Annotated in this window: 49 protein-coding genes and 1 pseudogene; 25 read left to right on the top strand and 25 right to left on the bottom strand. The window is 32.3% G+C overall.

Annotated features, from left to right (window positions below; all coding sequences use genetic code 11):
* The 4 genes and pseudogenes from B2X73_RS13395 to kdsB all read right to left on the bottom strand — a co-directional run.
* A pseudogene (locus tag B2X73_RS13395) lies at positions 1–391 on the bottom strand (site-specific recombinase Gcr); the annotation flags it as partial.
* Between the two features lie 108 nt (positions 392–499).
* On the bottom strand, positions 500–1,168 hold the full coding sequence (locus B2X73_RS13390) for a LolA family protein (protein WP_221627915.1): 669 nt from the start codon (positions 1,166–1,168) through the stop codon (positions 500–502).
* Positions 1,169–1,247: 79 nt separating this feature from the next.
* A complete protein-coding gene (locus B2X73_RS13385) occupies positions 1,248–1,799 on the bottom strand; it encodes an HNH endonuclease (protein WP_038332702.1) in 552 nt (183 codons plus the stop codon).
* Between the two features lie 144 nt (positions 1,800–1,943).
* The gene (gene kdsB / locus B2X73_RS13380) at positions 1,944–2,687 is read right to left on the bottom strand and encodes a 3-deoxy-manno-octulosonate cytidylyltransferase (RefSeq protein WP_115002134.1); all 744 of its coding nucleotides are present in this window, start codon (positions 2,685–2,687) and stop codon (positions 1,944–1,946) included.
* Between the two features lie 200 nt (positions 2,688–2,887).
* Between kdsB and B2X73_RS13375 the strand changes: the two genes are divergently transcribed.
* The 4 genes from B2X73_RS13375 (at position 2,888) to B2X73_RS13360 (ending at position 7,107) form a co-directional block, all read left to right on the top strand.
* On the top strand, positions 2,888–3,679 hold the full coding sequence (locus B2X73_RS13375) for a DUF3822 family protein (protein ID WP_291096620.1): 792 nt from the start codon (positions 2,888–2,890) through the stop codon (positions 3,677–3,679).
* Complete coding sequence (locus B2X73_RS13370; RefSeq protein WP_280049619.1) at positions 3,655–4,197, top strand: RsmD family RNA methyltransferase; 543 nt, start codon at positions 3,655–3,657, stop codon at positions 4,195–4,197. The genes B2X73_RS13375 and B2X73_RS13370 overlap by 25 nt, the downstream gene beginning before the upstream one ends.
* A gap of 134 nt (positions 4,198–4,331) precedes the next feature.
* Positions 4,332–6,500 carry a TonB-dependent siderophore receptor gene (locus tag B2X73_RS13365; protein ID WP_286495547.1) on the top strand — a complete coding sequence of 723 codons (2,169 nt, stop codon included), beginning with the start codon at positions 4,332–4,334 and terminating at the stop codon, positions 6,498–6,500.
* 118 nt (positions 6,501–6,618) lie between these two features.
* Positions 6,619–7,107: a TlpA family protein disulfide reductase gene (locus tag B2X73_RS13360; RefSeq protein ID WP_219034399.1), complete on the top strand. Its 489-nt coding sequence runs from the start codon at positions 6,619–6,621 to the stop codon at positions 7,105–7,107.
* 68 nt (positions 7,108–7,175) lie between these two features.
* Here B2X73_RS13360 and B2X73_RS13355 read toward each other — a convergent pair whose 3' ends face one another.
* From B2X73_RS13355 to B2X73_RS13340, 4 genes are all read right to left on the bottom strand, one after another.
* Positions 7,176–8,126 carry an FKBP-type peptidyl-prolyl cis-trans isomerase gene (locus B2X73_RS13355; protein ID WP_125349774.1) on the bottom strand — a complete coding sequence of 317 codons (951 nt, stop codon included), beginning with the start codon at positions 8,124–8,126 and terminating at the stop codon, positions 7,176–7,178.
* A gap of 41 nt (positions 8,127–8,167) precedes the next feature.
* Positions 8,168–8,599 (bottom strand): hypothetical protein, encoded by a 432-nt coding sequence (locus B2X73_RS13350; protein WP_115001825.1) that lies wholly within the window; start codon positions 8,597–8,599, stop codon positions 8,168–8,170.
* Positions 8,600–8,808: 209 nt separating this feature from the next.
* On the bottom strand, positions 8,809–9,897 hold the full coding sequence (gene dnaX, locus B2X73_RS13345) for a DNA polymerase III subunit gamma/tau (RefSeq protein ID WP_115001827.1): 1,089 nt from the start codon (positions 9,895–9,897) through the stop codon (positions 8,809–8,811).
* 28 nt (positions 9,898–9,925) lie between these two features.
* On the bottom strand, positions 9,926–10,282 hold the full coding sequence (locus B2X73_RS13340) for an SdpI family protein (protein WP_291096617.1): 357 nt from the start codon (positions 10,280–10,282) through the stop codon (positions 9,926–9,928).
* Between the two features lie 113 nt (positions 10,283–10,395).
* On the opposite strand from B2X73_RS13340, the gene B2X73_RS13335 reads away from it, so the two are divergent.
* The 5 genes from B2X73_RS13335 to B2X73_RS13315 all read left to right on the top strand — a co-directional run bounded on the left by B2X73_RS13335 (position 10,396) and on the right by B2X73_RS13315 (position 17,643).
* On the top strand, positions 10,396–12,960 hold the full coding sequence (locus B2X73_RS13335; RefSeq protein WP_291047234.1) for an FtsK/SpoIIIE family DNA translocase: 2,565 nt from the start codon (positions 10,396–10,398) through the stop codon (positions 12,958–12,960).
* Between the two features lie 33 nt (positions 12,961–12,993).
* Complete coding sequence (locus B2X73_RS13330) at positions 12,994–13,623, top strand: LolA family protein (protein WP_221854525.1); 630 nt, start codon at positions 12,994–12,996, stop codon at positions 13,621–13,623.
* A gap of 3 nt (positions 13,624–13,626) precedes the next feature.
* On the top strand, positions 13,627–15,087 hold the full coding sequence (locus B2X73_RS13325) for an LptF/LptG family permease (protein WP_291047232.1): 1,461 nt from the start codon (positions 13,627–13,629) through the stop codon (positions 15,085–15,087).
* Positions 15,088–15,096: 9 nt separating this feature from the next.
* Positions 15,097–16,221 (top strand): 3,4-dihydroxy-2-butanone-4-phosphate synthase, encoded by a 1,125-nt coding sequence (gene ribB, locus B2X73_RS13320; RefSeq protein ID WP_291047230.1) that lies wholly within the window; start codon positions 15,097–15,099, stop codon positions 16,219–16,221.
* A gap of 108 nt (positions 16,222–16,329) precedes the next feature.
* On the top strand, positions 16,330–17,643 hold the full coding sequence (locus tag B2X73_RS13315) for an Ig-like domain-containing protein (protein WP_219034404.1): 1,314 nt from the start codon (positions 16,330–16,332) through the stop codon (positions 17,641–17,643).
* Positions 17,644–17,699: 56 nt separating this feature from the next.
* On the opposite strand, the gene B2X73_RS13310 is transcribed toward B2X73_RS13315, so the two are convergent.
* From B2X73_RS13310 to rpsA, 3 genes are all read right to left on the bottom strand, one after another.
* Positions 17,700–18,707, bottom strand: coding sequence for an EamA family transporter (locus B2X73_RS13310; protein ID WP_221854523.1), 1,008 nt, complete (start codon positions 18,705–18,707; stop codon positions 17,700–17,702).
* 14 nt (positions 18,708–18,721) lie between these two features.
* On the bottom strand, positions 18,722–19,198 hold the full coding sequence (locus B2X73_RS13305; RefSeq protein WP_291091145.1) for an Lrp/AsnC family transcriptional regulator: 477 nt from the start codon (positions 19,196–19,198) through the stop codon (positions 18,722–18,724).
* 193 nt (positions 19,199–19,391) lie between these two features.
* On the bottom strand, positions 19,392–21,221 hold the full coding sequence (gene rpsA, locus B2X73_RS13300) for a 30S ribosomal protein S1 (RefSeq protein ID WP_221854522.1): 1,830 nt from the start codon (positions 21,219–21,221) through the stop codon (positions 19,392–19,394).
* Between the two features lie 241 nt (positions 21,222–21,462).
* On the opposite strand from rpsA, the gene B2X73_RS13295 reads away from it, so the two are divergent.
* Positions 21,463–23,094, top strand: coding sequence for an ABC1 kinase family protein (locus B2X73_RS13295; protein WP_221854521.1), 1,632 nt, complete (start codon positions 21,463–21,465; stop codon positions 23,092–23,094).
* A 75-nt stretch (positions 23,095–23,169) separates the two neighbouring features.
* Here the strand turns inward: B2X73_RS13295 and B2X73_RS13290 are convergent, their stop codons facing one another.
* Positions 23,170–24,669, bottom strand: coding sequence for an OmpA family protein (locus tag B2X73_RS13290; RefSeq protein WP_286495536.1), 1,500 nt, complete (start codon positions 24,667–24,669; stop codon positions 23,170–23,172).
* Positions 24,670–24,734: 65 nt separating this feature from the next.
* Complete coding sequence (gene smpB, locus B2X73_RS13285; protein ID WP_038332657.1) at positions 24,735–25,187, bottom strand: SsrA-binding protein SmpB; 453 nt, start codon at positions 25,185–25,187, stop codon at positions 24,735–24,737.
* A 66-nt stretch (positions 25,188–25,253) separates the two neighbouring features.
* Here smpB and B2X73_RS13280 point away from each other — a divergent pair, with 66 nt between their 5' ends.
* From B2X73_RS13280 to B2X73_RS13260, 5 genes are all read left to right on the top strand, one after another.
* Positions 25,254–26,876 (top strand): ABC-F family ATP-binding cassette domain-containing protein, encoded by a 1,623-nt coding sequence (locus tag B2X73_RS13280; RefSeq protein WP_038332655.1) that lies wholly within the window; start codon positions 25,254–25,256, stop codon positions 26,874–26,876.
* Positions 26,877–27,035: 159 nt separating this feature from the next.
* The gene (locus tag B2X73_RS13275) at positions 27,036–27,239 is read left to right on the top strand and encodes a hypothetical protein (protein ID WP_291072072.1); all 204 of its coding nucleotides are present in this window, start codon (positions 27,036–27,038) and stop codon (positions 27,237–27,239) included.
* A gap of 7 nt (positions 27,240–27,246) precedes the next feature.
* Positions 27,247–27,729, top strand: a complete 483-nt coding sequence (locus tag B2X73_RS13270) for a GHKL domain-containing protein (RefSeq protein ID WP_291096615.1) — start codon at positions 27,247–27,249, stop codon at positions 27,727–27,729.
* A 31-nt stretch (positions 27,730–27,760) separates the two neighbouring features.
* On the top strand, positions 27,761–28,420 hold the full coding sequence (locus tag B2X73_RS13265; RefSeq protein WP_291047217.1) for a LytR/AlgR family response regulator transcription factor: 660 nt from the start codon (positions 27,761–27,763) through the stop codon (positions 28,418–28,420).
* A gap of 98 nt (positions 28,421–28,518) precedes the next feature.
* A complete protein-coding gene (locus tag B2X73_RS13260) occupies positions 28,519–30,795 on the top strand; it encodes a cation:proton antiporter (RefSeq protein WP_291096612.1) in 2,277 nt (758 codons plus the stop codon).
* An 89-nt stretch (positions 30,796–30,884) separates the two neighbouring features.
* Here the strand turns inward: B2X73_RS13260 and gyrB are convergent, their stop codons facing one another.
* The 3 genes from gyrB to B2X73_RS13245 all read right to left on the bottom strand — a co-directional run bounded on the left by gyrB (position 30,885) and on the right by B2X73_RS13245 (position 34,398).
* Positions 30,885–32,828 (bottom strand): DNA topoisomerase (ATP-hydrolyzing) subunit B, encoded by a 1,944-nt coding sequence (gene gyrB / locus B2X73_RS13255; RefSeq protein WP_125349786.1) that lies wholly within the window; start codon positions 32,826–32,828, stop codon positions 30,885–30,887.
* 490 nt (positions 32,829–33,318) lie between these two features.
* Entirely contained in the window at positions 33,319–33,945 is a 627-nt protein-coding gene (gene rsmG / locus B2X73_RS13250; protein ID WP_125349806.1) for a 16S rRNA (guanine(527)-N(7))-methyltransferase RsmG, read from the bottom strand.
* Positions 33,946–33,951: 6 nt separating this feature from the next.
* On the bottom strand, positions 33,952–34,398 hold the full coding sequence (locus B2X73_RS13245; RefSeq protein WP_038332644.1) for a GAF domain-containing protein: 447 nt from the start codon (positions 34,396–34,398) through the stop codon (positions 33,952–33,954).
* A 95-nt stretch (positions 34,399–34,493) separates the two neighbouring features.
* Between B2X73_RS13245 and xrtF the strand changes: the two genes are divergently transcribed.
* Positions 34,494–35,036: an exosortase family protein XrtF gene (xrtF, locus tag B2X73_RS13240; RefSeq protein ID WP_286495528.1), complete on the top strand. Its 543-nt coding sequence runs from the start codon at positions 34,494–34,496 to the stop codon at positions 35,034–35,036.
* Complete coding sequence (locus B2X73_RS13235) at positions 35,026–35,472, top strand: exosortase F system-associated membrane protein (RefSeq protein WP_286495527.1); 447 nt, start codon at positions 35,026–35,028, stop codon at positions 35,470–35,472. Before xrtF ends, B2X73_RS13235 begins: the two co-directional genes overlap by 11 nt.
* A gap of 14 nt (positions 35,473–35,486) precedes the next feature.
* Here B2X73_RS13235 and B2X73_RS13230 read toward each other — a convergent pair whose 3' ends face one another.
* Genes B2X73_RS13230 through rlmB form a run of 3 tightly spaced genes read right to left on the bottom strand, consistent with a single transcriptional unit; the run spans position 35,487 to position 37,102 of the window.
* Positions 35,487–36,023 carry a hypothetical protein gene (locus tag B2X73_RS13230; RefSeq protein ID WP_286495525.1) on the bottom strand — a complete coding sequence of 179 codons (537 nt, stop codon included), beginning with the start codon at positions 36,021–36,023 and terminating at the stop codon, positions 35,487–35,489.
* A gap of 2 nt (positions 36,024–36,025) precedes the next feature.
* Positions 36,026–36,340, bottom strand: a complete 315-nt coding sequence (locus B2X73_RS13225; protein WP_219034412.1) for a hypothetical protein — start codon at positions 36,338–36,340, stop codon at positions 36,026–36,028.
* A 12-nt stretch (positions 36,341–36,352) separates the two neighbouring features.
* Complete coding sequence (gene rlmB / locus B2X73_RS13220; RefSeq protein WP_219034413.1) at positions 36,353–37,102, bottom strand: 23S rRNA (guanosine(2251)-2'-O)-methyltransferase RlmB; 750 nt, start codon at positions 37,100–37,102, stop codon at positions 36,353–36,355.
* A gap of 335 nt (positions 37,103–37,437) precedes the next feature.
* Here rlmB and B2X73_RS13215 point away from each other — a divergent pair, with 335 nt between their 5' ends.
* From B2X73_RS13215 to B2X73_RS13205, 3 genes are all read left to right on the top strand, one after another.
* Complete coding sequence (locus B2X73_RS13215) at positions 37,438–38,232, top strand: thymidylate synthase (RefSeq protein ID WP_286495524.1); 795 nt, start codon at positions 37,438–37,440, stop codon at positions 38,230–38,232.
* 89 nt (positions 38,233–38,321) lie between these two features.
* Entirely contained in the window at positions 38,322–40,856 is a 2,535-nt protein-coding gene (locus B2X73_RS13210) for a M1 family metallopeptidase (RefSeq protein ID WP_286495522.1), read from the top strand.
* Between the two features lie 67 nt (positions 40,857–40,923).
* Positions 40,924–41,412: a dihydrofolate reductase gene (locus B2X73_RS13205; RefSeq protein WP_115001867.1), complete on the top strand. Its 489-nt coding sequence runs from the start codon at positions 40,924–40,926 to the stop codon at positions 41,410–41,412.
* Between the two features lie 59 nt (positions 41,413–41,471).
* Here the strand turns inward: B2X73_RS13205 and B2X73_RS13200 are convergent, their stop codons facing one another.
* The 6 genes from B2X73_RS13200 to B2X73_RS13175 form a co-directional block, all read right to left on the bottom strand.
* On the bottom strand, positions 41,472–42,806 hold the full coding sequence (locus B2X73_RS13200; protein WP_180905208.1) for an MFS transporter: 1,335 nt from the start codon (positions 42,804–42,806) through the stop codon (positions 41,472–41,474).
* 18 nt (positions 42,807–42,824) lie between these two features.
* Positions 42,825–43,457: a bifunctional nuclease family protein gene (locus B2X73_RS13195; protein WP_038332620.1), complete on the bottom strand. Its 633-nt coding sequence runs from the start codon at positions 43,455–43,457 to the stop codon at positions 42,825–42,827.
* 108 nt (positions 43,458–43,565) lie between these two features.
* The gene (locus B2X73_RS13190) at positions 43,566–44,522 is read right to left on the bottom strand and encodes an electron transfer flavoprotein subunit alpha/FixB family protein (protein WP_115001872.1); all 957 of its coding nucleotides are present in this window, start codon (positions 44,520–44,522) and stop codon (positions 43,566–43,568) included.
* A 26-nt stretch (positions 44,523–44,548) separates the two neighbouring features.
* On the bottom strand, positions 44,549–45,295 hold the full coding sequence (locus tag B2X73_RS13185) for an electron transfer flavoprotein subunit beta/FixA family protein (RefSeq protein ID WP_115001874.1): 747 nt from the start codon (positions 45,293–45,295) through the stop codon (positions 44,549–44,551).
* 68 nt (positions 45,296–45,363) lie between these two features.
* Entirely contained in the window at positions 45,364–46,197 is an 834-nt protein-coding gene (tatC, locus tag B2X73_RS13180) for a twin-arginine translocase subunit TatC (protein WP_115001876.1), read from the bottom strand.
* 4 nt (positions 46,198–46,201) lie between these two features.
* Positions 46,202–47,167, bottom strand: coding sequence for a KpsF/GutQ family sugar-phosphate isomerase (locus B2X73_RS13175; protein WP_125349795.1), 966 nt, complete (start codon positions 47,165–47,167; stop codon positions 46,202–46,204).
* Positions 47,168–47,331: 164 nt separating this feature from the next.
* Here B2X73_RS13175 and recQ point away from each other — a divergent pair, with 164 nt between their 5' ends.
* From recQ to B2X73_RS13150, 5 genes are all read left to right on the top strand, one after another.
* A complete protein-coding gene (gene recQ / locus B2X73_RS13170) occupies positions 47,332–49,533 on the top strand; it encodes a DNA helicase RecQ (protein ID WP_291051262.1) in 2,202 nt (733 codons plus the stop codon).
* Between the two features lie 66 nt (positions 49,534–49,599).
* Positions 49,600–51,135 carry a 2,3-bisphosphoglycerate-independent phosphoglycerate mutase gene (gpmI, locus tag B2X73_RS13165; protein WP_291047204.1) on the top strand — a complete coding sequence of 512 codons (1,536 nt, stop codon included), beginning with the start codon at positions 49,600–49,602 and terminating at the stop codon, positions 51,133–51,135.
* A 27-nt stretch (positions 51,136–51,162) separates the two neighbouring features.
* A complete protein-coding gene (locus tag B2X73_RS13160; protein ID WP_280045217.1) occupies positions 51,163–51,585 on the top strand; it encodes a BT0820 family HAD-type phosphatase in 423 nt (140 codons plus the stop codon).
* Positions 51,582–52,391, top strand: a complete 810-nt coding sequence (gene map / locus B2X73_RS13155; RefSeq protein WP_115001887.1) for a type I methionyl aminopeptidase — start codon at positions 51,582–51,584, stop codon at positions 52,389–52,391. The genes B2X73_RS13160 and map overlap by 4 nt, the downstream gene beginning before the upstream one ends.
* A gap of 34 nt (positions 52,392–52,425) precedes the next feature.
* Positions 52,426–53,175 (top strand): class I SAM-dependent methyltransferase, encoded by a 750-nt coding sequence (locus B2X73_RS13150; protein ID WP_257468107.1) that lies wholly within the window; start codon positions 52,426–52,428, stop codon positions 53,173–53,175.
* Positions 53,176–53,236: the final 61 nt, after the last annotated feature.

The raw sequence follows: 53,236 nt of genomic DNA, 5'->3' as shown, positions 1-53,236 counted from the left end.
ATTTTCGCCAACGATCTCTTGGAATAATTCGGATTCCTGATAAGTTTTTCGAATTATAAAAAATCTCATTTACCACAGAAGTTAATTCATTATTATCTTCGATATCTGGTAAAAGAGAATCCATTATTTTCTTTCGAAAAATGGATAATAAATTATCTTCCAGATGAATTCCACTATCTACTAAATAGCTAACGAAATTGATTTTCCCGAATGTATTTTGAAGTTTTTCGCGAAAAATTAATCGATATGTAGGGTTATTTTGAAGTTTAGAAATTAGATCATCTATAAAAGAAATTGAATCTGGATAATCTTTTCTTGCTTTCTCTAATAATCTTAGAAAAAAGCTCTTCTCGTATTTTTTATTTTGATCAAATATAGAGTCTAAAGCCATATTTTAATTTCTTCATTCAGAGTACAAAAGTAAAAAACTTATACTACCTAAGCAGTATAAATCAACAGAAATAAAAAAGTGATTCTTGATGAACCACTTTTTATATATTTAGAATTTAAAATTTTTCTTATCTATTGCTGGGTTGATTTTTATGTCATTAAATTTTATCACATATTCTCCTCCATCAACTGGTTTTCCTACCACTTTTGTGGCAAAAGATAATCCGTTATACGTCTTGAAATTAGAGTAATAAAGTGTTTCGTCTTTATTTTTTTCCATTACAATTTCGTACGAATTTTTATCAAAACAATATATTGTAGAATTTGTATTTTTTGTTAATTCTATTTTGTAACAGCTATTATTTTGATCGTATTTATCTACACCTAAGTATTTTACTTTAAATCCTTTTTGTTTATATTTCAAAATATCCGAATCAAAAGAGTCTGGTTTATAATCTTTTACAGCTACATTTTTCTTAGCAACTTCACTGTATGTCCATCCCATTCTACCATCATATCCTTCGTTCAAGATTTCTTTTCCATTCATCACAAACACTACTTTTTTGTTGTAAGGGCGTTGATGATAAACAATCATTGGATAAGAATCTCCAACATTTATAATGGCTTCTCCTTTTAGGATAATACTGTTCAAATTATTCCAAGCTGCTTCACCTCCTGTTTTTTGAATATGAGTTTCGATTATTTTCTCTGCATTTTGTGCAAATGTAGTCACAGAAAATAATGAAATCATAAGCGCGCTAAACGTCAATTTCGACATAAGAACTTTTTTAATTTTTAACAATCTTTCGAACAAGATATAAAAACTAATTTAAAGTTCTGTAAAGAAATATTGTCTTTTAGTCTTTTTTAACTTCTATATGAGCCCAATTTTCACCTCTTAAAATACGGTAAACCTGACCTTGAGAAATATTAAATTGTTTTGCTAGTGTAGAAATTTTTGTTTTTCTATTTGGATCAATTAATTTCTTTTTCAGACGAATAACTTGTGCTTCTGTCAACTTACTATTTGGAATACTGTCTAAACGAGAACGTCCTTTCATCATTCTAAATAAATCCTTGTTGTGCTCTTTCCATTCGTCCAATGTTGCCCATTTCAAATTATCCATTGCGTTGTTTAATTTGTTATGATCCAAATGCACTACATATTCTTTATTGTCTTTATTTGGTAAAAAAGTTTCGGCAACCATTTTATGTACATATTTAGCTGTACGTTTTCCGTCTGCTTTTGTTACCCAAATCGCACGATAACCATTGTTAATCGCTCCTTCTAAGATTTTGTATTTATCTTGTCCTGTGTATAATTTTTTTACAAGACCATCTTTTGAAACTAAAAAGGATCTTTTTTCAATTAATCCTTCTGCTTCGTATTCTTTCCATGAATCACTCATAATCACTATTTTACTTATTTACTCCATTTTACAACAACATTCATACCGAAATAATTTTTTAAGTATTAATTAACTTAATTATTTCATTTCCACGTCAAGTATAGCTGATTTTAGGGCAAATATAAATCATAAAAAGTTTAAAGATTATTTTTTAACAATAGTGGATAAGTACTTTTTTGCACGCTCTAAATCTTCTGGTGTATCAATTCCTACTCCTATCGATTCGGTTTCAATCACTTTAATCTTCATTCCGTATTCCAAATAACGCAATTGTTCTAATTTTTCTGCACGCTCATTTTGACGCATTTCAAGTGTTGAAAACTTCAACAAAGCTTCTTTTCTAAACGCATAAATCCCTAAATGACGAAAATAATTTGGTGTAAAATTAGTTTCACGTGCAAATGGAATTGCTGAACGCGAAAAATAAAGTGCAAAATCGTTAATATCAGTGACCACTTTTACAAAATTAGGATTGTTAATATCTTCTTCCTTTGTAATGGATTCTTTTAAAGTCGCCACATCTACAGTTTTTCCCAATTCTCCATCAAAAGAGGATAAAATATCTGCTAAAGCTTTTTCGTTCACAAATGGTTCATCTCCTTGTACATTCAAGATAATATCACATTCTATATCTTGTATAGCTTCAGCAATTCTATCACTTCCTGTTTCGTGATCTTTGATACTCATGATTGCTTTTCCGTTGTGCGAAACAATTTCATCAAAAATTAAATCAGAATCTGTCACCACAAAAACATCGTCAAACAAATTAGTAGCGACAACATTTTCGTACGTCATTCTTATCACAGTTTTATCGCCCAATTGTTGCATCAATTTACCTGGAAAACGTGTTGCTGCATAACGAGCTGGAATTACGGCTATTTTTTTCACAATTTTTAATTTCAAATTTCTGTAAATTTAAAATAGATTCGGCTGAAATGCTTCTTTAATCAACAAAATAATTATAGTATCTTTGCTAAAATAAATTTTCTGTATGAAGATTGCTTTCAAAATTTTGTTATTTTTGATTTCATTAGGATTAATATATATCTTAATCAACGAGTTAAAAATTCAAGGATAAAGAAAAATTTATGTCAAAAACAACTCAACATTCGTTAGCGATTTTACTATCTCACGATATGCTTAGTTATATTACCAAAACAACCGACGGAGAAACGACTTCGTACTCGGATGTGTATGACTATTCGGTAGATTTTACAAATCTTAACAAAACGGAAATTGAGATTGAACATGAATTGCGTTCTAATTTGACTTTGCTACAAGAATATGATTATGTGCATATTTGTTTTTTGTCGACAACTGTAAATGTTGTTCCAAATCACTTTGCGCACAAACCTTTTGAGGAATTGTTATCACTTTCTAACTATAGTCCTGTAAAATTAGCGATCGATTGTCCTTTGGAAAATGTAGATGCATCAATTATCTACAATATTCATTATCCACTAAAAGATATTTTGCTTTCATTACCGAATTTGCAAAATGTGCGTTTGTATCATTCGGGCAAATTCTTGGTAGATTATGGAATGATTAATTCTAAAAACGATGAAATTTATATCAATTTAATGCATCAAAAATTAGAAGTTTGCGTGTTGAGCAATGGAGAATTTATTTTTTATAATCTATTTGAAACAAAAACGAAAGAAGACTTTTTGTTTTACATTTTGTATACATTAAATCAATTAAATATTAGTCCAAATACCGTTTCATTGTATGCTTTTGGCGATATCTTAAATTCGCCAGATTTTTACGAAACTTTACAAAAATATGTGCGTCATATTTCGTTTAACGAAGCAGACAAACAACTTGGGCAATATTTTACATTATATAAATTATTCGAATGCGAATCATTTCAGGAACATTAAAAGGAAAAAGAATCACAGCACCAACCAACTTGCCGGTGCGCCCAACAACAGACTTCGCGAAAGAAGCTTTATTTAATATCTTAAACAACGAATGGTATTTCGACGAAATTACCGTTTTAGATTTATTCTCTGGAATTGGAAGTATTTCATTAGAATTTGCTTCACGTGGAGCAAAAAAAGTAACTTCGGTTGATAATTTCTACGGTTGTGTAAAATTTTTGGACGAAACAGCGAAACAATTAAAATTAGATGATATTATTTCTACTGTAAAAAGTGATGTCATTAAATATTTGGACAAGCAACCAATCAAAAAGTTTGATATTATTTTTGCTGATCCTCCTTACGATTTGGATGTAGAAACTTACAAAAAAATCCCAAATTTGGTTATCGATAATCAATGGTTAGAAGAAGGTGGAAATTTTGTTTTAGAACACCCATCAAGCATTTCTTTTGAAGAGCATCCAAACTTTGTACAACACAAAAAATACGGAAACGTACACTTCTCTTTTTTCGAGTAAACATCCATTTTCTTAAAATATTTAACAAAATCGACTGATAGATGATATCTATCAGTCGATTTCTTTTTTTTATTTATACTAAGTCTAATTAAATTTGCACTATTAATTTTATTTAGAATAAATATATATAACATATGAAACGAAATAATCTTCTACTTGCGTCAATTACTCTGCTTAGTTTTTCTACGGCATTTGCTCAAGAAACAACGAAAGAGAAAAAAGATTCAATTAGCAATCTACAAGAAGTTGAAATTTTTGGAGATCGTAACAAGAATCAAAGAGGTTTAGAAACAATTACACGTTTTCCTGCAAATCCTCAAAATCAAGTTCAATCTATTTCAATTATTTCTGAAAAGTTAATTGAAGAACAAGGTGCACAAACAATTACAGATGCTACTCGTAATGTACCAGGTGTTACGTTATTTGGAAATTATGGAGGTATTCGCGAGTCGATGTCTATTCGTGGATATAGAGGAGTTCCTGTCTTAAAAAATGGTGTTCGTATGGACTCTGATTTCCGTACAGGATCTGCTGTTATTGATATGGCTGGTGTAGAATCTATTCAAGTTATTCGTGGTTCTGCTGCGGTTACACAAGGAATTGGAAATGGATTAGGTTCTGCTGGAGGTGTAATTAACGTTACAACAAAAACGCCACGTTACATCAACCAAGGACATATTTCTGCTCAATATGGAAGCTGGAATACTTTCCGTTCTACATATGATATTCAACGAACAGTTACAGAAGATAAAAATTTAGCTTTCCGTTTAACAGGTTCATATAACAATGGAGATAGTTATAGAGATGTTATTAACAGTAATTCTTTCTATGTAAATCCATCTATGGCTTGGAAAATTGATGATAAAACTGAATTTGTTGCTGAGTTTGATTATTACAAAGGAGATAAAACGCCAGATCGTGGAACTATCAATTTAGGAGATAATTTTACTGAAGCTTTATACGATATCGGTGATAAATTTATGGGATATGATATCGATAATACCGAAATCAAAAACTATTCTTACGCTGCTCGTATTACAAGACAGTTAACAAATAATATTAGTGCTAGAGTTGCTTACTTTAGTAACTTCTACAACAGTGACCAATTAGGAGCAACGTTAGCTTCACCAAAAGGAAGTACAGAATATAACATTCGTAATCGTGGATTAGGTCGTTCTTTTAGAGATGATAGAAACTCGACTTTACAAATTGACTTGATTGGTAAAGATATGAGATTTGGTGATTTCAAATGGAATTGGCAAGCTGGATATGATTATACAATCAACCGTTTAGAAACAAGAACTGCAGATGGTATCGGAACTATTGATCAAATTGATGTTTTCAAAGATATTAACCATTCGATCAACTTAACTCCTGAGCAAGAAGCTAAATTAGCTTGGAACAAAGACAAAACAAATCTATCAAGAGGTTATTCTTACGGATTTATGACACAACATCATTTCTCTTATAAAGATTTAATCACATTTGTTGGAGGTTTACGTTATAGCTATTTAATCGATAACCACGATGGTGTTGTAGATCCTGTTGTTGGTTTAGTTGTTTCTCCTTGGAGAAATGTAAATGCTTACATTACTTATGCAACAAACACAAGTTTACGCTCTGCTTTAAACATTATGACTGATGGAAGCAAAGCTGGACCTTCTGTTACAGATCAAGTAGAAGTTGGTGTTAAAACACAATGGTTCAACGACCGTTTACGTGCAAACGTAGTTTACTTCAACATGAACAACGATAACTTAACATTCGAAACATACGAAAATCAAACAGCAACTGGTTTATACGAAAAAGCTGGTAATTTGAGACGTAAAGGTATCGAGTTTGAAGTTGCTGGTCGTCCATTACCAAACTTACAAGTTATGTTAGGATATGCATACTTAGATGCTGGTTACCACGATTCTCCTCAATATGTAGAAGATTCAAGACCATCTAATGCGCCTTACAATACAGCAAATGCTTGGGTTCAATATAAATTTATTGAAAATAATTTCTTGAATGGTTTCACTGTTTCTGCTGGTGTTTACTACGTAGGTTCAAGACCATCTAACGAACAAAGTTTAGATCGTGATGCTCATGGTAATTTCTACGGAGGAAGCAAACCTTTCTTATTGCCAGATTATTATACATTAAATGCGCAAGTTGGATATTCTATGAAAAGATTTGACTTCCGTTTATTCTTTAATAACATTACAGATCAGTTAGGATACAATTCTTACTTCCGTGGAGGTTACATCAACCAAATCGATCCATTTAATATGGCTGCACAAGTAAATTTCAAATTCTAATTTTCTCAGAGTTAAACATATTTTTAGCATTTATTTAATAGGAAAACGACAGTTTTATAAACTGTCGTTTTTATTTTGGATAGAATTGACTAACTTTCGTCAAAATTTTTCTTAAAACATGAAAACAAAAATTACTGCTTTATTGATATTCTTTTGTTCGATTTTTACATTTGCACAAACAGAAAATACGCTAAAATCTATTCCAGAATTTTCTTTTGTAAAAATGCAATCCGAAGGAATTTTCAGTTCAAAAGATATCAAAAAAGGAAAACAAACGTTAATCGTTTTATATTCGCCAACATGTATTCACTGCCAATTAGCCTTGAATCATTTTAGCAATAATTACGAAGAACATTTAAAAAACACTCAGATTATTTTGGTTTCTGAATACGAAGCAAAAGACGCTATCCCTTTCCTAAAAGAGCACGCATCTAATTTTGTAAACAATAAAAATGTAGAATTATTATATGATTCTAATTACGAATTTGGTCCAATTTTTCAACCAACTTCTATTCCTACATTTTATTTATTCGACAAGGATAAAAATCTTGTTACAATCAAAAAAGGTTCTGTAGAAGCAAATCAAATTTTTAAATATTTGAAATAATTTAAAAATTAATCCATAAAAAAAATCCACTCAATTGAGTGGATTTTTTTGTTATATCTAATCGATGATTATTTACCTTGTTGTGCTTGAGCTTCGAATTGTTTTTGTAATTCTTTAATTTGCTCTTCAGATAAACCTTGTCCTCCTTGCGCACCTGGTTGACCTTGTGGCGCTGGTTGACCTTCTTTAAAGTCTACTAATTCTACTTCGAACTCTAATGCTTGGTTTGGTCCAATTTGTCCTCCAGGAGCTCCCATTTCACCGTAACCTAAGTTAGCTGGAATATAGAATTTGTATTTAGATCCTTTAGACATTAATTGTAAACCTTCTGACCATCCTGGAATAACTTGGTTCAAAGGAAATTCTACACCTCCTTTAGCTTCAGGGTTTTTATCTGTACTGTCAAAAGTTTTACCAGTAGCTAAAATTTTACCAGTATATTTTACTTTAACAATACTATTAATGTTTGGTTTAGCACCTGTTCCTTCTTTTTCTACAACATAAACTAATCCAGAAGCAGTTGTTTTAGCACCAGAAGTTTTTTTCTTCTCGTCTACTAATTTTTTAGACTCGTCTGCATTTTTCTTAACCAAGTTTTGTTGGTGATTTTTTGCATACGTATCTAAAATTCCCATTCCCGCTTCTTGTGTAATCAACAATTTTTTGTGACGTACAACATCCATAATCCCTTGAACAATAATATCCTTGTCCATTTGATCTAATTGTTGTTGGTTAATAACCGTCTCAATTTGCTGACCAACTTGTTGACCAATCGCGTAAGATTCTCTACCTTCTTTACCTGCTTTTAAGTAATCGCGGATCCCTTTTTCTAATTGATCGTAGTTGATACTATCAGTTTCAACTAAACGTCCTCCAAGACCTTTGATTTGCTCACCAAGACCAGTTCCGAAAGCATAAGAAGCTTTTTGATCTTCGCTTTCTAATTTGTCTACAGATTTTCCTTTGTTACAAGACACTAACGACGCAACAACAAAAATCCCTAAAAGAACTTTTTTCATTATTTATAAAAATTTATTGCAAGTTTAATAAGAAACTTTCATTAATCATACAAATCTAAACCAAATTCTTCTTTTAATTTTAACAAAATCGGGTTTTTATCTGATAATTTCTCAAATTTTTCTTTGTTTGATAAGATATGATTCGTTGCTTCCTTCTCAGAAAACTTAATTTGAATACTAAAATAGTGATTCTTAAGGAATGCTCTCAAACTATTTCTGATTCGATCACGGTATTCCTCAAATTCTTGTTCCGATGAATGAGAAGTAAATTCGAAAATAATTTCATCACCTTCCAAGCCAAGTTCAGTTGTCATCAAAGCATTATAGGACGGAATATTATGTTCGATTTTTAATCGATCCAAAAATCTTTTCCAGCCTTCTTTTACTTGATCCAATGTAAACTTTTCTCGAGGCAAATCATTTCGTAAAATCTCCTCTTGATGTTCTTCTACTTTTGCTCCAGGCAAAGCCATCTTAAGACTAAACGACGAATTACCATTTGTTCTAATCGGTTTTGAAGCACGCGTATATTCTTTGACTTCTTCTGAAATCGAAGTTTTAACGTGTTGCGTATTTACCTGTTGTGAAGTTTGTCCATTTTGAGGAATAGAATTATTTTGCTGAATTTGAAGAACTTCAATTTTAGAAGTTTGTTGTTCAGAAAAATAAAACGTTGGCGGAACTATCCTATACTTTTTTTTTTAAGCCCGTTTTCTTCTGCCGTTAACGAAGCCAATTGCATCAATGCAATTTCAACTGTTAAACGAGGATTCTTACTCGATTTGTAGTTTAAATCGGCCTCATTACAAATTTCAATTGCTCCAAATAAAAACGTTGCTGAACATTTTTGTGCATGCTCCAAATATTTTGCTTTTATACGCTCACCAACTTCCAACAAACTTACTGTATTAGCTGTTTTCGCCATCAATAAATCTCGGAAATGAGCGCCCAAACCGCAAATAAATAAATGTGCATCAAAACCTTTGTTCAAAATATCATTCAATTGCAACATCGCTTGCGGAATATCATTTTCCAAACACGCGTCTGTCATCTTGAAGTAATAATCGTAATCTAATACATTCAAGTTTTCTGCTACTGAAGAATAGGTCAAATTTTTATTGGTAAAAGTTGACATTCTATCAAAGATTGATAAAGAATCGCGTAACGCACCATCTGCTTTTTGAGCAATCAAATGCAATGCATCATCTTCAAAAGTTACTTGTTCTTTTTCAGCAACATTTTTCAAATGCCCTTTGATGTCTTCAACTCCAATTCGTTTGAAATCATAAATCTGACAACGAGAAAGAATAGTAGGAATAATTTTATGTTTTTCTGTAGTTGCCAAAATGAAAATAGCGTGCGCTGGTGGCTCTTCTAAGGTTTTCAGAAACGCATTGAAAGCAGCTGTTGACAACATATGAACCTCATCAATAATGTAGACACGATATTTCCCAATTTGAGGAACAATACGTACTTGATCGATTAAATTTCTGATATCATCAACCGAATTATTAGATGCCGCATCCAACTCAAAAATATTGAAAGCAAAATCTTGATCGCCTTCTACTCCATTTTCTTCGTTGATTTTACGTGCTAAAATTCGAGCACATGTTGTTTTTCCAACACCTCTTGGTCCACAAAATAAAAGAGCTTGTGGCAATTGATTTGACTTTATCGCTTGCTCCAAAGTATTTGTAATAGACGCTTGTCCAACTACATCTTCAAAATTTAACGGGCGATATTTTCTGGCTGAAACAACAAAATTTTCCATACTATTGGCAAATATAATGGTTATAATTTTAAGAATTAAATCTATTCATTTTTTTTAATTTTTTTTCTGTCAAAACGAATGTTAAAAAACAAAAGGTAGTCATACAACCTAGTGAAATAATTGAAGCAAAGATGTAATTTATTTCAAATAAAAGTCCTGATAAGGCAATTAATAAAAAAATTACTCCAAAATAAAACATAATTTTTCTGGAATATTTTTGTGCAAAATTCCAATTCTCAATATTTTTCATTGATAAGTTTGACCTATAACCATATAATGGATTAATATTTTTTGCAGGAAAAATTAATTGTACAATTCCCATAATTATAAATATTAGATCAAATAATAAGGATAAAATAAAAAAAGGGCTTTCTGTATTCATCATAAAAAAAAATTAAATCATCTTAGTCTTTATCATTTTATATAAAATTAAATACTTTTCGTTAGATTCGTACTTTTAGATTTATTATTTTTGCTTCAATTATACTCAACCTTAAAATGGCTATAAAAAACACACAGGAAACACCAAAAACTCCTAAAAAACAAATCGTCAAAACAATTATAGGTATACTGTTTTTAGTAATCGGTTTATTACTATTAGCTTCGTTTATTTCTTATTTTTTTAATGGTTTTATGGATCAGAGCCAAATCTCTGATTTATTAGATAAAAGTCAAACCGCCGAAAATATTTTCGGGAAGTTTGGCGCATTATTAGGTGAAACATTCATTTTGCAAGGAATCGGAATTGTTTCATTTTTTGTCCCAGTCTTCTTTATTCTCTTAGGAGTTAAAGTTGCTACAAATTGGAAAAAAATTAAGCCTTTCACAACGCTTTATCAAAGCATTTTCTTCATGATTTGGTTGCCAATATTTTTTGGTTGTATTTTACCAACTCAACACATGTTTTCTGGCGTAATGGGATTTGAAATTAATGATTTCCTAAATAGCTTTATTGGTAAATGGGGTGTAATTTTATTGCTTTTCGTTAGTTTATTGATTTATTGTGTCATTCATTTCCGAATGACGTATCAATCTATCCAAGAAAAAATGGAAGAACGTGCGAAACAAAAAGAAATTGAGCGCATAGAAAAAGAGCAAGAAAAAATCAAGAGAGAACAGCTTGAATTAAGAAAACGTAAGGAAAAAGAAGAACAAGAAAAGATAAATAAATTCAATCAAGATGCTGAAAAGCAACAAGAAGATAGTTTATCGCAAGAATTAGAATTGATAGAACAACAAGAGAAAGAAGCAATTCAATCTCATAAAGTAAATCCAAACGAAGCATTTCATCAAGAATTTAAAATTAATCAACCAAAAGAGGAAGAAACAATCGAAGAAACTCCACTTAATATTACAGAATTAGTGGTTGAAGATTTGGCAGATGATGAGGAAGAAAATAATCAAGTAGATTTTTTATCAATTAATGATGAAGAAAATTTAGAAACAGAAATTCAACCAACTCAAAACTCTTCTGAAAATGGATTAGAATTAAAAGTTCAACACGTTGATGAAGAAGAAGAATTTGAAGCGACTTCTGCTCGATTGGTACAAGAGCAAGGTGAATACAATCAACGTTTAGATTTACCAAATTATCAATTTCCTCCTATTTCATTGTTAAAAAAATATGACAACGGAAATACCTTAATTGATCAAAAAGAATTAGAAACGAACAAAAATAGAATTGTCGAAACCTTAGGAAACTATGGAATCGGAATCGATGAAATTTCTGCAACAATCGGTCCTACAGTTACATTGTACGAAATTGTACCAAAAGCTGGTGTTCGTATTTCTAAAATCAAAAATCTTGAGGACGATATTGCCTTAAGTTTGGCTGCGCTTGGTATTCGTATTATTGCGCCGATTCCTGGAAAAGGAACAATTGGTATTGAGGTTCCAAATTCTAATCCTTCGATGGTTTCCATGCATTCGGTAATTGCTTCGCAAAAGTTCCAAAATGCTGATATGGAATTGCCAATTGCTTTCGGGAAAACAATTACGAACGAAACCTTTGTTGCCGATTTAGCAAAAATGCCTCATTTGTTGATGGCTGGTGCAACGGGACAAGGTAAATCGGTTGGTTTGAATGCAATTATCGCTTCGTTAATCTATAAAAAACATCCATCTGAATTAAAATTTGTGATGGTCGATCCAAAGAAAGTTGAGCTTACTTTATATTCTAAAATCGAGCGTCATTATTTAGCAAAATTACCAGATTCGGAAGAAGCAATTATCACAGATAATACAAAAGTAATTAACACGTTAAATTCACTTTGTATTGAAATGGATGATCGTTACGAATTATTGAAAAATGCTTTCGTTCGAAATATCAAAGAATATAACGCGAAGTTCAAACAACGTAAATTAAATCCAGAAGCTGGTCACAGATTCTTACCATATATTGTATTAATCGTGGATGAGTTTGCAGATTTGATTATGACAGCTGGTAAAGAAGTTGAATTACCGATTGCTCGTTTAGCTCAGTTGGCTCGTGCTGTTGGTATTCACTTGATTGTTGCAACTCAACGTCCGTCTGTAAATGTGATTACAGGAACAATTAAAGCCAATTTCCCAGGACGTGTCGCTTTCCGTGTAACGTCAAAAATCGATTCGAGAACGATTTTAGATTCGCAAGGAGCCGATCAATTAATTGGTAAAGGTGATATGTTGTACACCACTGGAAACGAATTAATTCGCTTACAATGTGCGTTTGTTGATACACCAGAAGTCGATAAAATCACCGAATTTATTGGTGAACAACGTGGTTATCCAGATGCAATGCATTTACCAGAATATGTTGGTGAAGAAGGTGGATCTAATTTAGATATTGATTTATCTGATCGTGATGTACTTTTTGAAGATGCTGCACGATTAATTGTAATGAATCAACAAGGTTCCGCGTCTTTATTACAACGAAAATTAAAATTAGGATATAATCGCGCCGGACGATTAATTGATCAATTGGAAGCTGCTGGAATTGTTGGTCCTTTCGAAGGAAGTAAAGCAAGACAGGTATTGATACAAGATGACATGAGTTTGGAACAGTTGTTGAATAATTTGAACTAAAATTTATTAAAAACAGATAGAAAATTAAATTGTATGAAAAAGATAATCTATTCTTTCATACTCTTATTAGTAGGGGTTGGAACATTAAACGCTCAATCAGCAAAACAAATCTTAGACAAAGTTTACGCTAAATATACCAACGCAAACTCGTATTACATCAAATTTGATTTTAGCCATAATGCAAATGGAAAATCAACAAGTCGTTCGGGAGAAGTTTTTGCAATGAAGCAAAAATTTAACTTGAATGTAGGCGATATCAACCAAATTTTTACAGGAACAAAATTATATACAATTGCAAAAGATGACAAAGAAGTAACTATTTCTGATGCATCTAACACAGATGATTTCTTAACACCAACTAAAGTTTTGAACACGTATCGTACTAATTTCACCTACGCTTTAACAGATAAAAAAACGGTTGGAGGAAAAACAATTCAGTATATAAAATTAACTCCAACTAAAACTTCAACAATCAAATATTCGGTTTTAGGAGTCAATACAGCGAATAATGAAATCTACGATTACAAGGAATATGGTAAAAATGGTGATACAACATCAATCATTGTAAAAGATTACGTTCAAAATTTACTTATTCACAAAAGTTACTTTAACTTTGACCAAAAGAAATATAAGTCGCAAGGCTATATGATTACTCAATTATAATCAATGTTAAAAAAACTTGACTGGTATATAATCAAGACCTTTTTAGGTCCATTTTTTTTCATATTTAGTGTTCTATTTTTCATCTTTATCGTGCAATTTGCATGGCAACAAATGGAAAAATTTGTTGGAAAAGGTTTAGAATGGTACACTATTACCGAATTACTTTTTTGGTTAGGAATTAACGTTATTCAGCTTGTATTACCGCTTACAATCCTTTTGGGGTCTATCATGACCATGGGAGGTTTTGGAGAACGATACGAATTAGCTGCAATGAAAGCGTCTGGAATTTCACTTACCAGAATCCTTGCACCATTGTTTACGTTAGTTGCTTTAATGTCTGTCGGATTGTATTTTTTCGGGGACAAAGTAATGCCTTATTCCCAACAAAAAGCGCGAACAATGTACTTCAATATCTTACAAACCAAACCAACGGTAAGTATGAAAGAAGGCGTTTTTATCGAAACCGTTCCAGGATTTCAAATGAAAATAAATAAAGTTTCGGGTGAAAATTCAGAAAAATTAGAAGATGTTTTTGTTCATCAAAATGCACCGTTTGGTGAAAATACGATGACAATTATTTCTAAAAGAGGAAATCTTGCGCCAGACAAAAACGATAATCATTATCTAAAAATGGAACTTTTTGATGGAATTGCTTATACCGATAATATCAAAAATAAAAACTTTGATCAACGCAAACGTCAAGAAAATCAATATACTAAATTTGATACATTAAACTATTATATTGACATTTCGGATATTTTAAATTCTGGTAAAGACGAAGACCCAGGAAACTCTTATAAATATTTGGACGGAAAAGGTTTAAGACATCTTATCGATTCATTAAACACAGATTATAAGAAGTATTACAAAGATTTGAAAACGAATATGTTTAATCAAAACTATTTCTATTCAATCAAAATAAAAGATATTGATACGGTAAAAACAAATATGATTTTTGACTTGAAAGAGCGAAATCGTCAAGAACAAGATCAAGTGCTTAATCAAGCTATACAAATGGTAAATCGTGATCAAGAAAATATGACGTTTTCTGAACAAGAAATTGTAAACAGAGAAAAGTTATATTCAAAAGTAAATATTCATTACCAACGAAATTTCTCGTATGCAGTAACATGTATTATTTTCTTTTTGATTGGATCATCATTAGGTGCAATCGTAAAAAAAGGAGGAATTGGAATGCCAGTTGTCATCTCAATTATCATTTTCGTTATTTATTTCATTCTTAATTTCTCGGCAGAAAATATGGCGAAAAACGGAAAATTAGATCCAACTTTTGCCGCTTGGGCAGCTAATATTATTGCGCTTCCGTTCTCTATTTTGTTTAGTTACAAAGCCAATCAAGATTCTGGATTATTTGATATCAGTATTTACGTTGATCCAATTGTAAAATACTTTAATAAGTTTAAGAAAACAAACAAAAACGAGGAGCATTCTCGTTATCAATAACATAAAACAATGGAAAATAGATCATCTCAATTAAACACAATTGAAGAAGCTTTAGAAGATTTAAAACAAGGAAAAGTTATCATTGTAGTTGACGATGAAGATCGTGAAAATGAAGGAGATTTCCTATGTATCGCCGAATTTGCAACGCCAGAAGTTATTAACTTTATGGTTACGCACGGACGCGGATTAGTTTGTACACCACTTACACAACAAAGATGTAAAGCATTAGGTTTGGACCTTATGGTTGGGCACAATACTGCAATTTACGAAACTAATTTTACGGTTTCTGTGGATCTACAAGGTCACGGATGTACGACAGGAATTTCGGCTTCTGATCGTTCTAAAACTATTCAAGCTTTAATTGACGAAAATACAAATCCAGATGATTTAGGAAAACCAGGACATATTTTCCCATTAATTGCAAAAGATGGTGGAGTTTTGGTTCGAATGGGACATACAGAAGCTGCTGTTGATTTGGCACGCATGGCAGGATATTATCCTGCTGGATGTATTGTCGAAATCTTGAAAGAAGATGGAGAAATGGCTCGCTTGCCAGAATTGTTAGAGATTGCAAAGAAATTTGATCTTAAAATTGTTTCGATTGAAGATTTGATTGCTTACCGATTAGAAAATGAATCCTTGGTAAAACGTATCGAGCAATTTCCTGCAAAAACAAGATTCGGAGAATATGAATTAATCGCTTATCAACAAACAACAAATAATCAAGTTCACTTCGCTTTGAAAAAAGGAAAATGGACAAAAGATGATGTAGTTCCAGTTCGTGTAAAATCGACAAATAGCTACTATGATTTGTTTAGCGCTTTACAAAACGGCGAAACACCATTGTTAGAAAAAACAATGAACATCATCAATGAAGAAGAAAAAGGTGTTGTAATTTTTATTAATAACATTCAAAGTTCTGAGTTGATTGAACAAAAATTAGAGATTTTCAAAAGTTTTTCTGAAGGAAAATCTAAATCAGGTGTTTTACCAGCCGATGAAAAAGATCACGGAATTGGCTCTCAAATCATCAAAGATTTAGGCATCCAAAAAATGAATTTGATTACACGCACTTTAGAAGAACCACATACGACGCAATACGGTTTGGAAATTGTAAAATGTACTAAATTGTAAGAAATAATTCATCACAATATACAAAAGCAGTTCTGAGAAGAGCTGCTTTTTTTTTTGAATCATTTTGTAACTTTTTGATTAAATTGACATCTCATATAAAAACACAATATGCAAAATAAAACTTTAGCTTTAATATTTTTTATTCTTACGAGTATTTCATTTGGACAAAATTCAATAGCTAATAAAATTTACACTTCTGATATAGATAATTTCTGGATAGCTTTTGATAGTATTCAAACTACAAATAATTATTCACAAAAAATAAAATTCATTAATACTTTATACATTGATAAAGGGACAAAAGGTTTAAAATCCTTTATGAAAGTAAGAGATTATAATGATACTCTTTATATTAAACTTATTGATAATTATCCTAAGTTTTGGAATTCTATTAGACCTAATACACTTACCATAAAAAATAAAACAAAAGAATTAACTAAAGCTGTAAAAAAACTAAAAAAACTATATCCTGAGCTAAAAGAAGGAGAAATGTATTTTACAATTGGTGGCTTGCGTTCAGGTGGAACTTTATATGAAAATATGGTTTTAGTTGGTTCTGAAATCGCTACAGGAATTCCAAAAACAGATGTTTCAGAATTTGAAAATGATTGGCTAAAAAATGTTTTTGCGAAGCAATCACTTGATAATATTATTTCACTAAATATTCATGAATATGTACACACACAACAAAAACCAAATGAAAACAACTCATTATTACACCATACCCTAAAAGAAGGTTCGTGCGATTTTATTACAGAGCTTGTTTTAGGAGAACCAATTGAAAAACAATATATTTTTTATGGAAAACAGCACTTCGATGATTTGAAAAAACAATTTAAAGAAGAGATGTTTATAGATGATTTTTCAAATTGGTTATACAATGGAGGACAAAAGGGTGAAGCTGCTGATCTGGGATATTTTATTGGATATGAAATATGTAAATCATATTACAATCAAGCTAAAAATAAAAAACAAGCGATAAAAGATATTATTGAACTGAATTATCAAGATGAAAAAGAAGTTGAAAATTTTCTAAGAAAATCTGGTTTTTACGAAGAAGGTTTTGATAAAGATCAATTAATAAAAGAATACGAAAAAAAACAACCTTATATCATAAAAATTGAGCCTTTCGAAAATGGTTCAACAAATATAGATTCATCGATCAAAGAATTTAAAATTATATTTTCTAAACCAATGAATCCAAAAGAATATTCAATAAGATTCTCAAAAAAAGGAAAAGAGTATAGTCCTAAGTTTACAAAAATCAATTTCTCTAATGATAACACTACATTCGTAATAACTATGGAATTAACTCCAACTAAAGAATATGAATTTGTAATTTCAAATGGTTTCAAATCAGAAGATGGCTACCCATTAAAATTAGACAACAATGAATTAATTATTAATTTTAAAACTCAATAATACAAAAAAAGCTTCTCGAAATCGAGAAGCTTTCTTATTAATAATCATCATAATATTTAATGCGCATAATGTTTACGAGAAACAAAATGCAGAATTTTTTGAACTAATTTCGTGTTTTTATAAAGATTCCAGTTCATTAATAAAACACTGAACAAAATTACTGCCAAACCGTAAATTTGCAAATGAGTTACGACATCATCTGTAAAAAAATAACTCAATGCAACGGCTACAATAGGGTTTACATACGCATAAGTAGAAACTTCCACAGCTGGTCGATATTGCAACAACCAAACGTAAGAACCAAAAGCAAGAATAGAGCCAAAAGTTGTTAAATAAGCCATTGCCAACCAATCTTCTATCGCAACATTCGCAAAATTGAAATTAGCATATTCTCCATTGAAGATTGCAACTGTATTAAACAAAACACCAGCAGTAATCATTTGCCAAGCCGTTTTGACCATGATGTTCAAATCTTCTTTTGGCTTTGTAACTTCTTTTTTCTGCTTTTCTGTTACATATTTTGAATACAAAGAACCTAACGTCCAAGCAATCGAACAAAAGATCAGAACAATCAACCCAATCATATTTAAGAACTGCTGATCTGCATCTGCGTGCACAGTGGTTGTTTGTTCATAGAATAACATCAGAACTCCAACAAAACCTAACAAAACACCTAAAATCGTAGGAATACTTGAAAAATTTTGTTTCCATTTCGGTTTATCTAAGACAATAAACCAAATTGCTGCCGATGCTGCCATAATTGCAACAATTCCACTTGGTAAAAATTGTTCGGACCAAATAATCCCAGCCATATCAATAAACAACAACATAAAACCTGTAAACATACATTGTTTCACAATTTGTTTATCCCACAGCTTGTAACCTTTCAACTTACAATATCCCATCAACATTGTGCTCGCCGCAATAAAGCGAAACGAACCCAAAATAAACGGACTAAAACCATGCAAAGCCTTATCTATAAAAAAATAAGTTGATCCCCAAACTACATAAACCACGAAATATGCTGCAATAATCAGCCACTTACTTGGTTGATTCCCTTTCATTCAATCTCTATTTTTTAAATCGTTGGTATAACGATATTTTGTTCTTCTTTTATTGTTTGTAAAACTATAGTTGTACGCGTAGAAGTGATTCCGCCAATTTTACTCAAATGTTTGCGCATCAATTCCACCAAACCTTCGTTATCAGAAGTTCTCACTTTGATTAGATAACCATCTTCTCCAGCAATATCATGAACCTCTAAAACTTCTGGAATTTCGGCAAGTTGTCTTCCTACTGTTTCATCACCGATAATATCTACGGTTTTGATAAACATATACGAAAGTAATTTTTGTCCAACTGCCATTGGATTTATTTTTGCGTGATAAGCCAAAATAACTTGTTTATTTTCAAGCTTTTTCACACGTTCTAATATTCCAGAAGGTGCCATTCTCAATTCTCTTGCGATATCTGCATTGTTAATACGTGCATTATCTTGCATTAATCGCATGATTTTCAAATCAGTAGCATCTAAATTAAATTCTATCTTTTCCATTTCGACTGCAAAATTAAGACTATTTTGAATAATATTCAAAAAATATATCAAAATTTGTATCTTATTCTTGATATTATTTTAAACTGTAAATTAAATTCATTTTAAATTCCAAAAAAAACATCTTTATTCAAAAGAAAAGGCTGCTCAAAATTGAGCAGCCTTTCTATTATTTTAAAAAATTTTGGTTAGAGAATTAGTTTCCTCCTTCTTCCATTTTCTTTTTCAATGCAGCTAATGAATCAATATCTCCTAATGTAGAAGTTTCGATTGTGTTAGATGAATTGTTGTTGTTATTGTTATTAGATGATCTCTCAGCTTTAACTTCTTCCTCACGGAAAGTTGCTGTATGAGAAACTACTACACGACGGAATTCTTTGTTGAACTCGATAACTTTGAAAGATGTTTCTTCACCTTTTTTGATACGAGATCCGTCTTCTTTCTCTAATGTACGAGCTGGAGCGAAAGCTTCAACGTCAGCATCTTCAAATTGAACTGTAGCACCTTTGTCAAATACATCAACTGCAACTCCTGTGTGAACTGTACCTACTGCATATTTAGCTTCGTACTGATCCCATGGATTTTCAGTTAATTGTTTGTGACCTAAAGATAAACGACGAGCTTCTACGTCTAATTCTAAAACTACTACGTCTAAGATATCATCAACTGCACAGAATTCTGATGGGTGTTTGATTTTCTTAGTCCAAGATAAGTCAGAGATGTAGATTAATCCGTCAACACCTTCTTCTAATTCTACGAATACACCGAAGTTAGTGAAGTTACGAACTTTACCTTTGTGAGTAGAACCTACTGGGTATTTAGTTGTAATATCTGTCCAAGGATCTGGAGTTAATTGTTTGATACCTAAAGACATTTTTCTTTCTTCTCTATCTAAAGTTAAAACTACTGCTTCAACCTCATCACCTACTTTTACGAAATCTTGAGCAGAACGTAAGTGAGTAGACCATGACATTTCAGAAACGTGGATTAAACCTTCTACACCTGGAGCAACCTCAACGAATGCACCGTAGTCAGCTAAAACAACTACTTTTCCTTTAACTTTATCACCAACTTTGATATCAGCATCTAAAGCATCCCATGGATGAGCTTCTAATTGCTTAATACCTAATTGGATACGAGATTTATCTTCGTCGAAATCTAAGATTACAACGTTGATTTTTTGTCCATCTTCTAAGATTTCAGATGGGTGATTGATACGAGACCAAGATAAGTCAGTAATGTGGATTAAACCGTCAACACCTCCTAAGTCTACGAATACACCGTAAGATGTGATGTTTTTAACTTCACCTTCTAATACTTGTCCTTTCTCTAATTGAGCAACGATTTCTTTTTTCTGAACTTCGATATCAGCCTCGATTAACGCTTTGTGAGAAACTACTACGTTTTTGAATTCTGGGTTGATTTTAACAACTTTGAACTCCATAGTTTTTCCTACGAATTGTTCGTAATCACGGATTGGTTTAACATCGATTTGAGAACCTGGTAAGAAAGCTTCAATTCCGAATACGTCAACGATCATACCACCTTTAGTACGAGCTTTGATGTAACCGTTAACGATTTCTTGAGAATCGTGTGCTTTATTAACAGCATCCCATGCATTTAATGTACGAGCTTTTTTGTGAGATAAAATTAATTGACCATTTTTATCTTCACGTTGATCAACCATTACTTCAACAATATCCCCAACTTTCAAGTCTGAGTTGTAACGGAATTCGTTTAATGAAATAACACCTTCTGATTTGAAGTTGATATCTACGATAGCTTCTTTATCTGTAATACGTACAACTTGTCCTTTGAATACTTCATTCTCATGTAAGTCTTCTAAAGTTGTATCGTACATTTGCTCTAATTCAGCTTTTTCTTTACGATCTTCTTCGTTTAATCCTGATTCGAAAGATTCCCAATCAAATGATTCTGGCGCTACGTTTGCATTAGCAGACGCATCTAATACTGGAGTGTTTAATACAACTTCTTGTACCTCCTCTTGTTTTGTTTCTTTAGACATAATTCTAAAAATTTGTATCTCAATCTATTTTATTTCGGAATCTTCAAATGCAAATAAATGACCGAGAGATGTTTAACTTAATAATTAATCGCTTGATTCCTAAACCATTTTAGCGAGTGCAAAGATAAACAATTATATTTTAATATTTGGAATAATTTTAGATTCAACTCAAAGAAATTTAAGATTTTATAAAGAAATTACACACTTGTTTATTCGTAACTTGTAATCGAATCTCAACTTTATGGATAGTCTAAAGAAAATAAAACGATTTTCTAAAATCGTAAAAGTCGTTTCTAAATATGGTTTTGAAGAAATTCTTTCTCGCGGAAACGATTTATTTCATTCTGACCAAAACAACGAATTTTTCAACCAATCATTCAATCAACGTTTCCGAATGGCTTTGGAAGAACTTGGTCCGACCTATATAAAATTTGGACAATTATTGAGTAATCGAAAAGATTTGGTTCCCGAATCTTTGGTTGAAGAACTAAAAAAATTACAAGATAATGTTCCGCCAGAAGAAATTGACATCAAACAAAAAATTAGAGACGAATTTGGAATAGAACCTGACGAACATTTTCTTTTTATAGAAGAACAACCTTTTGCTGCAGCAAGTATTTCGCAAGTTTATCGCGCAACTTTATTAAATGGTGAAAAAGTTGTTTTCAAAGTAAAACGATCTAATATTCAGAAAATAATTGAATCTGATTTAGCCCTGATTCGAGATATTGTTCATTTTTTGGAAAAAAAATATGAGAAACTTCAAAAATTATTCATTTCTGAAATCGAAAAATCATTTGAAAATTCAATTCTGAAAGAACTTTCATTAACTAATGAATTTCAAAATATTGAACGATTCAGGAAAAACTTCGAGAATAGTAAAGATGTTTATGTGCCAAAAACGTACGAAGATTATTCGAACAACAATTTTCTTTGCATGGAATTCATAGAAGGTTTCAAGGTAAATGATGTTGAACAGTTAGAAGCTTTAGGAGTTGACCCGAAAAAAATCGTACAGAAAGGTTTTGATATTTATTTGAAACAATTACTTGATGATGGATTTTTTCATGCTGATCCACATCCCGGAAATATTTTTATTTTAAAAGATGGACGTTTAGCTTTTATAGATTTTGGTTCGATGGGAATTTTAGCCATCAACGAAAAAGAAGCTTTAGAAAATGTAGTGATTGATTTTGGATTAAAAAATCCGAAACGAATTGTTCGTTCACTCAAAAAAATGGCAATTAAACATTATATCGAAAACGAAAAACAATTAGAACGTGATATTGCAGATATTTTCGATTATTTAGAATACAATACTGTTGATACGATAGAAGTTCAAATCATCATCAAAAAATTCAATCATATTCTGCAACGAAATCATGTTTTATTACCCGAATATGTTTACATTTTACTACGCGGAATTGCACTTATAGAAGGAATTGGACAACAATTACATGCTGATCTTAATGTACAACGTTCAATGCGTCCGTATGCGGTAAAATTGGCTCGACAAAAATTTCATCCAAAATATTTGAGTAAAAAAGCAATTGATAATTTCAAAGATATTCAAGATTTAATCAACGATTTACCAGAAGACACCTTAAAATTAATTGAAAAAGTAAACAATGATAAATTGGCTTTAAACTTCAAGATTGACCAAATAGATAATATTCAGAAATTAATAAAAGATAGTATCAATAAACTTGTTTTAGCTATTCTTACTTTAGCTTTTGGAATTGGAGCAAGTATGCTTGCGAATACGACTGTTCGTCCCATAGTTTTGGATATGCCGTTACTTTCTTGGATTGGCTATTTGTTATCTATTTTTACAGCTGGTTGCATCATTATATTGGTTTTTAGAAAGAAATAATTTTAATCCTAATTTCATAAAAATAAAATAGCCACCTCAATGAGGTGGCTATTTCTATTGTAAGCTATTCAAGAATTATTTTTTCTTTTTTGTAGCTGGTTTTACAACTTTAGTTTCTGTAACTACCGCTGTTTTTGGTAATACCTCAACACGTCTGTTTTTTTGGTAACACTCTTCAGTGTTTTCAGTACATAATAATTGAGATTTTCCTAATCCACGAGGAGTTAAACGAGCTTTATCAACTCCACCTCTTTCAGCTAAAATATTAACTAACGCTTGAGCACGTTTTAAAGATAATGTTTTGTTGTAAGCATCTTTACCTCTTTGATCAGCATGTCCGTCAATGTAGAAGTTTTTCGCTTTTAAATCATCAGAATTTAAAATTTGAGCTGCTACACGTACGTCTTCGTAAGAAGAAGGAACAATTTTATCAGAGTTGTACTCGAATAAGATGTTAGATAAACGTTTTGCTACGTGAACTTCTGTCCATGGACATCCGTTATTTTCTTTTGGTCCTTTTTCTGTTGGACAAGCATCATCTTTATCAGGAATACCATCTCCGTCTGTATCAGGACAACCTTGGAATTCAGCTAAACCTGGTTCGTTTGGACAAGCATCATCTTTATCTAAGATTCCATCACCATCTGTATCTGGCCAAGGACATCCGTTATTTTCTACTGGACCAGCAACTTCTGGACAAGCATCATCTTTATCTGGAACTCCGTCACCATCTGTATCTGGACAACCTTGGAATTCAGCTAAACCTGGTTCGTTTGGACAAGCATCATCTTTATCAAAGATTCCGTCTCCATCTGTATCTGGACATCCGTTTGTAGCAGGATCTCCTGTAGCGATACCTGGAGTATCTGGACATGCATCTTCGTCATCAGGAATACCATCATTATCTCTATCTTGTTTTCCGAAACGAAAAGTAACACCTACTGTGTGTTGGAAGAAATCGAAATAATTGTTTCCTCCGTAAGCTGGTAACCAGTTGTAATCAGAAGCAACATTTAAACCGAAGTTCTTAGTAAACCAAAAGTTAATACCACCTCCTAAAGAAGCTACAAAGTGATTTTTCTCTAAATCTTCTGCTTCAGTAATTTGGTATGTACCTCCATTTTCGTTACCGTAGTAAGCTGTCAATGGAAATTGTAATCCTGTGTAATCGTATCTGTGGTAACCAGCACCTACACGGATATATGGATCAAACCAAGAATCTTCTTTTAAGATATAACCATTAGCTAACTTATAACGTAAACCTAAACCAGCGTTAATGAATAACTCATCTTTAATAGCTAATCTGTTGTTATCAACTTCACCTACAGAAGCAGTTAAATCAACATCAAAAGATCTGTTTAAGTTACGAATAATAGATAATTTAGATAAAGGAGGAACGATATCCCAATTATCTGTTTTGAAATACTGGTTGAATGGTCCAGTCACTGAGTTGTGATCAACTGCGTGAGCACCAACTGTAATTGCCCAAGGATTCTTAGAATTCTGAGCATCTACAAAAGAATTACCCGCTAGGAATAATACTACTGCAGATAATAATAGATTAAACTTTTTCATTATCAAATATTTAGCGTTTTAAATATATTAAATTTTACTTAATTTTATACAATTATAAGACAAATTTAAGAATTCTTTATCATTCTATCCAAATCTCTTTTCAAATCTTTTCCTTTTATTGTGTTTCTTTTGTCAAAAAGTTTCTTCCCTTTTGCCAAATATATCTTCAATTTTGCCAACCCTTTATTGTTTATAAATAGCGTGGTTGCTACAATCGTTAATCCAGTCTCTTTCGTTTTGCGTTCTAATTTTCTCAACTCAGATTTTTGTAATAAAAGTTTTCTGTCTCGTCTAGTTTTATGATTAAAGTATGTTCCCCAATCATATTCGTCAATAAACATATTGACAATATAGAGTTCTCCATCCTTCATTTGACAAAAACTTTCGGTAATCGAAGCTTTTCCCATTCGGATAGATTTTATTTCAGTCCCAAATAATTGGATGCCGGCTTCGTAAGAATCTAATAATTCATACTCAAACCTTGCACGTTTATTCTTAATCGTAACTTCTTTCTGCACTTTATTTTATTCCAATTAAAATTTGTAACTTTGCCGGAAGGTCAAACAAACATCATACCAAAAATTATGTTAAATGTTTCTAATTTATCGCTTCAATTCGGCAAGCGTGTACTTTTCGACGAAGTTAATATAAAATTTACAAATGGCAACTGTTACGGGATAATTGGTGCCAATGGAGCAGGAAAATCTACTTTCTTAAAAATATTATCAGGTGAAATCGATCCAACTTCAGGACAAGTTAGTCTTGAAAAAGGAAAACGTATGTCTGTTTTAGAACAGAATCACTTCAAATATGACGAATATACAGTATTGGATACTGTTTTACGTGGAAATAAAGTATTATACGATATTAAAGAACGTATGGATGCTTTATATGCTAAACCAGATTTTTCTGAAGAAGATGGTATCAAAGCAGGAGAATTAGGTGTCGTTTATGAAGAAATGAACGGATGGAATGCAGAATCTGATGCTGCTACATTATTATCGAATGTAGGAATTGATTCGGATATGCATTATACATTAATGGGAGATTTAGATAATAAAGCGAAAGTTCGTATTTTGATTGCTCAAGCTTTATTTGGAAATCCTGACGTGTTAATCTTAGATGAGCCTACCAACGAATTGGACGTTAATACAATTCAATGGTTAGAGGATTTCTTAGGTAATTTCGAGAATACTGTAATCGTTGTATCGCACGACCGTCACTTCTTAGACGCAGTTTGTACGCATATTTGTGATTTAGATTTCTCTAAATTAAACCTATATTCTGGTAACTATACATTCTGGTACGAGTCTTCTCAGTTAGCTGCAAAACAACGTGCGCAACAAAACAAAAAAGCAGAAGAAAAGAAAAAGGAATTACAAGATTTCATTGCTCGTTTCTCTTCTAACGTTGCTAAAGCAAAACAAACGACTTCTCGTAAAAAAATGATCGAGAAATTAAATATCGAAGATATCAAACCTTCTTCTCGTCGATATCCAGCACTTATCTGGGAACAATCGCGTGAGGCTGGTGATCAAATCTTAGAAGTAAACAATTTATCTGCTTCTGTAGATGGAGAAGTTTTATTTAAAGATGCGAACATCAACTTGAAAAAAGGTGATAAAATTGGTATTTTCTCTCGTAACTCGAAAGCAGTTTCTCAATTTTTCGAAATTCTTTCAGGAAAAGCTCAGCCAGATTCTGGAGATTTTACTTGGGGAATTACAACAACACAAGCGTATTTACCTTTAGATAATACAGATTTCTTCAAAGAAGATATCAACTTGGTTGATTGGTTACGTCAATATACAGAATCAGACGATGAACGTCACGAAGAATTTATGCGTGGTTTCTTAGGGAAAATGTTATTCTCTGGAGACGAAGCTCTTAAAAAATCTTCTGTTTTATCAGGAGGTGAAAAAATGCGTTGTATGTTCTCTCGCATGATGTTATTACGTGCAAACGTATTATTGTTAGACGAGCCAACAGGTCACTTAGACTTAGAATCGATTACAGCATTGAATAATTCTTTGGTTAATTTCAAAGGAACAATTTTAATGGGTTCTCATGACCACGAATTGATTCAAACAACTTGTAACCGTATTATCGAGTTAACTCCAAACGGAATCATCGATCGTTATATGACGTATGATGAATTCTTAGATGATCCAAAAGTAAAAGAATTAAAAGCAAAATATTACGCTTAATAATTTCTTTCACCATATTTCTAAAAATCCAGAAGGTTCTACTTTCTGGATTTTTTTATTCATAAATTATTCTATCTTTGAGTTAGAATTTTTCGCATGATTCAACTTCCTACCATATTACTTTATCTCGTTATTGCATTGATTATTTTTCTAATCATTATGATTACATATTTAATCCATTCATTAAAATCTGAGAAAAAAATAAGTCATGAGCAAACGCAACGTTTAGACAATTTATCTACAAAAGTTGATGAGTTAAAATTGGAGTCATACGAAGCAAAATTGAATCCACATTTGTTCAAAATATTCTCAATTCGATTCAATCCAATGCGTACCAAACCTATTATACGATTGATAAATTAGCTAAGTATTGGATTATATTTTGTACGAAAGCAAAGACAATTTTGTGACGATAAAAGATGAAATAGATTTCACTAAAAACTTTATTGAAATTAATAAAGTAAAAGTTTCGCCTTTGTTTGATTTTCAAGTTAAAACGAAAATTGATGAAACTTCACCTTACTATCAAGAAAAAATTATTTTACCTTTATTAAGTATTGATTTTATTGAAAATGCTTTCAAACATACCGATTTTCAACAAGCCAATTCATTTATAAAAATTATGCTTGAACTGAATAATAAATCATTTCAAATTCAGGTAATGAATAAAATTTCTCCAAAAAATAGTTTGAAAAAAGAAACTGGCGGACATGGAAGTCAATCATTAGAACACCGCTTGAAAATGGTTTACGACGACGATTTCTTACTTTCTAAAACTATTGAACAGGATATTTTTGTAGCCAACTTAAAAATAAATTTACATGAGTTTTACACTAAAATGCATACTAATTGACGACGAAATTCTTGGGTTAAAGTACCTGAAAATGTTGTGTGAACAAATGGAAGACATCGAAGTTGTGAAAGCTTATGTTGATCCTGAATTATTCATTAACGAAATCGAAAATCTTGATTTTGACTTTTGTATTTTAGATATCGAAATGCCTAAAATAAATGGTTTACAAATCGCTAATTTATTAAAAGAAAAACCGTTTATTTTTTCCACTGCTTATAAGGAATATGCTGTTGATGCTTTTGATTTAGACGCGACAGATTATATTCAAAAACCAATCAAAAAAGAGCGTTTACAACAAGCTGTTGACAAAGTAAAAAAACGTTTACAAAATAATTTTTCGACACCAAATAATTTTGTACAATTAAATTCAGACAAAGGAAAAATTTTGTTGCAGTTTAATCAAATTTTGTACATTACAACTTCTAGTGTTGACAGCCGTGATAAAGTGGTTTATTATCAAGATTTATCGTTCTTAATTTTGAAAAATATCACACTCGATGCATTATCAGAAATGTTACCCGAAAAAGATTTTGTCCGCATCAATAAACGAGAAATAATTAGCTTGCATCATATTAAATATTTTCACTCAGACAATGTTACTTTAGATGTTTTATCAAAAGAAAATAAAGAAATTAATTTGGTGTTAAGTGAAGTTTACAAAGCTAATTTTATTGCTCAAATTTCAATTTGATTACAAAAAAAATCCATTTCATTACATTTTACTCAAGTTTAAAAAATATTGATATTTTTCTGTAAATTAATTTCTGACTTTTGTTAAAAATTAACGCCATGAAAAAATCGACAAGAAATTCTATTTTTTATATAATAACCATTCTACTTTGTTCAATCATGATGTATTTTATTGTGATTAAAGCAGAAGAAATGGAAGCTGGGAAACATGTTGTTCATGCTGCAAATGGAAGCAATTACTTCAATGATTTCATCAACAGTATTACACATAATATTGGACACCCTCTTGCTATTTTATTAGCACAAATTGTGACCATTATATTTACCGCAAGAGTTTTTGGATGGATATTTAATAAAATTGGACAACCAACTGTAATTGGAGAAATTATTGCAGGTATTTTCCTTGGTCCTTCTTTCATTGGAATGCATTTCCCAGAATTTTTCGGAGATCTTTTCCCAAAAGAATCATTAGGAAACTTAGAATTTATCAGTCAAATCGGTTTGATTCTATTCATGTATGTCATCGGAATGGAATTAGACCTTAAAGTGCTAAAGAAAAATGCACAAGACGCCATAGTTATTAGTCACGCGAGTATCATTATTCCATTTACACTTGGTTTAGCTCTAGCTGGATTAATTTATATGGAATTTGCTCCAGAAGGAATTAACTTTCTATCATTTGCCCTTTTTATCGGAATTTCGATGAGTATTACAGCCTTTCCCGTTCTGGCTCGTATTGTACAAGAACGCGGGATTAGCAAAACTCGTTTAAGTTCTATTGTAATTACTTGCGCTGCTGCCGACGATATCACGGCTTGGTGTTTATTAGCCGCGGTTATCGCAATTGTAAAAGCTGGCTCATTCATCAGTTCATTGTATGTTATTTTACTAGCAATTGTTTACGTTATCGCGATGGTTCGTTTCGTTCGTCCTTTCCTAAAGAGAATTGCAGACGTACATTCGAGCAAAACAACGCTTACAAAACCTATCATTGGAATCTTTTTCTTGGTCTTAATTATTTCTTCATACTTAAGTGAAATCATAGGAATTCATGCATTATTTGGAGCTTTTTTAGCTGGAACAATTATGCCTGAAAATGTGAAATTTAGAAATTTATTCATCGAAAAAATAGAAGATGTTTCATTGGTTTTATTACTTCCGCTGTTCTTTGTTTTTACAGGTTTAAGAACACAAATTGGATTATTAGATAGTCCACATTTATGGCAAACTGCGGGAATGATTATTTTGGTAGCTGTAACAGGAAAATTTGTTGGAAGTGCAGTAGCCGCTAAATTTGTTGGGCAAAACTGGAGAGACAGTTTGACCATTGGTACCTTAATGAATACACGAGGTTTGATGGAATTAGTCGTGTTAAACATTGGATATGATTTAGGTGTCTTAACACCAGAAGTTTTCGCTATGATGGTGATAATGGCTTTGGTCACAACTTTTATGACAGGTCCAGCTTTAGATTTAATCAATTGGATTTTTCGAAAACAAAAGACAGAAAATGAACTTTCTGAAATTAGTCAAAGTCAGAAATATAAAATATTAATTGATTTTCAAACACCTGAAAAAGGTGCTGAATTGTTACGAATAGCTAATAGCTTTATCAAAAAACAAGACGAAAACTCACTTGTTTCCGCAATTCATGTGATGAAAAGTAGCGAAGTGCAACATTTCAATCTTGAAGATAGAGAAGCAGAAATTTTTGAACCGATTATTGAGGTTTCCGAAGAATTACATCAAGATGTAACAACCATGTTCAAAGTTTCTACAGATATGGTTTTTGAGACAATTGATATTGCACAAAAAGGTGATTACGATTTGATGTTGATGGGTGTTAGAAATTCTATTTATTCAGGTTCGTTATTAGGAAATATTTTAGGATTTACGACAAAAATTATCGATCCAGATATTTTGATTGGTCAAGTTACTGGAAAAGAAAACATGTTTGATCATTCAATTTTCAACGAAAGAACGAAACAATTATTGAACAAATCAACAGTTCCTGTTGGTGTTGTTTTGGATAAAAATTTCACAAAAGCTGAAAAAGTTTTTCTTCCTCTTTTCGGAAATAAAGATGCCGATTTACTGAAATATGCACAACGTTTAATCTCGAATAGCGAATCTCAAATTATTATTGTAGACGTGAGCGGTTACACAAAACGTCATTCAGAAGTAAAAGAAATTATTCGTAGTATCGAAAATATTGCTCCAAATCATATTAGTCTTTCGTACAAACAACAACTGGATAAAGAGTTTTTAGATGAAATGGATTTGATGATGATTAGTATGAAAAGTTGGAAAAACTTAATCGAAACAAAAAGTATTTGGATTTCCAATGTACCAACAACATTGATTATTTCGGAGTAAATCTTCTTCATTCAAGATTTATATATTCAATTACAAAAAATAAATCCAGCTTAAAAGCTGGATTTATTACTTTATATTATTCAAATCGATTAAACATCAATTTTTGCATAGTGTGCATTTTTCTCGATAAACTCACGACGAGGCGGTACATCATCACCCATCAACATAGAGAACACGCGATCTGCTTCTGTTGCATTGTCAATCGTTACTTTACGCAACGTTCTGTGCTCTGGATTAAGAGTTGTATCCCATAATTGCTCTGCGTTCATTTCCCCAAGACCTTTGTATCGTTGAATTGTAACTCCTTTACCAGAACCATCTGTAGAAAATTCTGCAGTTAAACGTTCACGATCTTTTTCATCCCAAGCATATTCTGCTTTCGCTCCTTTTTTGATTAAATATAAAGGTGGCGTTGCAATGTAAATATGTCCTTGCTCAATCAATTCTTTCATGTAACGGAAGAAGAATGTCAAAATTAATGTCGCGATGTGAGAACCGTCGACATCGGCATCGGTCATAATTACAACCTTGTGGTAACGTAATTTTGAAATATTAAGTGCTTTCGAATCTTCTTCAGTTCCGATTGTTACACCTAAAGCTGTATAAATATTTTTAATCTCTTCGTTATCCAAAACTTTGTGCGCCATCGCTTTCTCTACATTCAAAATCTTACCACGCAATGGTAAAATTGCTTGAAAATGACGATCACGACCTTGTTTTGCCGTTCCTCCGGCAGAATCTCCCTCGACTAAGAATAACTCAGATTCTTCTGGCTTACGAGAAGAACAATCCGCTAATTTACCTGGCAATCCGCTTCCTCCCATAGGATTTTTGCGTTGTACCATTTCACGAGCTTTCTTCGCTGCCTGACGAGCTTTTGCTGCTAAAATTACTTTATCAACAATTTGTTTTGCTTCTGTTGGATTCTCTTCTAAGAAATTCGTTAACATTTCTGCCACGATTTTATCAACCGCAGGAGAAACCTCAGAGTTTCCTAATTTCGTTTTCGTTTGACCTTCGAATTGAGGCTCCATTACTTTTACCGAAATCACTGCTGTTAATCCTTCACGGAAGTCATCTCCAACGATTTCAACTTTTTCTTTTGCAAGATTAAAGTTTTCTTCAGCATATTTTTTCAATGTACGTGTCAATGCACGACGGAAACCAGATAAATGTGTTCCACCTTCGTGTGTATTGATGTTATTTACATACGAATGTACATTTTCGTTATACGATGTATTGTATCGCATTGCAACCTCAACTGGAATTCCATCGCGTTCACCTTCCATGAAGATTACTTTGTCCATAATAGATTCGCGGCTACCGTCGATAAACTCAACAAATTCTTTTAATCCTTCTTCAGAATGAAAAGTTTCTGTTACAGGATTTCCATCAGCATCTTTTTCGCGTTCATCAACCAATACAATATTGATTCCTTTGTTCAAGAAAGCTAACTCACGCAAACGATTTGCTAAAGTAGAATAGTTATATGTTTGTACTTCTTGGAAAATTGTATCATCTGGCGTAAAAGTTACTGTTGTACCACTTTTATCAGTCGTTCCAACTTCTTTTACATCGTACAAAGGTTTCCCTTTCGAATATTCCTGAATATATTGTTTTCCGTTCTTGAAAACTTCTGCCGATAAATGGTTAGAAAGTGCATTAACACACGAAACTCCAACACCGTGCAAACCTCCAGAAACTTTGTACGTATCTTTATCAAACTTACCACCTGCACCAATTTTCGTCATTACAACTTCTAATGCAGATTTTCCTTCTTTTTTATGTAAGTCGACAGGAATACCACGTCCGTTATCTTCGACACGAATCGAGTTTCCTTCTAAAATTGTTACCTTGATTGTATCACAGTATCCTGCTAAAGCTTCATCAATAGAGTTATCAACAACCTCGTAAACTAAGTGGTGTAATCCTCTAACTCCGACGTCTCCAATGTACATCGATGGACGAAGACGTACGTGCTCCATTCCTTCTAACGCTTGGATATTATCCGCCGTATATGTGTTATTACTCATAATATGTCTCTAACTTTTTAAAACAAACAAATATAGTGAATTTTGACGAGAAAACCTCTTAAAAAGAACTTAAAGTATTGGATAAAATAACGTTTTAAAATTTAATTTTTGGATTAATTCAATAATTATTGTGTTTAAACTTTTTTACTAAGCAAAACGTGATATAACTCTTTAATCTCTTTTTATTTTCATTTTTTTCTTGATAAAAAAACGAAACAAAAAAATCAAGGTTATAAATCTTTGACTAAAAATTATCAACACTTCGATAATGATTTAAAAATTCACATACGTTCATTAAATCATTTATAACCTACGCTTATTCAATTTTATTAACGTCAAAGCTTTAAATACCATTATTTTTAAACCTTAAAAAAAAGAAAAATAGCTGAATAATTAAAAATCACTATTTGAAAGTTTAAACAAGATTATTGTTAAAATAAAAAACCGAAATCAAATTGATTTCGGTTTTCAAGTATATAATTTCTATAAATTAAATATCTTTCTTTTCTAAATAAACGACTTTCTTCGTTTCGAAGAAATCTTCGTCAAAAAAGTTTTGAATATCAAACAAAACAGCATTTGGAAAACCTGCTAATTCTTCTGTCAAATCACCTCCTTTTAGATATAATAAGCCATTAGGAAAAGGATTAATCGCTTCTTTTTTAAATTTTCCTCGAATCCATTCTGCGAATCTTGGCATTGCTGTCACCGCACGAGAAACCACAAAATCGTATTTATCTGTTAATTCTTCGGCACGTTTTTGTTCTGCTTTTACGTTCGTCAAACCTAAACCGTCAGCCACACCTTTTACAACCTTGATTTTTTTTCCGATAGAATCTACCAAATGAAACTGAACATTCGGAAACAAAATTGCCAACGGAATTCCTGGTAAACCACCTCCAGTTCCTACATCCAGAACAGAAGAACCATCTGCAAATTCCATCACTTTTGCAATCGCTAAAGAATGTAAAATATGGTTCGTATAAATTTCATCAATATCTTTTCGAGAAACAACATTGATTTGATCGTTCCATTCTTTGTACAAATCACCAACTTTCGAAAATTGTTCGATTTGTTTTTCCGTTAAATCAGGAAAATATTTTAAAATTAAATCAATCATTGCTTAAATAATTTCTGAAACTCGCTGACAAACGTAATCTAACAACTTTGTATCGTCTTCTGTAAACGGATTAATTTTATGCGAATCGATATCAATTTGACCAATATTTTCTCCATTTTTGAAAATTGGAACAACAATTTCAGCTTTCGTTTCAATTGAACAAGCCAAATAATTATCTTGTGCATAAACGTCTGGCACAACAAAAGTTTCGTTAGATTCTGCCACTTGCCCACAAATTCCTTTACCATAAGGAATTATTGTATGATCGGTAGCTGCACCAACATAAGGTCCAAGTTTTAGTTCATTTTTATCTCCATTCTTGAAATAAAATCCCACCCAATTATAGTATTCAACTTCGTCACTCAACAATTGACAAATCTTTTGTAATCTATCTTCCGTAGAAATTGCGCTATCAATTATGACATCCACGCGTTTATGTAAATCTTGCATTTTGTTACTTCTAAAAAAGCAAATTTATTGATTAATCATAACTTAATCAAAAGTTGACGTTTTTCATTTATATTTGTTCAAGATTTTTTAACCAAATGAAAGAATTTAAACCTTTATTGTTATTCCTTGCACGTTTTTTAGGAACTTACATTATTTTAAGTTTAGCTTATAAATTGTATTTGGATCAATATTTACCGCACAATACCCCTGATCCATTTACAAAATTAACATCTGATGTAACAGCTTTTGGTTTGAACAAATGTGGTTTTTTTACTTTTTCTAATATTGCAGAAAATCAGCCTTGGATGCGTTTGGTAATGGACGGACAAGTGGCGTCTATTGTAAATGAAGGTTGTAATGCGATTTCTATTCTGATAATTTTCGTAGCGTTTATCGTTGCTTTTTACACGAATTTCAAACAAACTTTTTTGTTTATTTTATCTGGTTTAGCAATTCTTTTTGTGATGAATATTTCGAGAATTATGTTGTTAAATTATATTTTTAGATACCACGCAGAATATGGTAAAATGGCACACGATTATCTGTTTCCTGCAATTATTTATGGTTCAATCGTGATTCTTTGGATTGTTTGGATCAAATTTTTTGTAACAAAATACAATAAGCAAAATGCTAAATAAATATTTACGTTACGCAATTGCAGTTTTACTTGTTTTTGGATTAATATTAGTCCGAAAATTTGAAGATGTTTTATTTTATGATCCTTTCCTAAAATACTTTCATTTTGTTGGTCATTCAAAATTCCCTGAAATTGATTTACCAAAATTGAACGCAAGTCTGATGGTTCGCTATCTAATCAATACATTATTAACGGTATTAATTGTTTGGTTTATTTTCTGGAAAAAAAGTTACGTTAAATTCTCTATCATTATTATGATTATTGGATTAATCGTTCTTTTACCAATCTATAATTATTTGATTTCAACACATTTTTCATCAGGCGAAATGGTTTTCTTTTATGTGAGAAGATTTCTCATTCAGCCCATGTTTTTATTAATTTTAGTTCCTTGTTTTTATTACCAAGAAATACAACATAAAAAAACGGTCGAAAATTAATTTTCGACCGTTTTTTATTTTTTATTTTGACTTTGAAAAATATCTTCCAAAAATTTTATTTTTTCTTCTTCAGACATCGGTTTTTCTCCATTATCATTTAAAGTAATCCCTGTTAATTTATTATTACGAACCGAAAATAATAAATATGAATTTAAATCTATATTTCCTTTTACTTTCTCCTTAAATATTCTCCAAATTATATAATTAGAGTTTCTCTTTAATTCTGATACTAATACTTTTTCTCCGGTTTTCCAATAATCAGTCTCCCATTTATAATATTTCTCTAAAAGTTCACTTTCAGACAAACCTGTTTCATAAAATTCATATTTTTCTGGTTTCGCTACGACAATCATTAAGCTAACATCGGTTTTCTTATTAACAAAATGATATTGACTTGAACTTTTAAGTTGTCCTTTATGTTCCCATTTTCCAGGGAATTCAAAATATTCTTCATTAATGATATAATGAGAAACTTTTTGAGCATTAACAAAATTTGAAAAAAATAATATTACAAAAAGAAATGTAATTTTTAAAAAACTATTTGCTTTCATAATTACAATCCCGATTCTTCTTTTTCTTGTTGCGCATCTAACTTTGCTTGCTCTTTTGCAGCTGCTTCTTGTGCTTTTTGTTCTGCAACTTTACGTTTTTCTTCGTTTGCAATTTCTGCATTCGCTTTGTTCACTGCTTTGTATTTGTACAACCAACCTAAGAATCCACCAAGTATAAATCCAACTCCAGCACCTCCTGTTATTCCGACTAAAAATTCTTTGTCCGCAAATAATCTTGAGATATCTAAATTTGTAAAATAGTACATTGCAACGCTAATCGCAATCAACAAAAATCCAATAAAAGTAGAATAGGTCATCGTTATATGTTTTTAAAATAAATCTTGTAACATTCTTTGGCGAACAGCTTCGTACAAAATCGCTCCAGCCGCAACCGAAACATTCAGTGAAGCAGTTTGTCCAGCCATAGGCAATTTAATAATTTTATCCGAAATTTTAATAATAGAATCCGAAACTCCATCTTCCTCACTTCCCATCACAATAGCTGCAGGAACAGAGAAATCTGCATCATAAATAAATTCTGCTGATTTTTCAGAAGCACTAAAAATTGAGATTCCAGCCGATTGTAAATATTTAATAACATTCACTAAATTTCCTTCTTTACAAACCGGAATATTGTACAACGCTCCTGTCGAAGTTTTGATCGCATCTGCATTTACAGAAGCCGAACCTTTTGCTGGAATAATAATTGCATCAACACCAACACATTCTGCTGTACGAGCGATTGCACCAAAATTACGAACATCAGAAACACGATCTAAAATCAAGATAAAAGGTGTTTTTCCTTGTTCCCAAATTTGAGGTAATACATTTTCGATTGAATCAAATTCGATTGGCGAAATAAATGCATAGACTCCTTGGTGATTTTTTCCTGTAAAACGATTTAGTTTTTCTACAGGTACATAACTTACAGGAATTTCATATTCAGTGATTAATTTTCTCAATTCAGAAAAAATTTCACCTTGTAAACCTTTTTGAATAAAAATTTTGTCGATTGTTTTCCCTGCTTCAATCGCTTCTATTACTGGTCTTAAACCAAAAATTCCCGCTTCGTTTTTCATAAGTGCAAAGATAAAAAATTATACGTAACTATTTACCTATCCTTCTCTTCAATTGTTGTAAATAATTTGGAAAGCTCATATACAACATGCAACCAATAACAATTAGCGAAATCATTGAGATTAAATTTAGTTTGATATGAACAATTTTTGACACAAAAACAACCACCAAAACAACATTAAATAAAGTTTGGAAATAAAAATGTTGCGCAATTTTTCGTCCAAAATCTGATTTGCTATACGAAGCAAAAAACATAAAAAGCACTAAAATTGTAAAAATTAAACTAATTTTCATTCTAAAAAAAATCACTAAATTTGAAAGGTTAAATATACTCAAAATGCAACAATATCACGATTTATGTAAAAAGGTTTTAGCAGAAGGCGCTTTTAAAGAAGACAGAACGGGAACAGGAACTAAAAGTATTTTTGGTTACCAAATGCGTTTCGATTTGTCGAAAGGTTTCCCTTTGGTGACGACTAAAAAATTACATTTAAAATCGATTATCTACGAATTGTTGTGGTTTTTGAAAGGTGATACGAATATCAAATATTTAACAGATAATGGTGTAAGAATATGGAACGAATGGGCTGACGAAAATGGTGATTTAGGTCCTATTTATGGTCATCAATGGCGTTCATGGGGGAAACCAAATGGAGAAGTTGTTGACCAAATTAAAGTTGCGATTGATCAAATAAAAAATAATCCTGATTCACGTAGAATTATAGTTTCTGCTTGGAATGTTGGAGAATTAGATCAAATGGCTTTAGCTCCATGTCATGCATTTTTTCAGTTTTATGTGAATGATGGAAAATTATCGTTGCAATTGTATCAACGTAGTGCAGATATTTTCTTAGGTGTTCCATTCAATATTGCGTCATATGCGTTATTACAAATGATGGTTGCACAAGTTTGTGATTTAGAAGTCGGCGATTTTGTGCATACTTTTGGAGATGCACATATTTACAAAAATCATTTTGAACAAGTTGAACTACAATTAACACGCGAAGCTTTTCCTCTTCCAACAATGAAAATCAATCCGAATGTAAAGGATATTTTTGATTTTACATACGAAGATTTCGAATTAGAAAATTATCAAGCTCATCCTCACATCAAAGGAATTGTAGCAGTTTAATCATAAAAAAACACTTAAAGTCTCCAAATTGGAGGCTTTTTTTGTAACTTTTCGAGAAAATTATCAACCAATAGAAATAAATTTTTACGATGAAAAAACGAATCCTTTGGCTTTCATCAGCCTTTATTATATCAAGTCTTACTTATGCGCAAGTAATGACGCCACCGCCGAGTTATAACGAAAACCAAACGAACAAATTAGATATTTATCGTGCAGAAGCAGAACGAATTAATAATCTTGTTCATACCAAATTGGATCTTAAATTTGATTATGCAAAAGAGCACGTTTTAGGTGAAGCTTGGGTAACATTGAAACCACATTTCTATGCTACAAACAAAGTTACATTAGACGCAAAAGCAATGTTGATTAGCGAAGTCGCTTTGGTAAATGGTGCTACAAAAAAAAAATTAAATTATAAATACGATGATTTACAATTAGTCATCGATTTGGATAAAGAATACAAAAAAGATCAAGAATATACACTTTACATCAAGTATACAGCGCGTCCAAACGAAGTAAAACAAGAAGGAAGTGCGGCCATAAACGATGCAAAAGGTGTTTATTTTATCAATGCAAAAGGTGAACGACCAAATTATCCAACTCAAATTTGGACACAAGGCGAAACTGAATCTTCTTCTTGTTGGTTCCCGACAATTGATAAAACGAATCAAAAAACTTCACAAGAAATCACGTTAACATATCCTGATAAATATGTTTCATTATCAAATGGAACAATGAAATCTTCGAAGAAAAATTCGGACGGAACAAAAACTGATTATTGGAAATTTGATAAAAAACATGCGCCATATTTATTCTTTTTCGGGATTGGAGATTACGCAGTCATCAATGATAAATGGAAAAATATCAATGTTGATTATTACGTAGAACCAGAATATAAAGATGTTGCAAAGCAAATTTTTGGTAATACACCAGAAATGATTCAGTTCTTTTCTGATAGATTAAACTATCCTTATCCTTGGGATAAATATGCACAAATGACGGCTCGCGAATATGTTTCTGGAGCTATGGAAAATACAACAGCTTCTTTATTTCATGATGGTGTTCAGCAAAAAGCTGGTCAATTAGTCGATGAAAACACTGCTGAATATGTTATTGCGCACGAATTATTTCACCATTGGTTTGGAGATTTAGTTACGGCTGAAAGTTGGGGAAATTTAACAGTGAATGAATCGTTTGCTAATTATTCTGAATATTTATGGTTTGAATATAAATACGGAAAAGAGAAAGCGGATGAGCATCGTTACAACGAAATGTTTGGTTATAAACAAGGCGATGGACCAACGAAAAATTTGGTTCGAGTTCATTACAATTCTCGCGAAGACATGTTTGATGGTGTTTCGTACAACAAAGGTGGAATTATCTTACATATGTTGAGAAACTTCTTAGGAGATGATGCTTTCTTCAAAGGTTTGAACAAATATTTGAAAGATAATGAATACGGAAAAGCTGAATCTACTCAATTACGATTGGCTTTGGAAGAAGTTTCTGGTCGTGACTTAAATTGGTTTTTCAATCAATGGTATTACGAAAATGGTCATCCAAAATTAACAGTTGTTTCAGATTATTCTTCAGCAAATAAAAAAATAAAAGTTGTTGTTCGTCAAGATGCTTCAAAATTATTTGAATTTCCTTTTGCGATTGATATTGTCGAAAATGGAAAAACAACGCGTCAACAAGTTTGGGTTCCAAAACAAGCCGAAACTGTTTTCGAATTTGCAGCAAACCAAAAACCTGATGTCGTTATTCCAAATGCGGATCAAGTTTTATTAGCAGATATCGACGATAAAAAACCTGTTGAAGATTTTATTGCGCAATACAAAGCTGGAAAAGGAAATTACACGACACGTTTATTAGCGATTGAAGCAATGGCAAATGCGCAAGCAACTAATCCAAAAGCGGCTGATGCCTTGGTTAATGCTTTAGATGATTCATTTGATGGATTAAGAATTTATGCGATTCATAAATTGGACACAAAATCAAAAACGATTGTTGATAAAGCTTCATCAAAATTAAAACAATTGGCTTCTAATGATCCTAAAACATTGGTTCAAGCGGCTGCTTTAAGTGCTTTGAATGATGCCAATATTTATGATGTAGCAATTTTCGAGAAAGCTTCAAAAAGCCCTTCATTTAGTGTTCAAGGAGCCTCGTTAACTGGAATCTTAAAAAATAATCCTTCAAAAATTAATGATTTAACAACTAATCTTGATAATGAAGTGATTAAAGGTTCACCAGATTTAGCAATGGCATTAGTTCCGACTTGGATCAAAAATAATCAATTGGATAAAGCTGCTTTAATTTCGGAATCTGCTGCGATGTATGAATTCGTAAAATTCCAAGATCCAGAAAAAGGAAAAATTGCTGAACAAGCTTTCAATTGGATTATGAACAATGACACACCAGATGCAACGGCTGAAATTGCTAAAACATATTCGCGTTATTATCCATATTTGAAAGAACAAAATCCACAAGCAGGACAAGCTGTGAAAATGATGGCTGAAAAAGCATTGCAAGTAAAAACGAATGCTGCAAAAACAATTAAATCAGCAACTATTGCAAAACAAGTGGAGCAATTACAAGATGCTATAAATAAAATGAAATAATTCACTAAAATTATTATATTTGTTAAGCTATCCTTGCAAGAGGATAGCTTTTTTTACCTTATAACTTATGATAAACATTGTAGTAGCAAAAGCAAGCAACAACGTAATTGGTGCAAAAAATGATTTGATTTGGCATTTACCAAATGATCTGAAACATTTCAAAAGTATAACTTCTGGGCATCCTATTATTATGGGACGAAAAACGTTCGAATCATTGGGTAGACCTTTACCAAATCGTACCAATATTGTTGTGACAAGAGATCAGAATTGGAATACAGAAGGTATCGAAATTGCGTCTTCTTTACCAAAAGCAATAGAAGTTGCGAAAAAAATTGACGATGATATTTACATTATCGGTGGTGGAAATATTTACAAACAAGCGATGGAATTTACTGATATTTTGTACATCACAGAAGTTCATCACGAATTTGATGGAGACACTTATTTCCCAGAAATAGACTTGGACGAATGGGAAGAAGTAGAACGAGAAGATTTCAAAAAAGATGAAAAACATCCATATGCTTACTCGTTTGTGACGTATAAAAGAATAGATTAGAAACTTTCGTGCATAAAAAAAGCAAGAATTTTGATTCTTGCTTTTATATTTTTTACACCTTAATGTTTTACATCTTGTACTTCGTCTGGATTGTGTTTGTATTTGAACACAATTGCGAACAATACCGTAACAACTAATGCGTAGCCTGCGAAAATAAACCAAGAATGTCTCCATCCTTCTAGCTGCAATGTCAAATCAGTTTGACTATACACTAAATGATTCACGATGTATTGTGCAATTAACATTCCGATTGTTGCTCCAAAACCATTGGTCATCATCATAAAAACTCCTTGTGCAGAAGAACGAATTTCTTCGTTTGTTTCTTTGTCTACATACAACGAACCTGATACATTGAAAAAATCGAAAGCGATTCCGTAAACAATCATTGATAAGATAAACATCCAAACGCCAGATCCTGGATCTCCTAATCCAAATAATCCGAAACGTAAGACCCAACCTACCATTGCCATCAACATCACGATTTTGATTCCGAATCGTTTTAGCACGAAAGGAATTAATAAAATACACAATGTTTCAGAAACTTGAGACAACGAAATTAAAGCATTTGCATTACTTGCTCCCCACGTATTGGCATAATCTGGAATATCCTTAAACGTTGTGATAAATGGATTTGCATATCCATTTGTAATTTGCAAAGAAACGCCTAAAAGCATTGAAAAGATAAAGAAAATTGCCATTTTTCTATCTTTAAATAATGCAAAAGCTTTTAAACCAAATGCATCAGAAATAGATTGTTTTTCAGAACTTTTGTTAACTGGGCAATTAGGTAATAAGAAACTGTATAAAAACAATATAACTCCTAAAAATCCAGATACAAAGAACTGATAATAATTGGATTGAAAACTTACGAATGTTGGATCACTTGAAAAGTTAAATCCAAAAACACCATCTTTAAATCCAGAGAAATTAACAAATAACATCGCTACAATAAAACCAACTGTTCCAAACGTTCTGATTGGAGGAAAGGATTTGATTGTGTCTAAATTATTTTGTTTTAAAATTGTGTAGGCTGTTGAGTTAGAAAGGGCGATTGTTGGCATAAAGAACGCCACACTAACCGAATAAAGTGCGAAGATTGTTGTAAAATCTACATCGTTTCCAGCTGTCATTCCGTAATAACCTGCTGCAAACATAAAAATCGCAGCTAATAAATGATTCAATCCCAACAAACGTTGTACAGGAATCCATCTATCCGCTACAATACCCATTATTGCGGGCATAAAAATCGACACAATACCTTGCATCGCGTAAAAAAGACCAATTTTTGGACCTAAGCCAACTGATCCTAAGTAATTTCCCATAGAGGTTAGGTATGCTCCCCATACCGCAAACTCAAGGAAACTCATGATTGTAAGTCTAAGCTTTACAGACATAATTATTTGAAATAGTTATTAGTTTCCCATGTTATCGATTTGATCACGAAGGCGAGCTGCCAATTCATAATCTTCATTCTTCACAGCTTTTTCCATCTCAGTTTCAAGTTCAGATTTTGTCCAACCTTCATATTCGTTGATATCAGACAAATCATTTTCCAAACCAGCCAAGATATCCAAATCATCTTCGAAGTTATTTGCTGCGCGACGTATATTTTCTTCTTCTTCAATAACGTCCAAATGAATTCCAGCTTTTTCTACAACATTATCATAGGCATAGATAGGTGCATTGAAACGAACAGCCAATGCAATTGCATCAGAAGTTCTCGAATCAATCTCGGCACGTTGTCCATCATCATTCACAAAAACAATATTCGAATAAAAAACACCATCTTCTAATTTATAAATATAAATAGAATCAACATTCAATTGAAATTCTTTTCCTAATGAAATAAACAAATCGTGTGTTAATGGACGAGGTGGATTAATATCTTTCTCTAAAGCTAATGCGATTGATTGTGCCTCAAAGCTCCCAATAATAATTGGCAACTTTCTTCCTCCTACATTTTCCTCTAGAATCAACGCATATGCGCCAGTCTGAGTTTGACTGTAAGATATTCCTTTAATATTTAATCTAATTAAATTGTCCATTTGGGCGTAAATCTATGAAAAACTGATGAATATTTAATCTTTTTTTAATGAATAAAAAAAATCCGAACCACCTAAATGATTCGGATTGAATTTATAATCTTAAAATGATTAAGCTTGACCTTTATATTTTTTTAACTCTTCAGTTAATTTAGGAACAATCTCAAAAGCATCTCCTACGATTCCGTAATCAGCCGCTTTAAAGAAAGGCGCTTCTGGATCATTGTTGATGACAACAATTGTTTTAGATCCATTAACTCCAGCTAAGTGCTGAATAGCTCCTGAAATACCAACTGCGATATATAAATTTGGCGCAATTGCTTTTCCTGTTTGTCCTACGTGCTCAGCATGCGGTCTCCAACCAATATCAGCAACTGGTTTAGATGATGCTGTAGCAGCTCCTAAAACTTTTGCTAAATCTTCGATCATTCCCCAGTTTTCAGGACCTTTCATTCCACGACCTGCAGAAACAACAATATCCGCTTCTTTCAAATCGATTTTATCAGAAGAAGCCATTTCTGTTGAAACAACTTTTACTTTTGCATCTGCATCAGAAACTGATACTGAAGCTGATTCTTCTGAACCTGAAACTGCATTTTCTTTTGCTCCGAATGCGTTTTGTAGAACTGTAACTACAACTTTTCCTGAAACTGCAACAGTTTCTACTCCTTTTCCAGAGAATGCTTTACGTGCAACTGTGAATGGAGAAACTGCTGTTGGAGATTTTTCTACATTTGTTACTAAAGATGCTCCTGTTTTGTATGCTAAAACTGGTGCTATAGTCGCTCCTTCGTTTGTTGATGGTAAAACCACAACATCTCCTTGAGCAACTTCAGCCAAAGCTTTTGCGTAAGAATTTGCATCAAATTTTGCTAAAGCTGCATTATCAACTTTAACTACTTTAGATGCTCCATATTTATATAATTCGTCAGCAGTAGCATTTCCAAAAACGATTGCTGTAACAGTATCTCCAGCAACATCAGCTGTAGCTTTTGCGTAAGAAACTGCTTCTAATCCTGCTTTTTTATATTTTCCGTCGTGTGACTCTGCGTATACAAAAATTGCCATTTTTTAATTTCTTTTTAGGTGAATAATTAGATTACTTTAGCTTCTTCGTGTAATAATCTTACCAATTCTGCTACATTGTCTTTGTCGATTAATGTTACATTACCTCTTTCAGCAGGTTTTACATAACCAACAACTTCAACTTTAGTTTCTGTCGCTTCTGGTGCAACAACTGCGATTTGTTTTGTACGCGCTTGCATAATTCCACGCATATTAGGAATTCTTAATGCAGCCTCGTCAACCAATCCTTTTTGTCCTGCGATAACAGCTGGTAAAGTAACTTCTACAGTTTCTTTTCCTCCGTCAATTTCACGAACAGCTTTTGCAGAAGAACCTTCTACATCAAGACCGATACATCCGTTTACAAAACCATAATCTAACATTGCAGCAACTAATCCTGGTACAGAACCTCCATTATAATCAATTGATTCTTTTCCTGTCAATACTAAATCAAAACCACCATCTTTAGCAGCTTTTGCGATTTGTGTAGCAACAAAGAAATCATCGCGAGCATCAGCATCAATACGAATTCCATCATTCGCACCAATCGCTAAAGCTTTACGCATAACTGGATCTACAGTTGCATCTCCAACAGTTAAAATTGTAACAGTAGCTCCTTGTTTTTCTTGTAACTCTACTGCTTTATTTAAACTAAATTCGTCGTGCGGGTTAATAACGAACTGAACACCATTTTTATCAAATGATTTTCCGTCAGCTGTGAAGTTGATTTTTGCTGTAGTATCTGGTACACTACTAATACAAACTAATATCTTCATAATTTTGTGTTTACTTTTTCTTTTATGTAAAAATAACTAATTTATTTTATTATGCAAGCATAACATTGTTAATTCTTTACTAAGTCGTTACTTTTCGCTTTCAATTGTTTTTTATAAACTGAATTTGAAACCAATACACTTAGTTCGTACAATAACCAAAGAGGAATTGTAACTAAAATCATACTGTACACATCGTTTGGTGTAATTGCAGCTGCAATCACTAATACAACAATAAATGCGTGTTTACGGTATTCTTTCAAAAATTTTGGTGTTAAGATTCCAATACTCGTTAAGAAGTAAACGAAAACAGGCATCAAAAACATAACTCCCATCGATAATAATAATTGAACAAATAAATCGATATAACTTGGCAACGTCCATGTATTTCCTACACCAAAAGGATCGTAAGTGAATAAAAATTGTGTACACAATGGTAGCAACATATAGTAACTAAATAAGACTCCTGTTACAAAGAAAAACGAAACAGCGAAAATGGTAAATCCTGCATATTTTCGTTCAGCTTCTTTTAATGCTGGTTTTACAAATCGCCAAATTTCAAAAATAATATAAGGAATTGCGATAATTACACCACACACAATTACTGCAAAAAATTGTGAAGTGATCTGTCCTGATGGATTAAGATTGGTCAATTCTTTCGAAATATCAAATGATTCGGTATAAATTTTTCCGAAACCTGTTAATTCACCAAATTGATTAAAAATATCAAACGTTGGAAAAGTTGATTTTAATGGAGCCATAATCACATGTTCCACCAATTCGTCCCAATAAATAGCGACTGCAATAGATGTAATCACAATTGATAAAATAGAACGAACCAAATGTCCTCTCAACTCACCAATATGAGCCAAAAATGACATACTCGATTTTGTATTATCTGCCATACGCTTATTCGATTCCTTCGTTTAAAATTGAGTGAATATCCAAAATTCCATAATAATGATTTTCTTCATCAACCACCACCAATTGTCCAATACTGTTGTGACGAAGAATCGCTAAAGCTTCTCTTGCTTTTTCAGCTTTTTTGATTGTTTTCGGATTCATTGAAGCAATATCTTTCGCAGTTAAATGTGCAAAAGTTTCATTATTTAATAACATTCGGCGCAAATCTCCATCTGTTATCACACCAACAATTTTATCATTATCAATCACAACTGTAATTCCATGACGACCTGATGTTAATGAATTAATGACTTCTGTAATCGAAGAATCTGGATGCACAGAAGGTTTTCTTTCTGGATCAACAATATTTTCTACTGTCCACAATAATCGTTTTCCTAAAGCTCCACCTGGATGATATTTTGCAAAATCGTTTTGTGTAAACGCTCTCAATTTCATCAAAGCTACCGCCAATGCATCACCCATTACCAATTGAGCCGTTGTAGAAGTTGTTGGTGCCAAATTTACGGGACAAGCTTCTTTATCAATATTAACATCCAAAACAATGTCTGAATTTTTTGCTAATTCTGATTTCAAATTTGATGTTAAACCAATCAAAACTGATGCATATTGTTTAAGAATCGGAGCCAAATATGTAATCTCTGGCGTATTTCCACTTTTCGAAATACAAATCACCACATCTTCTGGTCGTACAAGACCCAAATCGCCATGAATAGCTTCCGTCGCATGTAAAAATTGACTTGGAGTTCCGGTAGAATTTAAGGTTGCTACAATTTTATTTGCAATGTGTGCACTCTTTCCTACTCCAACAACTACCAACTTTCCTTTCGTGTTATATATCGCATTTACCGCATCAACAAAAGACTCGCTAATACGAGAAGCTATTGCTTCCAGCGCTTGAATTTCTTCTCGAAATACCCCTTGCGCTATTTGTATTAATTCTGAATTTTCCACAATAAAATTTCTATTGTCTATTTTTAAAATTTTTCGTACTTTTACTCTCCTTTTTTATTTACACTCAATTATATATAAATCATATAAAATTTATGTGTATATTTAAGAGTTATCAAATATAGGAACTATTTAATTTATAATATTAATTTTAGTCTTTTGTGTAGATGGAAGCCACTTCGAAAAACTTAACATCTTACCTAAAAAAATATTTTGGTTTCGACCAATTTAAAGGACAGCAGCACGAAATCATTACAAGCTTACTAAATAAAGAAGATGTATTTGTTTTGATGCCAACTGGAGGAGGTAAGTCTTTATGTTATCAATTACCGGCATTAATGTCAGATGGAGTCGCGATTATTGTGTCCCCTTTAATCGCGCTGATGAAGAATCAAGTAGACGCTATACGTGGAATTTCTGAAAATGATGGAATTGCCCACGTATTAAACTCATCTTTAAACAAGTCAGAAACGAAAACAGTTATGACAGATATTAAAGATGGAGTAACTAAAATGTTGTACGTTGCACCCGAATCTTTGACAAAAGAAGAATACATCGATTTCTTTAAATCGGTAAAAATTTCTTTTTTTGCTATTGATGAAGCGCACTGTATTTCTGAATGGGGACACGATTTTCGACCAGAATATCGTAATCTAAAAGCGATTATCAACAAAATTGGTGATGCGCCAATTATTGCTTTAACTGCAACAGCAACACCAAAAGTACAAGAAGATATTCAGAAAACTTTGGGAATGCAAAGCGCTAAAGTTTTTAAAGATTCTTTTAATCGTACGAATTTATTTTACGAAATCCGCCCAAAGGTTGATCAAGACAAACAAATCATCAAATTTATCAAACAAAACGATGGTAAATCTGGTGTCATTTATTGCTTGAGTCGTAAAAAAGTTGAAGAAATTACGCAACTTTTACAAGTAAACGGAATCAATGCCATTCCTTACCATGCAGGTTTAGACGCCAAAACACGTAGCAAACATCAAGATATGTTTTTGATGGAAGATGCAAGTGTCGTTGTCGCTACAATTGCTTTCGGAATGGGAATTGACAAGCCAGATGTACGTTTTGTGATGCATTACGATATGCCAAAATCGTTAGAAAGTTATTACCAAGAAACTGGTCGTGCAGGTCGCGATGGTGGTGAAGGTGTTTGTATTGCTTTCTATGATTATAAAGATATCGAAAAGTTAGAAAAATTCTTAGCAAGTAAACCTGTTGCAGAACGCGAAGTTGGAATGCAATTACTTTCTGAGGTTGTAGCATATGCCGAAACTTCGATGTCGCGTCGTAAATTTTTGTTACATTATTTTGGAGAAGAATTCGACGACAAAAACGGCGAAGGGGCAAATATGGACGACAATATGCGCAATCCTAAAAAAATGATTGAAGCAAAAGATGATGCAGTAATTGCATTAGATGTTGTTCAGAAAACAAATCAAAAATTAAAATTAAATGATGTTGTAAATGTTATAGTTGGTAAAGAAACTTCTATTACAAAATCATATAATTTGAGCTCTGAAGATTTCTTCGGAATTGGAAAAGCAAAAGAAGATTATTATTGGAAATCTATTTTACGCCAATTAATTGTACGTAATTTATTAGAGAAAGAAATCGAATCATATGGTATTTTAAAAATTACCAAATCTGGAAAAGATTTCATTAGTAAGCCAACTTCTTTTGAAATTGCCGAAGATATTGATTTCAAAAAATTATTATCAGAAGGTAGCTTTGAAAAAGAAGAAACATCTTCTGCACCTATTGCTTTTGATGATGTTTTATTGAAACAATTGAAAGATTTACGTAAAAAAATCTCTAAAAAACATCAAATTCCACCTTTTGCAGTTTTCCAAGATTCGAGTTTAGATGATATGACAATGCAATATCCAACAACAGTTAAGGAGTTAACAAATGTGTTTGGTGTTGGAGAAGGGAAAGCTCAGAAATTCGGAAAAGAATTTGTAGATTTTATTGCGCAATATGTTAAAGACAACGACGTTATTCGACCTGAAGATATGGTGATTAAACAAGTTGCTGACAAATCGAGTCACAAAGTTTATATCATTCAATCGACAGACAGAAAGTTAAATCTTGAAGATGTTGCGGAAGCAAAAAATATGACGATGAGCGATTTACTTTCAGAAATGGAAAGTATCGTTTATCAAGGAACAAAATTAAATATCAATTATTATATTGACGAAGTTTTGGACGAAGATCAACAAGAGGAAATTTATGAATTCTTGATGGACGCAGATTCTGACTCAATGTCATCATTATTAGATGAATTTGGTGACGATTATGATGAAGAAGAATTACGTTTAATGCGTATCAAATTCATCAGTGAAGTCGCAAATTAAACCATACAAAAAATAAACTTTCAGCCCAAGGAATGCTTATCTTTGGGCTTAATTATTACAAGAAAAATGAACAATAAAGCAATATTAATGATTTTGGACGGATGGGGAATTGGACCAAACCCTGCTGTTTCTGCAATCGCGCAAGCAAATACACCTTTTGTAGATAGCTGTTTCGAGAAATTTCCACATTCTACGTTGGATACGTTTGGTTTAGCCGTTGGTTTACCAGAAGGACAAATGGGGAATTCGGAAGTTGGACATATGAATTTGGGTGCTGGACGCGTAGTTTTCCAAAACTTAGTTCGAATCAATATGGCGGTTGAAAACGGAACGTTACAAAACGAACCTATCTTAAAAGATGCTTTTCAATATGCTTTAGAGTATAACAAAAAAGTACATTTCATTGGTTTAGTTTCTGATGGTGGTGTACACTCACATATCAATCATTTGAAAGGTTTGTTAGATGCAGCAAATCAATCAGGTTTACAACAAAATGTTTTTGTACATGCTTTCACAGATGGTCGTGACACCGATCCAAAATCTGGCGAAGGATTTATCACAGAATTGATGAATCACATGACAAAATCAACAGGAGAAATCGCTTCGATTACTGGTCGTTATTATGCAATGGATCGTGATAAACGTTGGGAACGTGTGAAATTAGCATTCGATGCAATGGTAAATACAGTTGGTAAAACAACAACAAATCCATTAGAAGCAATTCGTGCATCTTATAATGAAGGCGTAACAGATGAATTCATCAAACCGATTATTGTAACGGATGGAAATGGTCAACCAAAAGCTAAAATCGAGAATGATGATGTAGTGATTTGTTTCAATTTTAGAACTGATCGTGGACGTGAAATCACAGAAGTTTTAACGCAACATGATTTTCCAGAATTTGGAATGCATAAATTAAATCTAAAATATATCACTCTTACAGAATATGATGCTACATATACTGGAGTTGCGGTAATTTTTGATGAGAAAAATATTGTAAATACGTTAGGAGAAGTTATTTCTAATGCTGGTCGTAAGCAAATTCGTATTGCTGAAACTGAAAAATATCCACACGTAACATTTTTCTTCAATGGTGGTCGCGAAGAACCTTTCGTTGGTGAATCTCGTGTTTTATGTGCTTCGCCAAGAGATGTTGCTACTTACGATTTGAAACCAGAAATGGCTGCATATGATATTACAAATGCAATTGTACCAGAAATCGAAAAAGAATCAGCGGATTTCATTTGTCTTAACTTCGCTAATACAGATATGGTTGGACATACAGGTGTTATGTCTGCGGCAATAAAAGCTGCTGAAGTAGTAGATTCTTGTGCGGAGAAAATTGTAAATGCAGCTTTAGAACATGGTTACAATGTGGTGATTTTGGCTGATCACGGAAATTCAGATTTTATGATGAACGAAGATGGATCACCGAATACGCAACATACAACGAATCCTGTTCCATTTATTTTGGCTCAGAAAAATATCGAATGGAATGTTGAGCATGGTAAACTTGGAGATATTGCACCAACTATCTTAACTTTGATGGGAATTGAAATTCCAACTGAAATGACTGGAAACATTATTGTTCAAAAAAAATAACCTAAATAACTTTAAATACTTACAAACATGATTAATAAAATTATTGCTGTTGACTTTGATGGAACTGTGGTAGATGATAAATATCCAGAAATTGGAAAAGCTAAAATCTTCGCTTTCGAAACATTGAAACAATTACAAAACGACGGATATCGCCTTACTTTATGGACTTATCGTAGTGGTAAATATTTAGACGAAGCTGTTGAGTTTTGCAAACAAAATGGTATAGAGTTTTATGCCATCAACAATAGTTTTGACGGAGAGGATTTTGATAAAAATACGCAAAGTCGAAAAATAAATGCCGATATCTTTATCGACGATAGAAATTTAGGAGGTTTCCCAGGTTGGAGTGACGTTTATCAAATCATTACAAAAAAGATTGAATTAAGTGTTCACGCAAACGGGCAAAAAGCTCCTGAGAAGAAAAAGAAAAGAGGATTTTTCGGATTATGATACATTTAAAAAGTAAAGAAGAATTAGAACTAATGTACCTAAGCGCTCAATTGGTTTCAAAAACCTTGGGTATGTTAGCCAAAGAAGTAGTGCCTGGTGTTACAACCAATCATTTAGATAAATTAGGAGGCGAATTTATTCGCGACAATGGTGGATATCCTGCATTTTTAGGAATGTACGATTTCCCTAAAAACCTTTGTATTTCTCCAAATCAACAAGTTGTTCATGGAATTCCAAACGATGAACCACTTAACGAAGGAGATATTGTTTCGGTAGATTGTGGTGTTTATATGAATGATTTTTACGGAGATCACGCTTATACATTTGCAGTTGGTGAAGTAGATGCTGAAACTGAAAAATTATTACGCATTACAAAAGAATCTATGTTCAAAGGAATAGAACAAATGAAAAAAGGTAATCGCGTAGGTGATATCGGTTTTGCAATTCAACAATATTGTGAAAAAGAAGGTTACGGAATCGTTCGTGAATTAGTTGGACACGGATTAGGTCGTAAAATGCACGAAGAACCACAAGTTCCGAATTATGGACGTCGTGGATCTGGTAAAAAAATTGAAGAAGGAATGGTGTTAGCCATCGAACCAATGGTAAATATGGGAACTGAAAAAGTCTTCTTTCATCCAGATGGTTGGACGGTTACAACGCGCGATGATAAATATTCGGCTCACTTCGAACACGATGTTTGTGTAGTGGATGGCGAACCAAAATTATTGTCAACTTATCAGTTTATTTACGATGCTTTAGGAATCGTATCTGACGAAGAAAAACCATTTTTATTCAAACCTTAAGAAAACTTTTGTGAAAAAGCTTTTAAAAAAAATCATGAATATTCTACCTCGTCCTTTATTAATACAAGGTAGTTATATTATTCGTCCTGTTTTAGTTTGGTTTATGAAAGGAAATCGCTTCGTAGACCCAATTGATGGACAAGGTTATTATAGTTTGTTGCCTTATGGTTACGAAAAACAGCGTGATAATGTACTTTCACCCGGAACTTTTTCATTAGAAAGACATCGCTTGATGTGGTTGTACCTAAAAAATGAAACGTCTTTCTTTACTGAAAAAGCTAAAGTTTTGCACATTGCTCCAGAGCAATCTTTTATCAAGCGTTTTCGTGCGATGAAGAATTTAGAATACATCACAAGTGATATAGAATCGCCTTTGGCAGATGTAAAAGCAGATATCTGCGATTTACCTTTTGGTGATGATACATTTGATATCATTTTTTGTAATCACGTTTTGGAACATATTCCTGACGATCACAAAGCGATGAGCGAATTATTTCGTGTCATGAAACCAGGAGGTTGGGGAATTCTGCAAGTTCCAATTTCGTATCAACGTGATGTAACGTACGAAGATCCAACGGTTACAACAAAAGAAGAACGTAAAGAAAAATTTGGACAATATGATCACGTTCGTGTTTATGGTTTAGATTATTACAAACGTTTGGAAGATGTAGGATTTATTGTAGAAAAAGCAGATTACACCAAACAAATTCCTTCGGAAGATGTACTAAAATATTGTTTAGAAAAAGGTGAAATTTTACCAGTTGTTCGCAAACCAGCGGTATAATTCATTTAAAAATAGTCAAAATAAAAGCGTTACTTTTTTGAGTAACGCTTTTATTTTGACT

Source organism: Empedobacter sp. UBA7252, from assembly GCF_002472765.1.
GTDB lineage: Bacteria > Bacteroidota > Bacteroidia > Flavobacteriales > Weeksellaceae > Empedobacter > Empedobacter falsenii_B.
The sequence above is the reverse complement of the archived record's forward strand: the minus strand, read 5'-3'. Positions and strand labels throughout refer to the sequence as shown.

Coding starts and splice junctions, on each gene's coding strand:
- B2X73_RS13390 (WP_221627915.1), bottom strand. CDS start 1,168: ATGTCGAAATTGACGTTTAGCGCGCTTATGATTTCATTATTTTCTGTG.
- gpmI (WP_291047204.1), top strand. CDS start 49,600: ATGAACAATAAAGCAATATTAATGATTTTGGACGGATGGGGAATTGGA.
- recQ (WP_291051262.1), top strand. CDS start 47,332: ATGGAAGCCACTTCGAAAAACTTAACATCTTACCTAAAAAAATATTTT.
- B2X73_RS13230 (WP_286495525.1), bottom strand. CDS start 36,023: ATGAAAGCAAATAGTTTTTTAAAAATTACATTTCTTTTTGTAATATTA.
- B2X73_RS13295 (WP_221854521.1), top strand. CDS start 21,463: ATGGATAGTCTAAAGAAAATAAAACGATTTTCTAAAATCGTAAAAGTC.
- B2X73_RS13280 (WP_038332655.1), top strand. CDS start 25,254: ATGTTAAATGTTTCTAATTTATCGCTTCAATTCGGCAAGCGTGTACTT.
- B2X73_RS13355 (WP_125349774.1), bottom strand. CDS start 8,126: ATGAAAAAAGTTCTTTTAGGGATTTTTGTTGTTGCGTCGTTAGTGTCT.
- B2X73_RS13245 (WP_038332644.1), bottom strand. CDS start 34,398: ATGCAAGATTTACATAAACGCGTGGATGTCATAATTGATAGCGCAATT.
- B2X73_RS13340 (WP_291096617.1), bottom strand. CDS start 10,282: ATGATGAATACAGAAAGCCCTTTTTTTATTTTATCCTTATTATTTGAT.
- B2X73_RS13225 (WP_219034412.1), bottom strand. CDS start 36,340: ATGACCTATTCTACTTTTATTGGATTTTTGTTGATTGCGATTAGCGTT.
- B2X73_RS13160 (WP_280045217.1), top strand. CDS start 51,163: ATGATTAATAAAATTATTGCTGTTGACTTTGATGGAACTGTGGTAGAT.
- B2X73_RS13305 (WP_291091145.1), bottom strand. CDS start 19,198: ATGGAAAAGATAGAATTTAATTTAGATGCTACTGATTTGAAAATCATG.
- B2X73_RS13330 (WP_221854525.1), top strand. CDS start 12,994: ATGAAAAAGATAATCTATTCTTTCATACTCTTATTAGTAGGGGTTGGA.
- tatC (WP_115001876.1), bottom strand. CDS start 46,197: ATGGCAGATAATACAAAATCGAGTATGTCATTTTTGGCTCATATTGGT.
- B2X73_RS13150 (WP_257468107.1), top strand. CDS start 52,426: ATGAATATTCTACCTCGTCCTTTATTAATACAAGGTAGTTATATTATT.
- B2X73_RS13365 (WP_286495547.1), top strand. CDS start 4,332: ATGAAACGAAATAATCTTCTACTTGCGTCAATTACTCTGCTTAGTTTT.
- B2X73_RS13335 (WP_291047234.1), top strand. CDS start 10,396: ATGGCTATAAAAAACACACAGGAAACACCAAAAACTCCTAAAAAACAA.
- B2X73_RS13310 (WP_221854523.1), bottom strand. CDS start 18,707: ATGAAAGGGAATCAACCAAGTAAGTGGCTGATTATTGCAGCATATTTC.
- B2X73_RS13235 (WP_286495527.1), top strand. CDS start 35,026: ATGCTAAATAAATATTTACGTTACGCAATTGCAGTTTTACTTGTTTTT.
- map (WP_115001887.1), top strand. CDS start 51,582: ATGATACATTTAAAAAGTAAAGAAGAATTAGAACTAATGTACCTAAGC.
- B2X73_RS13315 (WP_219034404.1), top strand. CDS start 16,330: ATGCAAAATAAAACTTTAGCTTTAATATTTTTTATTCTTACGAGTATT.
- dnaX (WP_115001827.1), bottom strand. CDS start 9,897: ATGGAAAATTTTGTTGTTTCAGCCAGAAAATATCGCCCGTTAAATTTT.
- B2X73_RS13265 (WP_291047217.1), top strand. CDS start 27,761: ATGTTGTGTGAACAAATGGAAGACATCGAAGTTGTGAAAGCTTATGTT.
- B2X73_RS13190 (WP_115001872.1), bottom strand. CDS start 44,522: ATGGCAATTTTTGTATACGCAGAGTCACACGACGGAAAATATAAAAAA.
- xrtF (WP_286495528.1), top strand. CDS start 34,494: ATGAAAGAATTTAAACCTTTATTGTTATTCCTTGCACGTTTTTTAGGA.
- B2X73_RS13370 (WP_280049619.1), top strand. CDS start 3,655: ATGCGAATCATTTCAGGAACATTAAAAGGAAAAAGAATCACAGCACCA.
- B2X73_RS13385 (WP_038332702.1), bottom strand. CDS start 1,799: ATGAGTGATTCATGGAAAGAATACGAAGCAGAAGGATTAATTGAAAAA.
- B2X73_RS13375 (WP_291096620.1), top strand. CDS start 2,888: ATGTCAAAAACAACTCAACATTCGTTAGCGATTTTACTATCTCACGAT.
- B2X73_RS13185 (WP_115001874.1), bottom strand. CDS start 45,295: ATGAAGATATTAGTTTGTATTAGTAGTGTACCAGATACTACAGCAAAA.
- B2X73_RS13260 (WP_291096612.1), top strand. CDS start 28,519: ATGAAAAAATCGACAAGAAATTCTATTTTTTATATAATAACCATTCTA.
- B2X73_RS13200 (WP_180905208.1), bottom strand. CDS start 42,806: ATGTCTGTAAAGCTTAGACTTACAATCATGAGTTTCCTTGAGTTTGCG.
- rpsA (WP_221854522.1), bottom strand. CDS start 21,221: ATGTCTAAAGAAACAAAACAAGAGGAGGTACAAGAAGTTGTATTAAAC.
- B2X73_RS13275 (WP_291072072.1), top strand. CDS start 27,036: ATGATTACATATTTAATCCATTCATTAAAATCTGAGAAAAAAATAAGT.
- B2X73_RS13215 (WP_286495524.1), top strand. CDS start 37,438: ATGCAACAATATCACGATTTATGTAAAAAGGTTTTAGCAGAAGGCGCT.
- gyrB (WP_125349786.1), bottom strand. CDS start 32,828: ATGAGTAATAACACATATACGGCGGATAATATCCAAGCGTTAGAAGGA.
- B2X73_RS13210 (WP_286495522.1), top strand. CDS start 38,322: ATGAAAAAACGAATCCTTTGGCTTTCATCAGCCTTTATTATATCAAGT.
- B2X73_RS13325 (WP_291047232.1), top strand. CDS start 13,627: ATGTTAAAAAAACTTGACTGGTATATAATCAAGACCTTTTTAGGTCCA.
- ribB (WP_291047230.1), top strand. CDS start 15,097: ATGGAAAATAGATCATCTCAATTAAACACAATTGAAGAAGCTTTAGAA.
- B2X73_RS13350 (WP_115001825.1), bottom strand. CDS start 8,599: ATGGCTTTGCCTGGAGCAAAAGTAGAAGAACATCAAGAGGAGATTTTA.
- B2X73_RS13195 (WP_038332620.1), bottom strand. CDS start 43,457: ATGGACAATTTAATTAGATTAAATATTAAAGGAATATCTTACAGTCAA.
- B2X73_RS13290 (WP_286495536.1), bottom strand. CDS start 24,669: ATGAAAAAGTTTAATCTATTATTATCTGCAGTAGTATTATTCCTAGCG.
- rlmB (WP_219034413.1), bottom strand. CDS start 37,102: ATGAAAAACGAAGCGGGAATTTTTGGTTTAAGACCAGTAATAGAAGCG.
- B2X73_RS13360 (WP_219034399.1), top strand. CDS start 6,619: ATGAAAACAAAAATTACTGCTTTATTGATATTCTTTTGTTCGATTTTT.
- B2X73_RS13205 (WP_115001867.1), top strand. CDS start 40,924: ATGATAAACATTGTAGTAGCAAAAGCAAGCAACAACGTAATTGGTGCA.